Origin of the sequence: Campylobacter aviculae (assembly GCF_005406215.1) — a bacterium.
Taxonomy (GTDB): Bacteria; Campylobacterota; Campylobacteria; order Campylobacterales; family Campylobacteraceae; genus Campylobacter_D; species Campylobacter_D aviculae.
In genome coordinates this window covers 1-48,212 of record NZ_NXMA01000013.1, presented here as the reverse complement: position 1 = coordinate 48,212, position 48,212 = coordinate 1, and the positions used below count along the sequence as shown (strand labels likewise).

At 30.9% G+C, this 48,212-nt stretch carries 62 protein-coding genes, 9 tRNA genes and 2 pseudogenes; 51 read left to right on the top strand and 22 right to left on the bottom strand.

All coding sequences use genetic code 11. The features are described 5' to 3' along the window. The first annotated feature begins 151 nt into the window (after positions 1-151). From queF to CQA76_RS07390, 3 genes are all read left to right on the top strand, one after another. Positions 152-535: a preQ(1) synthase gene (queF, locus tag CQA76_RS07400; RefSeq protein WP_137622767.1), complete on the top strand. Its 384-nt coding sequence runs from the start codon at positions 152-154 to the stop codon at positions 533-535. A 133-nt stretch (positions 536-668) separates the two neighbouring features. Further along, positions 669-1,313, top strand: a complete 645-nt coding sequence (locus CQA76_RS07395) for an outer membrane beta-barrel protein (protein ID WP_137622766.1) — start codon at positions 669-671, stop codon at positions 1,311-1,313. After that, positions 1,297-2,277: a Gfo/Idh/MocA family protein gene (locus tag CQA76_RS07390; RefSeq protein WP_137622765.1), complete on the top strand. Its 981-nt coding sequence runs from the start codon at positions 1,297-1,299 to the stop codon at positions 2,275-2,277. The genes CQA76_RS07395 and CQA76_RS07390 overlap by 17 nt, the downstream gene beginning before the upstream one ends. Here CQA76_RS07390 and CQA76_RS07385 read toward each other — a convergent pair whose 3' ends face one another. The 7 genes from CQA76_RS07385 to CQA76_RS07360 form a co-directional block, all read right to left on the bottom strand. Then, entirely contained in the window at positions 2,278-2,907 is a 630-nt protein-coding gene (locus tag CQA76_RS07385) for a hypothetical protein (RefSeq protein ID WP_137622764.1), read from the bottom strand. Between the two features lie 140 nt (positions 2,908-3,047). Then, positions 3,048-3,123: transfer RNA gene (locus CQA76_RS07380), tRNA-Val, on the bottom strand. Position 3,124: 1 nt separating this feature from the next. Continuing rightward, positions 3,125-3,200, bottom strand: a tRNA-Ala gene (locus CQA76_RS07375). Positions 3,201-3,283: 83 nt separating this feature from the next. Next, positions 3,284-3,715 carry a glycosyl transferase family 90 gene (locus CQA76_RS09260; protein ID WP_269747349.1) on the bottom strand — a complete coding sequence of 144 codons (432 nt, stop codon included), beginning with the start codon at positions 3,713-3,715 and terminating at the stop codon, positions 3,284-3,286. Beyond that, positions 3,712-4,059, bottom strand: a complete 348-nt coding sequence (locus tag CQA76_RS09255) for a hypothetical protein (protein WP_232364918.1) — start codon at positions 4,057-4,059, stop codon at positions 3,712-3,714. Before CQA76_RS09255 ends, CQA76_RS09260 begins: the two co-directional genes overlap by 4 nt. Further along, a complete protein-coding gene (locus CQA76_RS09250) occupies positions 4,019-4,234 on the bottom strand; it encodes a hypothetical protein (RefSeq protein WP_137622763.1) in 216 nt (71 codons plus the stop codon). The genes CQA76_RS09255 and CQA76_RS09250 overlap by 41 nt, the downstream gene beginning before the upstream one ends. A gap of 36 nt (positions 4,235-4,270) precedes the next feature. After that, positions 4,271-4,358, bottom strand: a tRNA-Ser gene (locus tag CQA76_RS07360). Between the two features lie 82 nt (positions 4,359-4,440). Between CQA76_RS07360 and CQA76_RS07355 the strand changes: the two genes are divergently transcribed. The 3 genes from CQA76_RS07355 to CQA76_RS07345 all read left to right on the top strand — a co-directional run bounded on the left by CQA76_RS07355 (position 4,441) and on the right by CQA76_RS07345 (position 5,279). Then, positions 4,441-4,517 (top strand) — tRNA-Met (locus CQA76_RS07355). 171 nt (positions 4,518-4,688) lie between these two features. Next, on the top strand, positions 4,689-5,003 hold the full coding sequence (locus CQA76_RS07350) for a hypothetical protein (protein WP_137622762.1): 315 nt from the start codon (positions 4,689-4,691) through the stop codon (positions 5,001-5,003). Next, on the top strand, positions 5,004-5,279 hold the full coding sequence (locus CQA76_RS07345; protein ID WP_137622761.1) for a hypothetical protein: 276 nt from the start codon (positions 5,004-5,006) through the stop codon (positions 5,277-5,279). A 211-nt stretch (positions 5,280-5,490) separates the two neighbouring features. Here the strand turns inward: CQA76_RS07345 and rlmN are convergent, their stop codons facing one another. Both rlmN and CQA76_RS07335 read right to left on the bottom strand, forming a co-directional pair. Then, positions 5,491-6,561 carry a 23S rRNA (adenine(2503)-C(2))-methyltransferase RlmN gene (rlmN, locus tag CQA76_RS07340; protein WP_137622760.1) on the bottom strand — a complete coding sequence of 357 codons (1,071 nt, stop codon included), beginning with the start codon at positions 6,559-6,561 and terminating at the stop codon, positions 5,491-5,493. 14 nt (positions 6,562-6,575) lie between these two features. Continuing rightward, on the bottom strand, positions 6,576-7,121 hold the full coding sequence (locus CQA76_RS07335; RefSeq protein ID WP_137622759.1) for a phosphorylase family protein: 546 nt from the start codon (positions 7,119-7,121) through the stop codon (positions 6,576-6,578). 88 nt (positions 7,122-7,209) lie between these two features. On the opposite strand from CQA76_RS07335, the gene rsmA reads away from it, so the two are divergent. From rsmA to CQA76_RS07320, 3 genes are read left to right on the top strand one after another with little or no spacing between them, the layout of a single operon-like run. Beyond that, positions 7,210-7,998, top strand: coding sequence for a 16S rRNA (adenine(1518)-N(6)/adenine(1519)-N(6))-dimethyltransferase RsmA (gene rsmA, locus CQA76_RS07330; protein WP_137622758.1), 789 nt, complete (start codon positions 7,210-7,212; stop codon positions 7,996-7,998). Next, on the top strand, positions 7,979-9,976 hold the full coding sequence (locus tag CQA76_RS07325; RefSeq protein ID WP_137622757.1) for a ribonuclease J: 1,998 nt from the start codon (positions 7,979-7,981) through the stop codon (positions 9,974-9,976). The genes rsmA and CQA76_RS07325 overlap by 20 nt, the downstream gene beginning before the upstream one ends. An 18-nt stretch (positions 9,977-9,994) precedes the next feature. Then, complete coding sequence (locus CQA76_RS07320) at positions 9,995-10,756, top strand: pseudouridine synthase (protein WP_137622756.1); 762 nt, start codon at positions 9,995-9,997, stop codon at positions 10,754-10,756. A gap of 26 nt (positions 10,757-10,782) precedes the next feature. Here CQA76_RS07320 and CQA76_RS07315 read toward each other — a convergent pair whose 3' ends face one another. After that, complete coding sequence (locus CQA76_RS07315; protein ID WP_137622755.1) at positions 10,783-11,826, bottom strand: type II asparaginase; 1,044 nt, start codon at positions 11,824-11,826, stop codon at positions 10,783-10,785. A gap of 207 nt (positions 11,827-12,033) precedes the next feature. Between CQA76_RS07315 and CQA76_RS07310 the strand changes: the two genes are divergently transcribed. Further along, positions 12,034-13,416 (top strand): dicarboxylate/amino acid:cation symporter, encoded by a 1,383-nt coding sequence (locus tag CQA76_RS07310; protein WP_170999730.1) that lies wholly within the window; start codon positions 12,034-12,036, stop codon positions 13,414-13,416. Between the two features lie 72 nt (positions 13,417-13,488). Here the strand turns inward: CQA76_RS07310 and CQA76_RS07305 are convergent, their stop codons facing one another. After that, positions 13,489-14,022: a phosphatase PAP2 family protein gene (locus tag CQA76_RS07305; protein ID WP_137622753.1), complete on the bottom strand. Its 534-nt coding sequence runs from the start codon at positions 14,020-14,022 to the stop codon at positions 13,489-13,491. Positions 14,023-14,282: 260 nt separating this feature from the next. Here CQA76_RS07305 and rpsJ point away from each other — a divergent pair, with 260 nt between their 5' ends. The 21 genes from rpsJ to secY all read left to right on the top strand — a co-directional run bounded on the left by rpsJ (position 14,283) and on the right by secY (position 24,041). Further along, entirely contained in the window at positions 14,283-14,594 is a 312-nt protein-coding gene (rpsJ, locus tag CQA76_RS07300) for a 30S ribosomal protein S10 (RefSeq protein ID WP_002779353.1), read from the top strand. Between the two features lie 10 nt (positions 14,595-14,604). Next, a complete protein-coding gene (rplC, locus tag CQA76_RS07295; protein ID WP_137622752.1) occupies positions 14,605-15,180 on the top strand; it encodes a 50S ribosomal protein L3 in 576 nt (191 codons plus the stop codon). Further along, a complete protein-coding gene (gene rplD / locus CQA76_RS07290; protein WP_137622751.1) occupies positions 15,177-15,791 on the top strand; it encodes a 50S ribosomal protein L4 in 615 nt (204 codons plus the stop codon). The genes rplC and rplD overlap by 4 nt, the downstream gene beginning before the upstream one ends. Positions 15,792-15,793: 2 nt before the next feature. Continuing rightward, complete coding sequence (locus CQA76_RS07285) at positions 15,794-16,075, top strand: 50S ribosomal protein L23 (protein WP_137622750.1); 282 nt, start codon at positions 15,794-15,796, stop codon at positions 16,073-16,075. 1 nt (position 16,076) lies between these two features. After that, positions 16,077-16,907 (top strand): 50S ribosomal protein L2, encoded by an 831-nt coding sequence (gene rplB, locus CQA76_RS07280; protein ID WP_137622749.1) that lies wholly within the window; start codon positions 16,077-16,079, stop codon positions 16,905-16,907. A 1-nt stretch (position 16,908) separates the two neighbouring features. Beyond that, on the top strand, positions 16,909-17,190 hold the full coding sequence (gene rpsS / locus CQA76_RS07275; RefSeq protein WP_002779444.1) for a 30S ribosomal protein S19: 282 nt from the start codon (positions 16,909-16,911) through the stop codon (positions 17,188-17,190). A gap of 14 nt (positions 17,191-17,204) precedes the next feature. Beyond that, positions 17,205-17,642 (top strand): 50S ribosomal protein L22, encoded by a 438-nt coding sequence (gene rplV, locus CQA76_RS07270; RefSeq protein ID WP_137622748.1) that lies wholly within the window; start codon positions 17,205-17,207, stop codon positions 17,640-17,642. Continuing rightward, entirely contained in the window at positions 17,642-18,343 is a 702-nt protein-coding gene (rpsC, locus tag CQA76_RS07265) for a 30S ribosomal protein S3 (RefSeq protein WP_137622747.1), read from the top strand. Before rplV ends, rpsC begins: the two co-directional genes overlap by 1 nt. Positions 18,344-18,345: 2 nt before the next feature. Continuing rightward, a complete protein-coding gene (gene rplP, locus CQA76_RS07260; protein ID WP_002779441.1) occupies positions 18,346-18,771 on the top strand; it encodes a 50S ribosomal protein L16 in 426 nt (141 codons plus the stop codon). Further along, positions 18,758-18,943 (top strand): 50S ribosomal protein L29, encoded by a 186-nt coding sequence (gene rpmC, locus CQA76_RS07255; RefSeq protein WP_137620530.1) that lies wholly within the window; start codon positions 18,758-18,760, stop codon positions 18,941-18,943. The genes rplP and rpmC overlap by 14 nt, the downstream gene beginning before the upstream one ends. A gap of 9 nt (positions 18,944-18,952) precedes the next feature. Next, entirely contained in the window at positions 18,953-19,204 is a 252-nt protein-coding gene (gene rpsQ, locus CQA76_RS07250; RefSeq protein ID WP_002779439.1) for a 30S ribosomal protein S17, read from the top strand. After that, positions 19,204-19,572 carry a 50S ribosomal protein L14 gene (gene rplN, locus CQA76_RS07245; protein ID WP_027304924.1) on the top strand — a complete coding sequence of 123 codons (369 nt, stop codon included), beginning with the start codon at positions 19,204-19,206 and terminating at the stop codon, positions 19,570-19,572. The genes rpsQ and rplN overlap by 1 nt, the downstream gene beginning before the upstream one ends. Next, entirely contained in the window at positions 19,572-19,805 is a 234-nt protein-coding gene (gene rplX / locus CQA76_RS07240; RefSeq protein ID WP_137622746.1) for a 50S ribosomal protein L24, read from the top strand. The genes rplN and rplX overlap by 1 nt, the downstream gene beginning before the upstream one ends. 3 nt (positions 19,806-19,808) lie before the next feature. Then, entirely contained in the window at positions 19,809-20,363 is a 555-nt protein-coding gene (gene rplE, locus CQA76_RS07235) for a 50S ribosomal protein L5 (RefSeq protein ID WP_137622745.1), read from the top strand. Then, entirely contained in the window at positions 20,356-20,541 is a 186-nt protein-coding gene (locus CQA76_RS07230) for a type Z 30S ribosomal protein S14 (protein WP_002779433.1), read from the top strand. Before rplE ends, CQA76_RS07230 begins: the two co-directional genes overlap by 8 nt. Positions 20,542-20,550: 9 nt before the next feature. Beyond that, complete coding sequence (gene rpsH / locus CQA76_RS07225) at positions 20,551-20,946, top strand: 30S ribosomal protein S8 (RefSeq protein WP_137622744.1); 396 nt, start codon at positions 20,551-20,553, stop codon at positions 20,944-20,946. A 77-nt stretch (positions 20,947-21,023) separates the two neighbouring features. Next, a complete protein-coding gene (gene rplF, locus CQA76_RS07220; protein ID WP_137622743.1) occupies positions 21,024-21,560 on the top strand; it encodes a 50S ribosomal protein L6 in 537 nt (178 codons plus the stop codon). Between the two features lie 10 nt (positions 21,561-21,570). Further along, the gene (gene rplR / locus CQA76_RS07215; RefSeq protein WP_137622742.1) at positions 21,571-21,927 is read left to right on the top strand and encodes a 50S ribosomal protein L18; all 357 of its coding nucleotides are present in this window, start codon (positions 21,571-21,573) and stop codon (positions 21,925-21,927) included. Between the two features lie 9 nt (positions 21,928-21,936). Next, a complete protein-coding gene (rpsE, locus tag CQA76_RS07210; RefSeq protein ID WP_004275672.1) occupies positions 21,937-22,380 on the top strand; it encodes a 30S ribosomal protein S5 in 444 nt (147 codons plus the stop codon). A 3-nt stretch (positions 22,381-22,383) separates the two neighbouring features. Beyond that, positions 22,384-22,776, top strand: a complete 393-nt coding sequence (gene rplO, locus CQA76_RS07205) for a 50S ribosomal protein L15 (protein ID WP_137622741.1) — start codon at positions 22,384-22,386, stop codon at positions 22,774-22,776. Next, the gene (gene secY / locus CQA76_RS07200; protein ID WP_137622740.1) at positions 22,776-24,041 is read left to right on the top strand and encodes a preprotein translocase subunit SecY; all 1,266 of its coding nucleotides are present in this window, start codon (positions 22,776-22,778) and stop codon (positions 24,039-24,041) included. Before rplO ends, secY begins: the two co-directional genes overlap by 1 nt. Positions 24,042-24,081: 40 nt before the next feature. On the opposite strand, the gene CQA76_RS07195 is transcribed toward secY, so the two are convergent. Continuing rightward, positions 24,082-25,353, bottom strand: a complete 1,272-nt coding sequence (locus CQA76_RS07195) for an MFS transporter (protein ID WP_137622739.1) — start codon at positions 25,351-25,353, stop codon at positions 24,082-24,084. A 164-nt stretch (positions 25,354-25,517) separates the two neighbouring features. Between CQA76_RS07195 and topA the strand changes: the two genes are divergently transcribed. The 6 genes from topA (at position 25,518) to CQA76_RS07165 (ending at position 32,681) form a co-directional block, all read left to right on the top strand. Then, positions 25,518-27,617 carry a type I DNA topoisomerase gene (gene topA, locus CQA76_RS07190; RefSeq protein WP_137622738.1) on the top strand — a complete coding sequence of 700 codons (2,100 nt, stop codon included), beginning with the start codon at positions 25,518-25,520 and terminating at the stop codon, positions 27,615-27,617. Positions 27,618-27,680: 63 nt separating this feature from the next. Then, positions 27,681-28,517 carry a biotin synthase gene (locus tag CQA76_RS07185; protein ID WP_137622737.1) on the top strand — a complete coding sequence of 279 codons (837 nt, stop codon included), beginning with the start codon at positions 27,681-27,683 and terminating at the stop codon, positions 28,515-28,517. Further along, positions 28,498-29,685, top strand: coding sequence for a cation:proton antiporter (locus CQA76_RS07180; protein WP_137622736.1), 1,188 nt, complete (start codon positions 28,498-28,500; stop codon positions 29,683-29,685). Before CQA76_RS07185 ends, CQA76_RS07180 begins: the two co-directional genes overlap by 20 nt. 102 nt (positions 29,686-29,787) lie before the next feature. Continuing rightward, positions 29,788-31,053 carry a citrate synthase gene (locus tag CQA76_RS07175; protein WP_137622735.1) on the top strand — a complete coding sequence of 422 codons (1,266 nt, stop codon included), beginning with the start codon at positions 29,788-29,790 and terminating at the stop codon, positions 31,051-31,053. Positions 31,054-31,113: 60 nt separating this feature from the next. Continuing rightward, a complete protein-coding gene (locus CQA76_RS07170; protein ID WP_137622734.1) occupies positions 31,114-31,878 on the top strand; it encodes a 3'(2'),5'-bisphosphate nucleotidase CysQ in 765 nt (254 codons plus the stop codon). 47 nt (positions 31,879-31,925) lie between these two features. Then, positions 31,926-32,681 carry a hypothetical protein gene (locus CQA76_RS07165; protein ID WP_137622733.1) on the top strand — a complete coding sequence of 252 codons (756 nt, stop codon included), beginning with the start codon at positions 31,926-31,928 and terminating at the stop codon, positions 32,679-32,681. A gap of 16 nt (positions 32,682-32,697) precedes the next feature. Here CQA76_RS07165 and CQA76_RS09070 read toward each other — a convergent pair whose 3' ends face one another. The 4 genes from CQA76_RS09070 to CQA76_RS07150 all read right to left on the bottom strand — a co-directional run bounded on the left by CQA76_RS09070 (position 32,698) and on the right by CQA76_RS07150 (position 34,857). Further along, a complete protein-coding gene (locus CQA76_RS09070; RefSeq protein WP_170999729.1) occupies positions 32,698-32,871 on the bottom strand; it encodes a hypothetical protein in 174 nt (57 codons plus the stop codon). A gap of 70 nt (positions 32,872-32,941) precedes the next feature. Then, entirely contained in the window at positions 32,942-33,718 is a 777-nt protein-coding gene (locus tag CQA76_RS07160) for a UDP-N-acetylmuramate dehydrogenase (protein ID WP_137622732.1), read from the bottom strand. Next, complete coding sequence (gene fliQ / locus CQA76_RS07155) at positions 33,715-33,984, bottom strand: flagellar biosynthesis protein FliQ (RefSeq protein WP_137622731.1); 270 nt, start codon at positions 33,982-33,984, stop codon at positions 33,715-33,717. The genes CQA76_RS07160 and fliQ overlap by 4 nt, the downstream gene beginning before the upstream one ends. A gap of 9 nt (positions 33,985-33,993) precedes the next feature. Further along, a complete protein-coding gene (locus tag CQA76_RS07150) occupies positions 33,994-34,857 on the bottom strand; it encodes a menaquinone biosynthesis family protein (protein WP_137622730.1) in 864 nt (287 codons plus the stop codon). A gap of 133 nt (positions 34,858-34,990) precedes the next feature. Here CQA76_RS07150 and recA point away from each other — a divergent pair, with 133 nt between their 5' ends. The 12 genes and pseudogenes from recA (at position 34,991) to CQA76_RS09370 (ending at position 42,610) form a co-directional block, all read left to right on the top strand. Beyond that, complete coding sequence (gene recA / locus CQA76_RS07145) at positions 34,991-36,016, top strand: recombinase RecA (RefSeq protein ID WP_137622729.1); 1,026 nt, start codon at positions 34,991-34,993, stop codon at positions 36,014-36,016. 8 nt (positions 36,017-36,024) lie between these two features. Continuing rightward, the gene (eno, locus tag CQA76_RS07140) at positions 36,025-37,269 is read left to right on the top strand and encodes a phosphopyruvate hydratase (protein ID WP_137622728.1); all 1,245 of its coding nucleotides are present in this window, start codon (positions 36,025-36,027) and stop codon (positions 37,267-37,269) included. Positions 37,270-37,334: 65 nt separating this feature from the next. Beyond that, entirely contained in the window at positions 37,335-37,538 is a 204-nt protein-coding gene (locus CQA76_RS07135; RefSeq protein WP_137622727.1) for a hypothetical protein, read from the top strand. After that, positions 37,528-38,187: an AMIN domain-containing protein gene (gene cgpA / locus CQA76_RS07130; protein ID WP_137622726.1), complete on the top strand. Its 660-nt coding sequence runs from the start codon at positions 37,528-37,530 to the stop codon at positions 38,185-38,187. The genes CQA76_RS07135 and cgpA overlap by 11 nt, the downstream gene beginning before the upstream one ends. After that, a complete protein-coding gene (locus CQA76_RS07125) occupies positions 38,187-39,026 on the top strand; it encodes a DNA ligase (RefSeq protein ID WP_408608982.1) in 840 nt (279 codons plus the stop codon). Before cgpA ends, CQA76_RS07125 begins: the two co-directional genes overlap by 1 nt. 50 nt (positions 39,027-39,076) lie before the next feature. Continuing rightward, positions 39,077-39,154: transfer RNA gene (locus CQA76_RS07120), tRNA-Pro, on the top strand. Positions 39,155-39,170: 16 nt separating this feature from the next. Then, positions 39,171-39,247, top strand: a tRNA-His gene (locus CQA76_RS07115). 5 nt (positions 39,248-39,252) lie between these two features. After that, positions 39,253-39,329 (top strand) — tRNA-Arg (locus CQA76_RS07110). Between the two features lie 19 nt (positions 39,330-39,348). Then, positions 39,349-39,425 (top strand) — tRNA-Arg (locus CQA76_RS07105). A 4-nt stretch (positions 39,426-39,429) separates the two neighbouring features. Next, positions 39,430-39,514, top strand: a tRNA-Leu gene (locus CQA76_RS07100). 255 nt (positions 39,515-39,769) lie between these two features. Continuing rightward, positions 39,770-40,843, top strand: a complete 1,074-nt coding sequence (locus CQA76_RS07095; protein WP_137622724.1) for a hypothetical protein — start codon at positions 39,770-39,772, stop codon at positions 40,841-40,843. A gap of 272 nt (positions 40,844-41,115) precedes the next feature. Further along, positions 41,116-42,610: pseudogene (locus CQA76_RS09370) on the top strand (DUF2779 domain-containing protein). 10 nt (positions 42,611-42,620) lie between these two features. Here CQA76_RS09370 and CQA76_RS07085 read toward each other — a convergent pair. The 4 genes from CQA76_RS07085 to CQA76_RS07070 form a co-directional block, all read right to left on the bottom strand. After that, positions 42,621-43,484, bottom strand: a complete 864-nt coding sequence (locus tag CQA76_RS07085; RefSeq protein WP_137622723.1) for a helix-turn-helix transcriptional regulator — start codon at positions 43,482-43,484, stop codon at positions 42,621-42,623. Between the two features lie 132 nt (positions 43,485-43,616). Continuing rightward, on the bottom strand, positions 43,617-45,254 hold the full coding sequence (locus CQA76_RS07080; protein WP_137622722.1) for a hypothetical protein: 1,638 nt from the start codon (positions 45,252-45,254) through the stop codon (positions 43,617-43,619). Positions 45,255-45,331: 77 nt separating this feature from the next. Further along, positions 45,332-46,426: a hypothetical protein gene (locus CQA76_RS07075; protein WP_170999728.1), complete on the bottom strand. Its 1,095-nt coding sequence runs from the start codon at positions 46,424-46,426 to the stop codon at positions 45,332-45,334. Between the two features lies 1 nt (position 46,427). After that, positions 46,428-46,724 (bottom strand): YkgJ family cysteine cluster protein, encoded by a 297-nt coding sequence (locus CQA76_RS07070; protein WP_137622721.1) that lies wholly within the window; start codon positions 46,722-46,724, stop codon positions 46,428-46,430. A 136-nt stretch (positions 46,725-46,860) separates the two neighbouring features. On the opposite strand from CQA76_RS07070, the gene CQA76_RS09065 reads away from it, so the two are divergent. Then, positions 46,861-47,025 carry a hypothetical protein gene (locus tag CQA76_RS09065; RefSeq protein ID WP_170999727.1) on the top strand — a complete coding sequence of 55 codons (165 nt, stop codon included), beginning with the start codon at positions 46,861-46,863 and terminating at the stop codon, positions 47,023-47,025. Here the strand turns inward: CQA76_RS09065 and CQA76_RS07065 are convergent. After that, a complete protein-coding gene (locus tag CQA76_RS07065) occupies positions 47,009-47,599 on the bottom strand; it encodes a hypothetical protein (RefSeq protein ID WP_137622720.1) in 591 nt (196 codons plus the stop codon). The genes CQA76_RS09065 and CQA76_RS07065 overlap by 17 nt on opposite strands. 137 nt (positions 47,600-47,736) lie before the next feature. Between CQA76_RS07065 and CQA76_RS07060 the strand changes: the two genes are divergently transcribed. After that, positions 47,737-47,940, top strand: a complete 204-nt coding sequence (locus CQA76_RS07060) for a hypothetical protein (RefSeq protein ID WP_137622719.1) — start codon at positions 47,737-47,739, stop codon at positions 47,938-47,940. Positions 47,941-48,129: 189 nt separating this feature from the next. Here CQA76_RS07060 and CQA76_RS09450 read toward each other — a convergent pair. Continuing rightward, positions 48,130-48,212: pseudogene (locus tag CQA76_RS09450) on the bottom strand (methyl-accepting chemotaxis protein); the annotation flags it as partial.

Sequence of the window (48,212 nt, the reverse complement as noted above, 5' to 3'; positions counted from 1 at the left end):
TGTGAATGAAAGTTCAACCATACTTGCCGGTGCCGGTGCGGCTGAAGGTAACGGAGCAGGAAATGCAGTTTCAGTTGGTGCTAAGAATATGAATTTTAAGAAATGAAATTTGGTATAATTTGAATTTTAAATTATTACAAAGGAAAAATCAATGCGTTATGGTGAAAAAGAAATCAAAGAATTTGATGTTGATAATATGGAAATTTGGCCCAATGATGCTAAGAATGACTATATCATAAAGATCACTTTACCTGAATTTATGTGTTGTTGTCCTAGGAGTGGTTATCCTGACTTTGCAACGATATACCTTGAGTATATACCGGATCAATTTGTCGTCGAACTTAAGGCTATAAAACTTTATATCAATACTTTTATGCATAGAAATGTTTCACATGAAGCAAGTATCAATGAAATTTATAACACTCTAAAAGACAAACTCAAGCCAAAATGGATCAAAGTTGTAGGGGATTTCAATCCACGCGGAAATGTCCATACCATCATAGAATGTCGCAGTGATATGGTGGTACCTAAGTGAGTAAAATATTCTCATTTTCTTTAAAAAAACTAGAATTTTTTTGAATAAACTATGATATTAAATCTTAAAATTATATAATTAGATAATCTAAAAGTTTTGTTTAGATTAGTCAAAAATATTTTAAGGAAAAAATATGAATAAAAAATTATTGAGCGTAGTTGTTGGCGCGTGTTTATCTACAAATTTGGCTTTGGCAGATGAAAACTCTGGCTTTTTTATAGGAACGGATGCGGCTTGGATGCATACTCAAGTAAAAGGGGATCTAAAACACAATAAAACAGGTTTGAATTTTAACGCAGATGTATCAGGCAATCTCCCTGTTTTTGGCTTAAGAGCAGGTTATCGTTTCAATGAAATGCATAGAATTTATGCCGCTTATAATTATTCTGATGAATTTAATGATTTGATTAAAACGCCTAGAATTCAAATAGAGGGCGATTTTACAACGCATAAGTTTTTATTGGGTTATGATTTTACTCCAAAACTTTTCACAAATACAAGGGCTGTTTTAGGAGCGTATTTAGGTTATGCAAGAACCAATATCGATCTTAAAACCTCATTATTATCTTTATCTCAAGATTTTGATGGCTTTGTTTATGGGGCTAAGATCGGCGCTATGTATGAACTTACTCCACATAATGAAATAGAATTTGGTTTCAAAGCAGAGCAAATACACTATAATTCTCGAAATTTTTACACAAATCAAATCGGATCGAATTTTTACGATCCTAAACAAATAAATTATGGCGTGTATCTAGGATATGCATACAAATTCTAAGCGAAAAAATGTCGCTTTTTTAGGTGCTGGATCTATAGCAAATAAGGTCGCACCTATGTTAAAACAAGCTGGATTTCACCCTTATGCGGTGGGATCTTTAAGTCGTGCAAAAGACTTTGCTTTGATGCACGGCTTTGAAAAATTTTATGAAAATTATGAAGGATTACTTCAAGATCAAAATATCGATCTTGTTTATATCAATACTCCGCATTCTTTACATTATGAGCACATAAAAATGTGTCTTGAAAATAACAAAAATGTCCTTTGTGAAAAATCTTTTACTTTAAACTTCAAACAAGCCAAAGAGCTTGTGGAATTAGCAAGGATTAAAAATTTGCTTTTAGCCGAGGGTATTTGGACGCGTTATATGCCTTATATAAATATCATCAAAGATTTTTTAGCCAAAGATTTAATCGGTGAAATAGTCAGCATAGAAGCAAATTTAGCTTACAACGTCAAGCATAAAAACCGCATAACAAGTTTAGAGCTTGGGGGTGGTGCTTTGCTTGATGTAGGAGTTTATACGCTTAATTTTGCACTTAGTTTTTTAAAAAGTGAGATAAAAAATATTCTTGCAACTTGTAAAAAAATGCCTAGCGGTGTAGATGAAAGCAATGGAATCATTTTGGAATTTGAACAAGGTGTTTTTGGCTTTTTAAATTCAAGCGTAGCAATGATCAGTGATAGAAAAGGCGTTATCAACGGAACAAAAGGTTATATTTGTGTTGATAATATCAATAATCCTAGTCTTATAAAGGTTTATGATAAAGAAAGAAAGCTGATAAAAGAATGTGTCGTGCCAAGTCAAATCAATGGTTTTGAGTATGAATTTCAAGCTTGTTTTGAGGCTTTGGAACAAAATAAGATAGAATGCGATGCGATGAATCACGAAGAAATCTTAAAAATGATGAATTTGATGGATAGGGTGCGTGAAAAAATGGGGGTAAAATTTATTGGTGAGTGATCAACCGCCGCCGATAAAATATTTTTCAACATCATCAAGTAATTTTTCACAAATTCTTGATTCTGTGCTTTTTTCTACCACGAGATTGATATAGGTTTTTGTATCTCTAAAACTTCCTGCCGATTTGGAATTATCACGTGAAAGCTTTTGATTGTCTTTTGTGTATTCTATGATGATGTTAAATTTAAGTGCCGCACTTGCTTCGCCTAAATTGGTTTTAATCAAAACATTCATTTGAGACGCTTTCGCTAAAGTCGCTTGAGTTTTATTGATGATTTCTTTAAAGCGTTGGCAAGATCGAACTAAAGAAGAAATGAATTTATTATCAAGCCCTTCATAAGCAACTTTGAGTTTATTTTTGATATCTTTGGTGCTTTCTTTTTCAGGAGCGACAAAAACCATATAAAAACCATTTTTTATTTGAACGTTATCGCTTTTTGAGTCACGTCCGCTAGACATCACTTTGACATAAATTGCGTTATCAAGATACACGCGATCGATCATAGGGCCGTAAATTTCATATTCTTTTTTTCTAACGATAACTTCTCTAGCTAAGACGTTAAGCTTAACATTGGCTTCATGGATAACTGGTTCCATTTCTTTTTTAATTTCAAGTAATTCTTTTAACATAAAAATCCTTTTCTTGCTAACGCATTTAGGGTTGTTGAAAAATCTATAATTAAATTATACCACAAACTAATTTACTATATCGTTTTTATGAGAATTTATTTTATATCGGAAAAAGCTATTGCAAAGTTAAAATTACAAAATGGTGGCTCCGATTGGACTTGAACCAACGACCACTACCATGTCAAGGTAGTGCTCTACCAACTGAGCTACGGAACCATGGTGGAGCATAGCGGGTTCGAACCGCTGACCCCAACGCTGCCAGCGTTGTGCTCTCCCAGCTGAGCTAATGCCCCTTTTTTGTAATGAATTCGAATTTTATTAAAATATTACTTTTTTTTGCCTGAAAATTTTAAGTAAAAATTAAATTTTTGTGATTTTATTGTATTATTTCTAGAATTTCTTTTTGATTTAATTCTAATTGTTTAGAATAGTAAAAATATTTAGCTAATACCAAAATGCCAATGTGAAATTCTCTTTTTTTATTTAAAAATTGTTCGATAAAACGATGAGCGTTATTAATGATTTCAAGGGCCTGTTTTGGATGTTGTATAAAATAATCTATAAGTTCTGATAAATTTTCATTATCAATCAAAGCAAAATGTTCATTAGCTTTTAATTTTCCCTCCATAAACCAAGTTTCACAAGTCATTTTAGGAGATAATACTAAGGAATTGGAACTCATCGCCCATTTTAAATTGCTTGCAACATCGTTGCCTTCTAAAGAGATGATGAATTTATATTTAGTTTGTTCTTTTTTGCTTAAGAAATTTTTCTTGTAAGGACTATTATGTTTGCCAGTATCTCCTATATCGCAAAAATTTTCTTTAAAATAGCTCTTAAAGAATTTTTTTCTATGTTCTTGATTATGGCACCCCTATAGATGGCTATATCTTTTTTTTCTTTAAATTTGAAAGGATCTTTGATGAATACAAAATGTCTATTTTTATCAAGTTTGAGTAAGATATTGTTGTAACTTTCTTTTATGGGTCTTGATTTACAAATTGTAGGATTTGAAAAAATGTAATTAACATCGGAAAATTCTGTATTCCATAAAAAATTATCTTTGAAGTATTTGCTTATTTCATAAGCATCGTATGCATAGGATGTGTTTTTAAAAGGTAACTCCCCTATTACCTCCCCCCTGTGGTGCAAAATGGGTTTTTATTCTATTGTAGTAGCTAACTCTATTGGCTATATATTCTAACTCAAGATCTTTATATTTTAAAATTTCATTAAAAATTTTTTCTAAGTTTTTTTGGAAAAAAATTCTTGGAATTAAAGCATTTGAAATTCCTTTTAAATTCATAAATAATCTAGATCTAAGCATGAAAATTCCATTATATTGTTTAAATTTATTTTAATATGGCAGACAGGAAGGGATTCGAACCCTCGAAAGCTTGCACTTTACACGCGTTCCAGGCGTGCTCCTTCAACCACTCGGACACCTGTCTAAAAGCGTTATTATAGCTAAAATTTTTGTAATAAAGAAAAATTTTAGAAAAAAAAGTTATAATTTTGACTTAAAAAACTTTTGTCAGGGTAGCTCAGCTGGTTAGAGCGCTGGTCTCATAAGCCGGAGGTCGGGAGTTCAAGTCTCCCCCTTGACACCATTCCGTCAAAGATCTACTTTGTATCGTTTTATAAATTTTTGTTAAAACTCTAATCATTTTTGGCTTAAAATATTTAAAATTTTTTAAATATTATTTTATAAATTTACTCTTTATTTTAAAGTATTTGTATAAATTTGCTGATTTTTAAGTGATTTATGTTAAAAATAAGCTATGGAAAAAAATATTATTTTGGAAAACAATCCGTATTTAGAAAAATTTTTCACACATTTAAAAATAGATAAAAAATCAATTTATGAGATCATTTGTGAAAATACAAATATTTTCATTCAACAGGTACCACATAAAATAAAACAAGTTAAAGGCTATAAATACAAAGATAAAACGATTTATGAGTATAAATTGAAATTAGCTAAACAAGCTTATCGTTTAGCGTATATTTTTAATGGAGATGATATTATAGTTTTTTATATCTCTAAAACTCTCATTAAGGCTGATTTTACAGAAGAAATAGCAAAAGTGGTGTAAATGATACAAAATAAAGATTTTATCTCAATTTGTTTAAAAAATTTAAAAGAACTTGACCCGTTAGATATTTTGATTTTTCAAAGCTTTAAAAAAGATAGGGCTATAAAAGTACAAAAAATATCAGAGCAAAAATTCAACGTTTTTGAGGAAGGTTTTTTTCATAAAGAATTTTTGGATTTAAGCGATAAAGAACTTAAAAAAACTCTAAAACAACTTCAAAAAATAGAATTTCCAAGATCAAATCAGCTTTGGCTAAAAATAGTTAAAAATAAATGATTAAGCTTAATCATATTGAGTTAGATTATTTTGCAATTTATACTAAAAAGATCGATTGTAGTACTTAAGAAATGTAATCATTCTATTTTTTCTAAAAATCCTTTTAAATTTTATCTATTTTCTTTATCTTTAAAAATCACCCAAGCCATTCCACAAAAGCCTATAATTACAACTATAGATACAAAAATAATTTCAAAAATATCCAAACTGGTCATGGAGTTTTTATCCTTTCTTTTAATTGCCCACAAGCTGCTGAAATATCAAGCCCCTTGCTTTCTCTTATAGTACAAGTGACACCTTTTTGACTGAGCAAATCTTGAAATTTGATGGCATTTTCTAGTTTAGGACGCTGATATAAACTTCCTTCGTGAGGATTAAAAAGTATCAAATTTACCTTTGCCTTGATACCATTTAAAAGCCTGACTAATTCTTTAGCGTGTTCGATTTTGTCATTAATACCATCGATTAAAAGATATTCAAACATCACTCTTTTTCTTTGATCTATAGGGAATTCTTTCACGGCTTCCATAATAGCGGCGATATTGTAAGCTTTATTGATCGGCATTAATTCTGTGCGAAGTTCATCATTTACCGCATGGAGTGATATAGCAAGAAGTACTCCTAAATTCATTTTGCCTAGTTCTTTTATTTGTTTGGCTAAACCGCTTGTGCTGATGGTTTGCCTACGAGGGCTGATAGCTAAACCATCATTACAAGAAAGTATTTTAACTGCTTTAGCGACATTTTTAAGATTATCAAGTGGTTCTCCCATACCCATATAAACTATATTGATTCTTCTTTCATAAGGAATTTGATTGTCTTTTTTGATATAAAGAATTTGGGCGACTATTTCACCTGCACTAAGATTTCTTTTAAGTCCGCCTTTTGCAGTCAAGCAAAAACTACATCCGCTTTTGCAACCTACTTGAGATGAAACACAGATTGTAAATTTTGCATGAGCTATTCTTTTACCTTCCTCATCAAGCTTTTCTTTTTTCATAGGCAATAAAACACTTTCTATGCGTAAGCCATCTTTTAATTCAAAAAGATATTTTATACTTCCATCTTTACTTTTTTCTTTAAAAACGCATTTTAATGCATCAAAATAATATTCCTTGCTTAATTCTTCTCTTAAATTTTTAGGCAAAGAACTCATTTCTAGAAAGCTATCGGCGTATTTTTGATAAATCCATTGATAAATTTGTTTCACGCGAAACATTGGCTGAATTTTTTCTTCTAATTCTTCTGGAAGAAAATCTAAAATATTGATAGGATCTTGCAAGTAGCTTTCCTTGTTTAAATATAATTATTTTCTTTTAAGTAGTTTTCTAATTTTTCTTTCGCTTTTTTGTGATTTTTTAAAAAATCTTCATGTGCGTTTTCATTGCAGAAATTGGTTGCGCATAAAATACATTTCGCTTGAATATTGAATTTTTTTGCCACGCTAAAAACAGCAAAGGCTTCCATATTTTCAAAGTTAAGTCCAAAATCGGCTAATTTTTTAGCCGCTAAAGAATTTTGACAAATATAATTTGAAGAATTGATTTTATAAAATGTTTCTTGTGAAACATTTTCAATATTTGTTTCAAAATTAATTTCATTGAGAGCCGGAGTGTAAAAGTTTTCACTAATTTGAGAGTATTCTATATTGAAAACATGAGAGCTTTCATAAATACCAAAAATTTCTCCTTTATCATAAATTCCACAACTCCCTATAAAGATCAATTTTTCAGGTATTTCTCTCATGCAAAGTTCTGTTAAATTTATACTAGATTCTATAAGACCAACTCCTATACTTTTAGCAAAAGAAAAATTTTCATTACCACCGGCACAAACTATCATGAATTTATCCTAAACAAAATATTTTTATAGATTTTATCTAAATAAGACTTAAAATTAAGAATTTTTAGCTAAAATAAAAATATCAATCATGGTAAGAGCGAAAAAACATTACGGACAAAATTTTTTAAACGATAAAAGCATACTGGACAAAATCATCCAAGCCATACCCAATGGTATAGAAAATATAGTAGAAATTGGGCCTGGCTTAGGTGATTTAACGCAAGAGCTTTTGAAAATTTCTAATGTAAAGGCTTATGAGATTGATTCTGATCTTATACCGCTTTTGCAAAATAAATTTCAAAAAGAACTAGAGTGCGGAAGGCTTAATTTGATTCATAAGGATGCAAGTGAGATTGCATGCCTAGATGAAAAAAAGTATTTTTTAGTTGCTAATTTACCTTACTATATAGCAAGCCATTTGATTTTAAAAGTTTTAGAAGATGAGAATTGCTTGGGTTTGATAGTAATGGTGCAAAAAGAAATGGCATTGAAATTCTGTGCTAAGTATGGAGAAAAAGATTTTTCAGCTTTAGGGATTTTAAGTGCTACAATTTGTGATTGTGAAATACTTTTTGATGTGAATCCTGAATATTTTTCTCCGCCACCAAAGGTGATGTCGGCAGTGATGAAAATGATTAAATTTAGGGAATACAAAGATTTTTGCCATCTCGACACTTTTAAGAGATTTTTAAAAGAATGTTTCAAATCTCCAAGAAAACAGCTTATGGGAAATTTAAAAAACCATAAGGCAAAACTAGAGGAGATTTTTCAAGAGTTAAACCTTAAATTAAACTCGAGACCACACGAAATTTGCGTTGATTCTTACCTTAAAATTTACGAAAAAGTAAAGGAAGAATATGAACGAAAACAACAATGAAAATAATGAAAATTTGGCAAATTCTAAATCAAAAAAAAATAGATACTACAAGTTTAAAAATCGCAAAAAAAAGACTCCCGATGCTACAATAGATGGAAATATCGAGAATTCTTCAAATGAAAATATTAAGCAAAATGCTAATCCTAAGAATCCTGAAAATACAGATGAGTCAAAAGAAAAAAGAAAAAAGAAAAATCGTAATCTCCCAGCTAAGCTTATAGGAAACGAAGATTGGCAAATCGCTCTTGCAGAATGTATAGAAGCTAATCGTGTTTCACATGAAAATCGCTTACATCCTTTAAAGTATAACAATTCAAGCGATCATAAAATTCGCATCACTCCGCTTGGAGGCCTTGGAGAAATCGGAGGAAATATCACTGTTTTTGAAACCAACAACGATGCTGTCATTATAGATCTTGGTATGAGTTTTCCAGATGGAACGATGCATGGAGTGGATATTATTATCCCCGATTTTGATTATGTTAGAAAGATTAAAGATAAAATTCGCGGTATTATCATAACACACGCTCATGAAGATCATATCGGTGCTGTGCCTTACTTTTTTAAAGAATTTCAATTTCCTATCTATGCCACACCTTTAGCACTTGGAATGATTTCAAATAAATTTGAAGAACATGGTTTAAAGGCTGAACGTAAGTGGTTTCGTCCAGTAGAAAAACGTAGAGTATATGAAATAGGCGAATTTGATATAGAATGGATCCATATCACGCATTCTATCATCGATGCTTCAGCTTTGGCGATTAAAACTAAAGCAGGAACGATTATCCATACAGGAGATTTTAAAATCGACCAAACCCCAATCGATGGTTATCCAAGTGATTTAAATCGCTTAGCTTATTATGGTGAAGAAGGAGTTCTGTGTCTTTTAAGCGATAGCACCAATTCCTATAAAGAAGGCTATACTAAAAGTGAAAGTTCTGTGGGTCCAACTTTTGATCAAATTTTTTCTAAAACTAAAGGTAGGGTGATTATGAGTACTTTTAGTTCCAATATTCATCGTATTTATCAGGCTATCACGTATGGTTTAAAATATGGTAGAAAGGTTTGTGTGATAGGTCGTTCTATGGAAAGAAATCTTTATACGACTATGGAGCTAGGTTATATTAAACTCGATCGTAAGATTTTTATCGATGCAGATGAGGTGAGTAAATATAAGGATAATGAAGTTTTGATCGTAACTACAGGCAGTCAAGGCGAGACTATGAGTGCGCTTTATAGAATGGCAACAGATGAGCATAAATTCATCAAAATCAAACCTACAGATCAGATCATCATTTCTGCTAAGGCGATTCCAGGTAATGAAGCCAATGTTTCTGCTGTGCTTGATTATCTTTTAAAAGCAGGAGCTAAAGTTGCGTATCAAGAATTTAGTGAAATTCACGTAAGTGGTCATGCGAGTATAGAAGAGCAAAAATTAATGCTAACGCTTACAAAACCTAAATTTTTCTTGCCAGTGCATGGAGAATACAATCACATTTTAAAACACAAAGAAACGGCTATGAAATGCGGAATTCCAGAAAGAAATATCTATCTTATGAGTGATGGAGATCAGGTTGAAATTTGTCAAAAATATATTAAACGTGTAAAAACGGTTAAAACCGGTAAAGTTTTTGTAGATAATCAGATCAATAAACAAATTGCCGATGATGTTGTTATCGATCGTCAAAATTTAGCAGATAATGGTATAGTTGTGATCATCGCTCAACTTGATAAAGCAACGAAAACCCTTATCAATAAACCTAGGGTTTTTAGTTACGGACTCGTAGCTGATAAACACGATCACGCTTTTTCTAAAGAAATGGCAGATGTTTTGAGTCAATTTTTTGCCAATGTAAAAGACGAAATTTTAAATGATCCAAGATTTTTAGAAAATCAAATTCGTCAAGTGCTTAGAAAGCATATTTTTAGAAAAATCAAAAAATACCCAACTATAGTTCCTACTATTTTTGTGATGTAAAATTGTTACGATCAAACAATGAGAATCAATAAATTTATATCGCACAATAGTCGTTATTCTCGTCGTGAAGCTGATGAGCTGATTAAACAGGGCTTAGTAAAAATCAATAATAAAATAGCCCTTTTAAGCGATGAGGTTAAATTCGATGATAAGGTTTTTTTAAAAGGAAAAAGACTACAAAAAAGAACGCAATTTAGTGTCATCATTTATCATAAACAAAAAGGTGAAATAGTCAGCAAAAAAGACGATCGTGGAAGAAAGACGATTTACGATACTTTGCCAAGACAATTTAATACTTGGCTTAGCGTAGGAAGACTTGATTTTGCAAGCGAAGGTTTGCTTTTACTAACGGATTCTCCCGTTATAGCCGATGCTTTAATGCATAGTGATTTAGAGCGTGAATATTATCTTAAAGTTAAAGGTGTGGTAAATAAACAAATTATAGAGGCTATGCAAAATGGCTTAGAGATAAAAAATGAAAAAAAAGGTGCTCATGCAAAAACTAAAATTACCTCTATGACTTTTTCTCCTTTTTTGGATTTTGAAATTTTTGGATCAAGTGGAGGTTATACTAAATTAAGAGTAGTGATCAATGAAGGTAAAAATAGAGAACTTAGGCGATTTTTTGGACATTTTGATTTAGAGGTGATGGATCTTAAGCGTGTGGCTTTTGGGGCTTTAGATCTAGGTGTTTTAAAAGCCGGAAAATATCGTTATTTGGAAAATGGAGAATATGATAAATTGCGAGATTTTTTAAAATCCAATGAAATCAAATATTAAAAAGCCCTTTCGGACTTTTTAATATTTTAGTATTTTTCAAAATATTTTTGAATTTTGGCACTATCATGAGTTTTTGTAAGAGCTAACATCAAAAGAACTCTTGCTTTTTGCGGATTTAAATTTTGAGCACTGATAAAACCTAAATTTTGATCATCTTTGCTGACTGCTACAGATCCTGCAACCACTCTAGTGCTTACAGCTACTTTTAATCCTTTTTTCATCAAATCTTTTAAGACTTCTTTTTGATTTTCATGGATGCTTCCAGCTCCACTTCCTGCTACAACCAAACCTTGAGTTCCATTATCAAACAAAGCCTTAGTTGCAACGCCACTTCCATCATTGGAATAAGTATAAAGTATATCAACTTTTGGTAAAGTTTTTAATTTGCTAATATTAAAAGGAGTTTTTGTAGTATGATCCTTTGAGATTGTATTGTAGAAAAAGACTCTTCCATCAACTATATAGCCTAAATTTCCAAAATCAGGCGAAGTAAAGGCATCAACGTTAAGAGTATGGGTTTTAACCGCTCCTCTTGCACCTAATATTTTATCATCCATCGCGATCATTACGCCTTTATTTTTTGCGTTTTTATTGGCTGCTAAGGCTACAGCATTGTAAAGGTTTTTTGGACCATCCGCACTCATAGCAGTTGCTGGACGCATAGCACCGACTAAGACAACAGGTTTATTGCTTTTTACGGTTAAATTTAAAAAATAAGCCGTTTCTTCCATAGTATCAGTTCCGTGAGTGATTACAATACCATCCACATCTTTTTTAAGCAATTCATTGATTTTTTTGGCTAGTTTTAACCAAATTTCATCATTCATATTAGAACTATCAATATTAGCAATTTGTTCCCCGCTTACTTGTGCGATATCTTTGATTTGAGGAACAGCTTTGATTAGGGTTTCTATGCCTATAACTCCAGCTTTATATCCCGTTGTTTCAAGTTCGCTATCAATCGATCCGGCTATAGTCCCACCCGTAGCCAAAATCACAATGTTTGGCTTAGCTTCTAAGCAACTAACACTCAATAGCAAAAATACTATTAATGAAATAATATTTTTCATATTTTTTCTCCTTTTTTAATATTTGATTAATTATTATAATATAATTTAAATAAAAATAAACATATTTTAAATTAAATATTTATAAATTAAGCAAGTATTTTTCTTTGATCGTTTGTAAAACAATAAAATTGATTTTTAAATTTTTAATGCTATAATTTACTCCTTTAAGTTTGCAGTTTGCAAAATTACATTTTTTAGGTGTTTATGATGGAAAATTTTTTAATTAATTTTTTTCATTTATCTCAAATTCGAAGCATTTTTCTGCTTTTTTGCTTAGCATGTCTTTTTGTTTTTCTTAAATTTTTAAAACACAAACTCAATTTTGCTTGGGTTATGGGTATTGCATTGGTATTTGGTTTTGGTTTGGGCTATTTTTTACTTTATTTAGCGGGTTTTCCCAATGAAGAAATATCAAAATTTAGTTCTTCAAATTCTTTACGTTGGTTTTCTGAAATTCATATTTGGATAAATTTTTTAAATACTTTGTATATAAGCATATTGAAACTTTTAGTTATACCTTTAATTTTTATTTCTTTGGTTTATGTTTTAATTAATTTAGACAAAAAAATTCAAATCAAATCTTTATTTTCTCGAGTCTTTTTTTGGTTTTTGTTTTCTACAGCTATTTCAGCTTTAATTGGAATTTGTCTTGCAATTTTTGCAAACCTCGGAAGTGATGCTCAAGCATTATCAAGCGCCAAAAGTCTTAAAGAAGTTAAGGGATTGGATGAAGTGATTTTAAATCTTGTTCCGAGTAATATTGTAAGTGCTATGAATGCAAACAATATTTTAGGGATTATCATTTTCACTTTTATCTTATCTTTTGGGATTAGAAGTTTAAAAGAAAATCGTGGATTTAGAATATTTTCTTTGTTGGTAGATTTCTTACATCAGGTAATAATGAAAATCAGCCTTTATGTGATCGGGATTATGCCTTATTTTATCATTACGATGATAGCTAATGCTTTAATTTTAAATGGTTATAAGGTATTTATCAATTCTGTTTATTTTATAGCTTTACTTTATATTGCTTTTATAGCGGTTTTTGTTTTGCATGCATTGTTATTATTATTTCATGGATTAAATCCTTTTATATATTACAAAAAAGCTTTACCGGCTTTATTAATGGCTTTTAGTTCAAGAAGTTCGGCAGGAACTTTACCTGTAACCATTTCTGCTTTAAAAAATTTAGGCGTGAGTTCTACAAACGCTTCTTTTACGGCAAGTCTTGGAACAACTATGGGAATGAATGGTTGTGCTGGATATTATGCAGGAATGATCGCTGTTTTTATGTTTAATGCTTTAAATATCCCTATTGCCATAAATGAAATTTTGACTATTATAGTTTTGTGCGTTATTGTTTCTTTTGGTATTGCTGGAATTCCTGGTATCACGATAATGATCATCTCTGTTATGCTTTCAGGACTTGGAATGCAAAGTCATTTTGCTTTATTGGCTGTTATTTTGGCGATTGATCCTATACTTGATATGGCAAGAACTTGCACTAATGTTTCAGGAGCTATGGTTGTAAGTCTTATAACAGATAAAGAAATGAAAAATTTAGACATGAAAAAATATCAAGAAAATTAAAATATAAATTTTTTAGGTAGAATTAAAATTGAATTTAATAGATTTTTATAAGTATTTAGGACTTGATATTTGTTAAAAAGTTTTTGCATATCTTAAGAAAAAACCATCTGTCCTAGGTTCTAGTATCAAATTGGGCACACGATCCACTAAAACAAAATTCCAAAATCCAGCTACTGCAGCACCTGCTATAACATCTCTTGTATAATGTTTATCTGCTTTTACGCGAGAATAAGCTGTATAAGTGGCTAGCATATAAGGAATAATTGCTTGTTTAACCCCATATCTTTTATGGATAAAAGTCGCTCCAAAAAATGCTGCCGCACTATGTCCGCTAGGAAAGGATAGATTATCGCTTTTATCAGGTCTTTCTTCTTTAACAACACGTTTAAGAATTTCCACACTTCCTTGAGTTGCAGCAAAACTCAATGTATAGGGTAAAATTCCATTTTTAAAATCATCATTATAAAAAAGCAATCCAAAAGCATAAATTGGAACTACAATTTGAGTTATATCTCCTGCATTTTTAGCTTGCTTTTTATCATCAAAAATATTTGCATTTAAATTAGAAATGAAAATCAATAATAAAAAAGCTTGGATTAATTTCATATCAAACCTCAAATAAAAAAATAATGAGATTTGTATTTTACCCCCCCCCTGAATTTAAGCTTAAAAAAGTATTTTTAAATTATTTTTTATTAATATTTTTAAATTTTTCATCAGATATAATTGTATTATTTTCCTTTTTAAAAGGAAAAAAATATAATTTTTTATTAAATTTACTTGACTTTTGAAAGCCAAATTTACTATACTCTCATTTTTAATTTTGGTTAGTTTTAAACTAACGAGTTCTTTTTAAAGGAAGTATTATGGAAAGAATTAGGCTTAAGCTTAAAGCTTATGACCATCGAGTACTAGACAGAACAGTTGCAGCAATTGTAGAAGCTGTTAAAAGAACAGGTGCGGATATTAGAGGTCCAATACCAATGCCTACAAAAATCAAACGCTATACAGTTTTAAAATCTCCACATATTAATAAAGATTCTCGTGAGCAGTTTGAAATAAGAATTCACGCTCGTATGCTAGATATTGTAGCAGCGACTCCAGATACAGTTGATTCTTTAACTAAGCTTGATTTGGCACCAGAAGTGAGTGTCGAAGTTAGAGCTATGGGTAAATAAAGGATAGAATATGGAATACATTGTAGAAAAAATTGGAATGAGTAGAACTATCAATAGTCAAAGCATCGCTGTAACTTTGCTAAGAGTTGTTAATGCAAAAGTATGCGAGGTTGAAAATGGAAAAGCGATAGTGGCATATTCAAAAGGCAAAAGAAATAATAAATGCATCGCAGGGCAGCAAAAAAAATACAATCTTTCTGCTGAATTCAATCGTTTTGTAACTTTGGAAGTGGCAAATACTGAGGCAGGCGATTTGGATGAAACCCCATTGAGTGAAGCTAAAATTTTAAAAGTAAGTTTTAACTCTAAGGGTAGAGGTTATAGCGGTGTTATGAAAAGACATAATTTCGCCGGTGGTCCAGCAAGTCATGGTTCAAGATTTCATAGACGCCATGGTTCTATAGGTAATAGAGAATGGCCAGGTCGTGTTCAACCAGGTATGAAAATGGCAGGGCATTATGGAAATACAAAAATAACCGTTAAAAATGAAGTCGTATCTTATGATAGCGAAAATAAGATTTTAGTTGTTAAAGGTGCAGTTCCAGGATACAATGGAGCTATGGGTAAAATAAGGATTGCAAAATGAGTAAAGTAACCGTTTTAAATGATAAACTAGAAAAAGCAGGTGAGCTTGATTTACCTTCAAAATATGCAGAAGTAAATCCACACAACCTTTACTTATATGTAAAATCTTACCTTGCTAGTCTTAGAGCAAATACAGCTCATACTAAAGGTAGAAGTGATGTAAGTGGCGGAGGTAAAAAACCTTGGAGACAAAAAGGTCGCGGTGGTGCTCGTGCAGGTTCGACTAGAACAAATGTTTGGGTAGGCGGTGCTGTTGCTTTTGGTCCAACAAATGAAAGAAACTATTTTCAAAAAGTAAATAAAAAACAAAAAAGGTTAGCGCTTGAAAGAGCTTTAGCGGATAAAGCAGCTAAGGGTGCATTATTTGCTACAGATTCTTTAGTCATAGAGAGTGGCAAAACTAAAGATGCAAATGCTGTTATTAAAAAGCTTGGCGTAAAAGATGCTTTAATTGTTAAAGATTTACTAGATGAAAAGACACTTTTGGCTTACAGAAATTTAGCAAATTGCTATGTTGTAGATGTAAGTGAAGTGAATGCTTATTTGGTATCTGTGTTTAATGCTGTTATTATAGAAAAATCAGCATTAGAATCTATTACAAAAGAAGGATAATTATGGCAGATATTACTGATATTAAAACAATACTTTATACAGAAAAAAGTTTGAATTTGCAAGAGCAAGGTGTCGTAGTTATTCAAACTTCTCCAAAAATGACTAAAACAGGTTTAAAAGCTGTTTTAAAAGAGTATTTTGGCGTAACTCCACAAAGTATTAATTCTTTGAGGATGAGTGGAAAGGTTAAACGTTTTAGAGGTCGTTTAGGACAAAGAAACGATTATAAAAAATTCTATGTTAAGCTACCTGAAGGTGTTAGCTTAGAAAATATGGAGGCTTAAGATGGCAATTAAAACTTATAAACCATATACTCCAAGTAGAAGATACATCACAGGTTTAAGTTCAGAAGATATTACTGCAAAACCAAGTGTTCGTTCGCTACTTGTTAAACTTCCAGCTCATGCAGGACGCAATAGCTATGGAAGAATTACAAGTCGTCATAAAGAAGCAGGCGCTAAAAAACTTTATAGAATTATAGACTTTAAGCGTCGCAAATTTGGCATAGAAGGCAAAGTAGAAGCTATCGAGTATGATCCATATAGAAATTGTAGAATTGCTCTAATTTCTTATAGAGATGGTGAAAAAAGATATATTCTTCAACCACGCGGTTTGGGTGTTGGAGATATTGTTGCTGCGGCTGAAGGTGGTCTTGATATCAAGCCAGGTAATGCAATGAAGCTTAAGAATATTCCTGTGGGTACTATTGTTCATAATATTGAATTAAAACCAGGAAAAGGTGGTCAAATGATCCGTTCTGCAGGTGCTTATGCTCAACTTATGGGTAAAGAAGAAAAATATGTTATCTTAAGACTTGCAAGTGGAGAAATGAGACAAGTTTTAGCTGAATGTATGGCAAGTATCGGTGAAGTAGGCAATGAAGAATGGTCTAATATCACTATTGGTAAAGCCGGTAGAAATCGTCACAGAGGAATTCGCCCTCAAACTCGTGGTTCTGCGATGAACCCAGTGGATCACCCACACGGAGGGGGAGAAGGTAAGAAAAATTCTGGACGTCATCCGGTAACTCCATGGGGTAAACCAACCAAAGGTGCTAAAACTCGTCGCAAAAAAGCTAGCGATAAATTAATTATTTCAAGAAGAAAAGGAAAGTAAGATGGCTAGATCACTAAAAAAAGGTCCTTTTGTTGATGATCATGTAATGAAAAAAGTCATCGCTGCTAAAAAGGCTAATGATAATAAACCTATAAAAACTTGGTCTCGTAGAAGCACTATTATTCCTGATATGATAGGTTTAACTTTTAATGTTCATAATGGCAAAAGTTTCATTCCTGTTTATATAACTGAAAATCATATTGGTTATAAATTGGGTGAATTTGCTCCAACACGCACATTTAAAGGGCATAAAGGCTCTGTGCAAAAGAAAATTGGTAAATAAGGAGAGATGAGGCTATGAGTAAAGCATTGATTAAATTCATAAGATTGTCTCCAACTAAAGCAAGATTGATTGCTAGAGAAGTTCAAGGGATGAATGCAGAATTAGCAATGGCTAGTTTAAAATTTATGCCAAATAAGGGTGCAAAATACATTGCAAATGCGATTTCAAGTGCAGTAGCAAATGGCGGTTTTGAGGCAAATGAAGTAGTTGTAAAAAGTTGTCGTGTAGATGCAGGTGCGGTATTAAAAAGATTTAGACCACGTGCTAGAGGAAGTGCGAGCCGTATAAGAAAACCTACTTCTCATATTTTAGTAGAAGTAGCAAAAGTAGAAGTCAAGGCTGAAGAAAAAAAAGTAGCAACTAAAAAAGCTCCAGCTAAAAAAACTACTGTAAAAGATCAGATTAAAAAAGCAACAAGCACTAAAAAAGCAACAGCGAAAAAGGAAAGCTAATGGGACAAAAAGTTAATCCAATTGGTCTAAGACTAGGAATCAATAGAAATTGGGAATCAAGATGGTTTCCAACTAAAGCAAATTTGGTAGAAAATATTGGCGAAGATTATAAAATCAGAGCTTTCTTAAAAAGAAAACTTTATTATGCAGGAATCAGTCAGATTTTAGTAGAAAGAACTGCAAAAAAACTTCGAGTAACTGTAGTCGCTGCAAGACCTGGTATTATCATAGGTAAAAAAGGTAGCGATGTTGATAACTTAAGAAAAGAATTGCAAAATCTTATTGGAAAAGATGTCAATATTAATATCAAAGAAGAAAGGAAAGCGGGTGCTTCGGCACAGCTTGCGGCCGAAAGCGTAGCTACTCAACTTGAAAAAAGAATTGCTTTTAGAAGAGCAATGAAAAAAGTAATTCAAGGAGCGCAAAAAGCGGGTGCTAAAGGGATTAAAGTTTCAGTTTCTGGTCGTTTAGGTGGTGCTGAAATGGCAAGAACAGAATGGTATCTTGAAGGACGCGTACCACTTCATACTTTAAGAGCAAAAATCGATTATGGTTTTGCTGAAGCTAGAACGACTTATGGTAACATAGGTGTTAAAGTTTGGATTTTTAAAGGTGAAGTATTGCAAAAAGGTTTGCAAGCTGAAAAAACAGAAGAAAGTGCTCCGGCCAAAAAACCAAGACGTACAAGAAGGAGTAAATAATCATGTTAATGCCAAAAAGAACAAAATATCGCAAAATGATGAAAGGGCGTAACAGAGGTTATGCTAATCGTGGAACCGAATTTACTTTTGGCGAGTTTGCTTTAAAAGCAACAGAAGCAGGAAGAATCAATTCGCGACAAATCGAAGCAGCTCGTATTGCTTTAACTCGTTTTGTTAAAAGACAAGGTAAAACTTGGATAAGAGTTTTCCCAGATAAACCTTTGACTAAAAAACCTTTAGAAACTCGTATGGGTAAAGGTAAAGGTGCAGTAGAAGAATGGGTAATGAATATCAAACCAGGTCGTATTATTTACGAAATGGCTGGAGTGAGTGAAGAAATGGCTAGAGAAGCTTTGACTTTAGCAATGCATAAACTACCATTCAAAACTAAGTTTGTTACAAGAGAGAGCCAAAATGAAATATACTGAGATTAAAGATAAAACAGCAGCTGAGCTTGCAACAATGCTAAAAGAAAAAAAGGTGCTTTTATTCACTTTAAAACAAAAGCTAAAAACAATGCAACTATCTAATCCAAAAGAGATTAGTGAAGTTAAAAAAGACATTGCTAGAATCAATACAGCAATAAACGCTTTAAAATAAGGATAACAAATGGCATTTAAAAGAGAAATTCAAGGCGTTGTTGTTAAAATCGCTGGTGAGAAGACAGCGAGTATTTTGGTTGAAAGAAAAGTGGTTCATCCAAGATATAGAAAAATTGTTAAACGCTTTAAAAAATATCTAATTCACGATGAAAGAAATGAAGTTAAAGTAGGTGATACTGTGGTTGCAGTAGAGTGCAGACCACTTTCTAAAAGAAAATCATTTCGCTTGAAATCTGTATTAGCAACAGGAGTTGAGTAATGATTCAAAGTTTTACTAGACTTGCAGTAGCTGATAATAGCGGTGCAAAAGAACTTATGTGTATTAAGGTTTTAGGGGGTAGCAAGAGAAGATATGCTACTGTAGGTGATGTTATAGTTGCATCTGTAAAAAAAGCTTTACCAAATGGCAAGGTAAAAAAAGGTCAAGTAGTAAAAGCAGTGATTGTTAGAACTAAAAAAGAAATTCATAGAGAAAATGGATCTTTAATTCGTTTTGATGAAAATGCAGCTGTTATTCTTGATAATAAAAGAGAACCTATAGGAACGCGTATATTTGGTCCAGTAGGTAGAGAAGTTAGATATGGTGGCTTTATGAAAATAGTTTCACTAGCACCGGAGGTGTTATAATGGCGGTTAAATTAAAAATAAAAAAAGGCGATAATGTTAAAGTGATTGCTGGAGATGATAAGGGTAAAACAGGTAAAGTTTTAGCGGTCTATCCAAAAACTCTTAAGGTAGTTGTTGAGGGATGTAAAATTGCTAAAAAAGCGATCAAACCTAGCGATAAAAATCCAAATGGCGGTTTTATTAACAAAGAAATGCCAATGGATATTTCCAATGTGGCAAAAATTCAGGAGTAAGCAATGATGAGATTAAAAGAAAAATATAATCAAAGCATCAAATCTGCCTTAGTTAAAGAATTTGATATTAAAAATCCTATGCTTATTCCCTCAATTGAAAAGGTTGTTATCAGTGTAGGTGCTGGAGAGCTTGCTAAGGATCAAAAAGTATTGCAAAATATTGCCGATACAATTTCTTTGATTGCTGGACAAAAAGCCGTTATTACTAAAGCTAAAAAATCTGTAGCTGGATTTAAGGTTCGTGAAGGATTTCCAGTTGGGGTTATGGTTACTTTAAGAAAAGATAATATGTATGCTTTTCTTGATAAGCTAATTTCTATTGCTCTTCCAAGAGTAAAAGATTTTAGAGGTTTAAGTAGAGATGGTTTTGATGGACGTGGAAATTATAATTTTGGTCTTGATGAGCAACTTATGTTTCCAGAGGTTGAGTATGATAAAATTTTAAGAACTCATGGTATGAATATTTCTATAGTTACAACAGCACAAAATGACAAAGAAGCACAAAAACTATTAGAACTTATCGGTGTACCATTTGCAAAAGGAAGAAAAGATGGCTAAAAAATCAATGATTGCAAAGGCGGCACGTAAGCCTAAATTTAAAGTAAGAGGCTATACTAGATGTCAAATCTGCGGACGTCCGCATTCAGTTTATAGAGATTTTGGAATTTGTAGAGTTTGTTTAAGAAAAATGGGTAACGAAGGCTTGATTCCGGGTCTTAAAAAAGCAAGTTGGTAAGGAAATAGAATGATAAATGATATAATTTCAGATTCGCTAACAAGAATTCGTAATGCGGGAATGAGAAAGCTTGAAACAACCAAACTTTTACATTCTAAAGCCGTTGAAGCTTTGGTTGGAATTTTTCAAGCTAAAGGTTACATTGAAAGTTTTAATGTTGTTGAAGAGGATAAAAAGAAATTTATCAATGTGATCTTAAAATATGACGAAAAAGGCAAAAGTGTTATCAATGAACTTAAAAGAGTTTCAAAACCAGGTCGTCGTGTTTATAAAGGAAAAGATGAAATTAAACGTTTTAAAAATGGTTATGGTACCATTGTAGTGAGTACAAGTAAAGGTGTTTTGGCTAACGATGAAGCTTATAAAGCAGGCGTTGGTGGCGAAATTTTATGTACCATTTGGTAAAATCTGCTTTTTATGGCATTGGGTATCCATTCTTTACAAAAAGTAGAAATATCCTAGACAAATAAAAAGGAAAGAATATGTCTCGTATAGGTAAACAACCAGTAGCTATTCCTAGTGGAGTAGAGGTTAAATTAGAAGGAAATTTGCTTAAATTTAAAAAGGGAAATTTGGCAAAAGAGCTTGATACAAAAGCTCATGTTAATGTTGAGATTAAAGATAATAATATTCTTTTTTCTCCAAAGGGTGAAGACAGACAAAGTAGAGCTTATTGGGGAACTTATAGAGCCTTAGCTCATAATATCGTAACTGGATTGACTCAAGGTTTTTCCAAGACTCTTGAAATCAATGGAGTGGGTTATAAAGCTGCTTTAAAAGGAAAAATTTTAGAATTAAGCTTAGGGTTTTCACATCCTATTAATTACAATATTCCAGAAGGAATTGAAATTGTAGTGGATAAAAACAATGTGATTGTTAAAGGAAGTGATAAACAAGTAGTAGGACAAGTTGCTGCTCAAATTCGTGAATTTAGACCACCTGAGCCTTATAAAGGAAAAGGAGTTAAATATTCAGATGAACGCATTATCCGCAAAGCCGGTAAGACATCTAAGAAGTAAGGATTAGGCAATGAGAGCAAATATATTAAAAAGAAAATTGACTTTAAGAATCAAAAGAAAAAAGAGAATCAGAGCAAAAATTTCTGGTTGTGAAAATTTTCCAAGGATTTCTGTATTTAAATCAAATAGAACTCTTTATATCCAAGCGATTGATGATGTTAAGTCTATTACTTTAGCGGCAGCAGATGGACGTAAATTAGGTATTAAAGCAAATAAAGAGGGAGCTAAAAAAATCGCTACTGAATTTGCAAAAACATTAAAAGCTAAAAAAATAGAGCAGGCTGTATTTGATAGAAATGGTTATGTATATCACGGAGTTATTGCGGCTTTAGCTGAATCTTTAAGAGAAAATGGTATTAGGCTATAAGGGGTAAGAATGGAAAAATATAATAGAGAAGAATTTGAAGAAGTCATTGTCGATATTGGCAGGGTTACAAAAGTTGTTAAAGGTGGTAGAAGATTTAGATTTACCGCTTTAGTGATTGTTGGAAATCGTAAAGGTTTAGTAGGTGTTGGTTATGGAAAAGCTAAAGAAGTTCCAGATGCTATTCGTAAAGCAGTAGATGATGCGTTTAAGAATATGGTTGAAGTTAAGACCAAGGGTTCAACTATTGCTCATGATGTAGAAGTAAAATACAATGCAAGTAGAATTTTACTCAAGCCAGCCAGTGAAGGTACTGGAGTGATTGCCGGTGGTTCTACACGTCCAATTGTAGAACTTGCAGGTATTAAAGATATATTGACCAAATCTTTAGGTTCAAATAATTCTGCTAACGTAGTTCGTGCTACAATTAAAGCTTTAACAATGTTAAAAGGATAAATGATGAATTTAACAAAAGCAGCGGGTTCAACGCATAAAACTAAAAGAATAGGTCGTGGTCAAGGTAGTGGTATGGGAAAAACTGCTACCAAAGGCGGTAAAGGTCAAACAGCTAGAAAAGGCTATAATGAAAAAAGAGGTTTTGAAGGAGGTCAGCAACCGCTTCAAAGAAGATTGCCAAAGGTAGGCTTTACATCTAAGATAGAAAAGCCTTATGTGATTAACGTTGAAAAAATTACAGCTGTAAAAGATCTAGGTGAGATCACAATTGAAAGCATTAAAGGCATTCATAAAATTTCAAAATCAGTCAAAAAAATTAAGCTTATTGGTGTTAGTGCAAAAGATTTAGCATCAAAAATTAAAGACGAGAATATCAGCGTTACTGGAACAAAATAATGAATAGAGCATTGACGAACAAGATTTTAATCACCTTAGCTTTTTTATTTGCTTATAGGGTTCTGGCTTACGTTCCAGTTCCTGGCGTCAATGCTGATGTGATTGCAGAATTTTTTAATCATAACCAAAATAATGCTTTAGGTTTGTTTAATGTTTTTAGTGGAGGAGCAGCAGAGCGTTTCTCTATCATTTCCTTGGGAATCATGCCTTATATCACAGCTTCTATTATAATGGAGCTTCTTGCTGCAACCTTTCCAAATATCGGTAAAATGAAAAAAGAACGTGATAGTATGCAAAAGTATATGCAGATTATTCGTTACGCGACTATAGTGATTACTTTAGTACAGAGTATAGGTGTAGCCATAGGTTTACAAAGCTTACACGGTGGTGGCGGATCAAGTGCAATTATGATAGAAGATTTAAATATGTTTATCGCTCTTTGTGCTATTTCAATGCTTGCGGGAACTATGCTTTTAATGTGGCTTGGTGAGCAAATTACACAAAGAGGTATTGGAAATGGGATTTCTTTGATCATTTTTGCAGGAATTGTTTCAGGTATTCCAAGGGCAATTTCGGGAACTGTGGGACAAATCAATTCTGGCGAAATGAATTTTTTAACCGCTTTTGCTATTTTTATATTAATTTTAATCACAATAGGTGCTATTATTTATGTAGAACTTGGGGAGCGTAGAATTCCTATTTCTTATTCTCGCAAAGTGGTTATGCAAAATCAAAATAAGCGTATTATGAATTATATTCCGATTAAAATTAACCTTAGTGGAGTGATCCCTCCGATCTTTGCTAGTGCGATTTTAATGTTTCCAACTACAATTTTACAAACCAGTACAAATTCTTATTTGCAGGCTATTAATGATTTTTTAAATCCTAATGGTTATTTATTTCATGCTTTAACTTTCATTTTTGTGATTTTCTTTGCTTATTTTTATGCTTCTATAGCTTTTAATGCGAAAGATATTGCAGATAATCTTAAAAAGCAGGGTGGTTTTATTCCAGGGATTCGTCCAGGAGAAGGAACTTCAAACTATTTAAATGAAGTTGCCTCTCGTTTAACCTTATCGGGCTCTATATATTTAGGACTTATAGCAACTTTACCTTGGGTTTTGGTAAAATTTATGGGAGTACCTTTTCATTTTGGAGGTACCTCTGTTTTAATTGTTGTTCAAGTTGCTTTAGATACGATGAGAAAAATTGAAGCCCAAATTTATATGAGTAAATATCAAACCTTAAGTGCAGTAGGTTTGTAAAAGTAGAAAAACCAATCCAAAAAATTATCAAGGATTGGTTTTAGTTTATCCTATTTTTTTGTTTTAAAAATACAAATATTATACAAACGATAAAAATCACAATAGCCCATATTAAAAAAGCATCTATAAGCCCAAGTTTTCTTACTATAGGTTGGGAGATAATAGGGCTTAAAAATTGTCCCAAAAAAATACAACTCGCAAGTATTCCATAGGCTCTAGCACGCGCTTCTTCTGGGCAAATCGAAAAAAGATAAGCTGAATTATTTACAAGCATTATGCCTCCACCTGTTCCTAGTAATGCTAAGGCGATTAAGACGGCTACAAAGTTATGAACTAAAAACAATAATAAAAAAGAACATCCTACTATAAATAAAGTTAAAATATAGATTTTCTTAATACTCAAAAAACGCATAATGTATTTATAGCTAAGCGAGAAAAATCCATAACAAAGTGCGGAAACAGACATAGAAATTCCAATATATTTAGGATCTAGGCCTAAATGTTCTTCGATGTAATAAGGAAGTTGTGTTGGAGAAATATAATATACCACCATAATGAAAAAACCTATAAAATAAATAGGAGTAAATTGCCAATAGTTTGTTTTAGCTTCAACTTTGGTGTGATTGTAAAATTTAAATTTACGCGGTTCAAAAAGATAAAATATAGCTATAAAAGTGATTAGTATGCCAAGGCTATAAACTAAGAAAGGATATCTCCAAGAATAACTAGAAACAAAACCTGCAATAGAAATAAAAACTGCTCCACCAACGGCACAAAAAAAGCCTTGTAGGCTTAAGGCATTTTCGCGACGATTAAAGCCTCCATGACTATAGTAATCTCCAAGCAAGGCTGAAGCCCCAGTCATAATAAAAGCTGTAGCCATTCCAAAAATAGCTCTTGAAAATAAAATAGCATAAATATCGTTTAAAAAGAACCCACTCACCCCAGCTATAGTCCATATTACCATTGCAGGAAAAACAAATTTTAATTTACCAAATTTATCCATTAAAATTCCTGCAAAAGGCGATAAAATAACGACAAAAATTGCAGGCATAGTCAAAACCAATCTAACCAAGATATCAAGATGAGCTAAAGTAAAACTTGTTGAGTTTGTAGCGCCAGATTGTATCAAAATATTCTCAAAATGTTTATTGATAGCAGGTAGAGCAGAAGCAATAACTACGCTACCTAGCATAGTCATTGCTGCCATGGAAAATACGGCTATTTTGAAAGCTGATTTTTCAGTAATTTCAACTATTTTTTTATCCAATTTTGTGTCATTAGGATGAAACTGGTAAGTTTTTTTTCGCATTTTTAAGCCTTTTTTGTTTATTATACTCCAAAATTTTGTTTAAACTTTAAAATATTGTATTTATTTTTTATTATAAGTAAAATTTAAAGTTTTTTAGCTAAATTCATTTTTTTATTTATTATAAGCATAATATTTTATTATCTAGAAATTTGAGGTAACAACTCATGAAGAAGAATTTAATTATAGTAGAATCTCCTGCTAAAGCCAAAACCATAGGAAATTTTTTAGGAAAAAATTATGAAGTGATAGCTTCTAAAGGGCACATAAGAGATCTACCTAAAACAAGCTTTGGTATAAAAATAGAAAATGATGAATTTATACCAGAATACAGAATAACAAGCGATCATAGCAGTTTGGTTAAAGAGCTTAAAGAAAAAGCAAAAAATGCTTCACAAGTTTATCTTGCAACGGATGAGGATAGGGAAGGTGAAGCTATAGCGTATCATATTGCCAAAGCTATAGGTAAGGATGAAAATATTTTACCTCGCATTGTATTTCATGAGATCACTAAAAGTGCGATTGAAGATGCTTTAAAAAATCCAAGAAAACTCAACATGCATTCAGTCAATGCTCAACAAACTAGGCGTTTATTGGATCGCATAGTAGGTTATAAACTAAGTCCCTTATTGGGACAAAAAATTCAAAGAGGTTTGAGTGCTGGTCGTGTTCAGAGTGCTGCTTTGAAAATCATAGTTGATAGAGAAAAAGAAATTCGTGCCTTTGTGCCTTTGGAGTATTTTAGCATTGATATGATTTTTGATCTAAATTTGGATGCTGAGTTGGTTGAATTTGATAAGGCAAAAATTGAAAAACTTACCATTACAAATAAAGATCGTGCAAAATTGATTCTTGAGGCTTGTAAAAATGGCGGTTATGTGATAGAAAATATAGAAAGCAAGGAAAGAAAAATCGCTCCACCACCTCCTTTCATGACTTCAACTTTACAGCAAAGTGCAAGCAATCGTTTAGGGTTTAATCCTAAAAAAACTATGATGTTAGCTCAAAAACTTTATGAAGGGGTTAATACTCATCAAGGCATGATGGGTGTGATCACTTATATGAGAACTGATAGTTTGAATTTAGCTAAAGAGGCGGTTGATAAGGTAAGAAAATTAATCCAAAAAGATTTTGGAAAAGATTATTTGCCTAGCAAAGCTAATGTTTATGTAACAAAGGCTAAGGGTGCACAAGAAGCACACGAAGCTATCCGTCCTACAAATTTGGAATTTACGCCACAAATTGCGGCTAAATTTTTAGATAAAGATGAATTAAGACTTTATACACTCATTTATAATCGTTTTTTAGCTTGTCAGATGAATCCCGCTATTTCTCAAACGCAAAATGTTTTTGTAAAAAATGATAGAGCTTTATTTAAAATAAGTGGTAGAAAAATTCTTTTTGACGGATATTATAAAGTTTATGGAGATATGGATAAGGATAAAATTTTGCCTAATCTTAAAATAGGTGAGAACTTAAAAATTCAAAAATTAGAAATGAATTCGCATTTTACTGAACCCCCTTCAAGATATTCTGAAGCAGGGCTTGTGAAAAAATTAGAAAGCTTAGGTATAGGACGTCCATCAACCTATGCTCCGACTATTTCCATACTTACAAGCCGTGATTATGTTAGAATTGATAAAAAGCAACTCATTCCTAGCGATATTGCCTTTAATGTAACTGAAGTGCTTGAAAAGAATTTTAGTGATATCGTAGATAGCAAATTTACTTCAAATCTTGAAAATACTTTAGATGATATTGCTGAAGATAAAGCGGATTGGCAAAATATCTTGAAAGAATTTTATTATCCTTTTATGAGAAAAATTGAAGAGGGAAAAACAAAGATTGCAAGTCAAAAAACGGTGATAAAGTTAGGCGAGACTTGTCCTGATTGTGGAGGAGAACTTGCAATAAGAAAGGGACGTTTTGGTGAATTTGTGGCTTGTTTAAATTTTCCAAAATGCAAATATTCTAGAAATTTAAAAAATGAAAATAAAACAAATGAAGAAAACACAACCACAAAAAAAACCAATAGTATAGGCATAATTTGTCCTAGTTGTCAAAAAGGTGAAATTGTAGAGCGTTTTTCTAAACGTGGAAAATTTTATGGTTGTAGTGCTTATCCAAAATGTAATTTTATTTCTAAATATAAGCCAAGCGATGAAAAATGTGAAGAATGTGGCGAAAATTTGGTTATTAAGGAACTAAAAAAAGGCACTTTTTTAGAATGTCTTAAATGCAAGGTTAAAAAGGAGATAAAAGAATAAAAGAAATTTATTTAAGTCTTTTTTTGCTAGAATGCGAGTTTTAATTGTTAAATAGGAGAGATGATGCAAATCATGCTTTGTGCTATTTCTAATATAGCAAGCGGAAATTGCTCAGAAGATTGCAAATATTGCACTCAAAGTGCTTATGTAAAAACAGATATTCAAAAATATAGACGTAAAGAAATTCCTCAAATTGTTTTAGAGGCAAAAATTGCTAAGAAAAATGAGGCTTTGGGGTTTTGTCTAGTAACCGCAGGACTTGGACTTGATGATGAAAAATTAGAATATGTTTGTGAAGCTGCAATGGCGGTTAAAAAAGAAGTTCCTGATTTGCTCCTTATAGCTTGTAATGGCATGGCTAGTGTGGAACAACTTAAAGAATTAAAAAAAGCAGGGATTTTTTCTTATAACCATAATCTTGAAACTTCTAAGGAATTTTTTCCTCAAATTTGCACTACACATACTTGGGAAAGTCGTTTTCAAACCAATCTTAATGCTAAAGAAGCAGGACTTATGCTTTGTTGTGGTGGAATTTATGGTATGGGTGAAAGTTTTGAAGATAGGATAAGTTTAAGAAAATCTTTGCAAGAATTGCAACCTTTTTCAAGTCCGATCAATTTTTTTATTGCTAATGATAATCTAAATTTAAAAGTTCTTAAATTAAATGCCGATGAAGCTTTAAAAATCATCAGCGATACCAAAGAAGCTTTGCCACAGACTGTAATTATGGTTGCAGGTGGAAGAGAGGTTGTTTTAGGTGAAAGACAATATGAAATTTTTAAAGCAGGAGCAGGTGCTATTGTTATAGGAGATTATCTTACAACAAAAGGAGAAGAGCCAAGTCGTGATATAATCGAGCTAAAGAAAATGGGATTTACATTTGCATCAGAATGTCATTGATACTCAAAGTTTAATCGATCTAAAAATTCTTATTATTATAGCGCTTTGTTTGCTTTTTTCTCCATATATTGCTAAGGTTTTACGCTTACCTATTTCAGCAACGGAAATTATTTTAGGATCTATTGTAGCTTATTTTGGATTTATTGGAAAGAGTGAAAATTTTTCACTTTTAGCTAATGTCGGCTTTTATTATCTGATGTTTATTGCTGGTATGGAAATTAATTTAAGGACCTTTTTTAGTTTAGAAAAAGAGATTGTTAAAAAAAGTTTTTTATATATCGTTTTGCTTTATTTATTATCTTTGTTTATCGTGTGGATTTTTAAGCTTTCTTTAGTGTTTGTGTTGATTATACCAGTTATGAGCGTAGGGCTTTTGTCTTTACTTTATAAGGATTTTGGAAAAGAGTGTTATTGGTTAAATATAGCTATGGTGGTTGCAACTTTAGCTGAGGTAATTTCTATAGTTCTTTTGACTATAGCTGGAGCATTTTTACAAGAAGATACAAGTATAATTGATGTAATGCAAAGCATATTGTATCTTAGTATCTTTTTAGGACTTTGTTTGCTTGCATTTAAATTTTTAGGAGTTCTTTTTTGGTGGTATCCACAACTTAAGATTATACTTATGCCTTGGGAAGACAAAAATGAAAAAGATATTAGATTTTGTATGGCAATTTTTATTCTGATTATCGTAGCTATGATTATTACTAAACTTGAAATTGTTTTGGGTTCTTTTATAGCCGGATCTTTTATAGCAACTTTTTTCGGCCATAAAAAGGATTTAGAGCATAAAATTGCAACGTTTGGTCATGGTTTTTTGATTCCTATTTTTTTTATTTATATAGGTTCGACTTTCGATTTAAAAATGATTTTAGAGTATAAGGTTGTTTTAAATGCTATTTTGTTGATGCTAGTTATGGTAGGATTGAGAATTTTGTGTGCTAGCATTTTCATAAGAAAAATTGGTTTTAAAAGTATGATTTTATTTGGATTAAGCCATTCTATGCCTTTAACATTGCTTATTGCAACAGCTACTCTTGGATATTCTGGAAAAGTGCTTGAGCAAGAAATTTATTCAGCACTTATTTTAACAGCTTTATTTGAAGCGATTTTGGTAATGAGTATGATTAAATTTATATCAAATATTAAATATCAATCTTCAAAATAAGTTACTTTTTTACTCAAAAAATTAAATAAAATTAGAAAATTTAAGAATAAAAAAGTTTATTATCATTCTTTTTTGTTAGAATAAAATAAAAAAGGGGTTGAAATGTCAAATTCTGTTACTATAACCGATAATAGAAATGGTAAAAGTTACGATTTTCCTATATATGAGGGAACTATGGGGCCGAGTGTTGTTGATATAGGAAGTTTTTATAAGCAAACTGGAATGTTTGCTTATGACGAGGGTTTAACTTCAACTGCAACTTGTAAGTCTAAAATCACTTATATTGATGGAGAAAACGGTGTATTGATGCATAGAGGTTATCCTATAGAATGGTTGGCAGAAAATAAACTTTTTTTAGATGTGGTGCATTTATTGCTTTATAAAGAACTTCCAAGCGAGGAAAGATTGGAGGCTTTTAGATACGAACTTAAAAAGCGTTCTTATATCCATGAGGGTATGCATCGCCTTTTTGATTCTTTTCCTGATGAAGCCCATCCTATGGCTGTTTTACAAGGGGCAGTTTCTTCTCTTTCGGCCTTTTATCCCGATCATTTAAATATGAACATTAAAGAAGAATATATGGAAATGGCAGCACGTATTGTAGCTAAAATTCCCACTATAGTAGCGACTGCTTATCGTTATAAAAATGGATTTCCTATGGCTTATCCTAATTTAGATCGAGGTTTTACTGAAAATTTCTTATATATGCTAAGGACTTATCCTTATGATCATGTAGAGTTAAAACCTATAGAGGTAAAAGCACTCGATACCGTTTTTATGCTCCATGCAGATCATGAGCAAAATGCTTCTACTTCAACGGTACGTGCAGTTGGTTCAACTCAAGCACATCCTTATGCATGTATCGCAGCAGGTATAGGAGCACTTTGGGGACATGCACACGGAGGCGCCAATGAGGGTGTTATTAGAATGCTTGAACAAATTGGTAGTGTAGATAGGGTAGATGAATTTATAAAAAGAGCTAAAGATAAAAACGATCCATTTCGTTTAATGGGATTTGGACACCGTGTGTATAAAAATTTCGATCCTAGAGCCAAGGTGCTTAAGAAACTACGAGATCAGCTTATTGATGAGTTAGGAATTGATACAAATTTAATCAAAGTTGCAACTCGCATTGAAGAAATCGCTTTACAAGATGATTATTTTATAACAAGAGGTCTTTATCCGAACGTAGATTTTCATAGCGGTTTGATTTTAAAAGCCTTAGGAATTCCAAATGAAATGTTTGCAACACTTTTTGTGATCGGTCGTACTCCAGGCTGGATAGCACAATGGATTGAGCAAAAAGAACAAGAAAATTTAAAGATAGTTCGTCCAAGACAACTTTATTGTGGAGAAACGAAAAGATGATATTATTTGTAAATAAAATTTGTTTTAAGGTGCATTGAAACAAATTTTTTAGGAAATAATATGCAAAATTTAGATATTTTAATGCAAATTGCTATAGATGCTGCAAATAAGGCATCAATAGCAATTTTAAAGGAACGAAAACATTTAAAAGATTGGAAAAAGGAGGATGGTTCCGCACTCACTTCTGCAGATTTAGCGTCAGATCAAATTTTAAATGATGTTTTGGGAAAAACAGATATTAAGGTTCTATCTGAAGAAAAAATTTTAAGTCAAAAAGAGAGTGAAAATTTGCAAACTTTTTGGTTAATTGATCCGCTTGATGGAACAAGTGGGTTTTTAAAAGGCTCTGATGAGTTTTGTATCATGATTTCTTTGATCCATCAAAATCGCCCCATTTTATCTCTTATCAAAAGTCCATCAAGTGGTGATATTTTTTATGGACACAGCAATACTAAAGTTTATAAAAACGATGAGATTTTATACATTGATGAAACATATTTTAAAAACAATCAATTTAAAGCTTTATTAAGTGTAAATCACTTAAATCGAGAGGATTTGGAATTCGCACAAAAACATGAATTAAAAGCTATTAATATAGGTTCAGGGCTTAAATTTTGTGCTATTTTGGAAGGTAGAGCGGGTATTTATAAACGTCTTGATAGATTAAAGATTTGGGATATAGCAGCTGGAGATTTTTTGGTCAATTTAAACGGCGGTTTTATGGGAATGCTAGATGGGAATTTAATTTCATATAATGCTTTAGAACATAGATCACAATTTTTTATATGTGTTTCTCGAAAAAGCTTTTTAAAAGATTTTTTATAAATATTTTTGGTTATAATTTTTGCTTTAATTTTAATCGAGGATAAAGAATGAAATTTTTTATTATTATATGTATGAGTATTTTTTTAAGTTCCAATCTTTTTTCAAATGATTTTTCGCAAAAAAAAATTGTAAAGCTTCAGCAAAGTGAAGATAATTTTGAAATTATTGATCTTGGACAAAATGTTGCCAATTCAAATTTAGATGATCAAAAAGCCTTATTCGATAGTTCAATTTTAATTGAAAAAAAACCTAGTATAATTAAAGATAAAGATAAAGATTTTGCTATCGTTTTAAGTTTTAGAAAAAATTTTGGTTATTTTTCAGATGGGTTAAGAGTTGATGCTAAAGATTTTTCAAGCATATTTTCTAAAAAATTAATTGATGCTTTAAACTTAAATTTTGCGAATTCAGCGGCTAATGGGCTTTACCAAAGTCGAGATGTTTTGTTGAAATTTAGCCCTAAAGATTCCAGGTTTGTTAATGTAGCCCCTTTTTTAAAACAAGAAAAGGATAAAAATAAAATTTATGCCAAGTTTATCGATTACCTAATTATAGTAAATTTGGATGATTTTTATGTTAATACTACAAATTATTTTATCACTATAACAAAAAATGCAGTCGCAAAAGTAAATTTTAAAATCATTTCTTTGGATAAGGGTAGGGTTATTGTAGCTAAAAATGCAAAATTTAGCCTAGCTCTTGATGTAAAAGATTTTAAGAGAAATTATCAAGATGTTTTAGAACAAATGCCTAAAATGTTATCGAAAGCCATCAATAAAGAGCTTGTAAATTTCATCCATTAGAAATTTTAGATTTTAATTATTCATTGATTTTTTTAATTCTTTCTTGAAGCTCTTCTATGCTTGGAAATTCTTGTCTTAATTCTTTTGCTATTTCGTGTGCAGTTATAGGATCAAGATAAGATAAAATCTTTCTAAGCTCATTAGTAATTTGCCATTTGTCCATTTCTTCTAAATTTACATTAATTTGCATTCATTATCCTAATTTTTATTTTAAATTATAACAAGTTTTCAATATAAGTGTTAATTTTCAATTGTAAAAATTAGATTATAATCACCTCATTTTCTAGCATAATTCCAAATTCTTCAAATACTTTTTTTCTCGCAAGCTCAATTAAAAAGATCGCATCTTCATAACTTGCATTTTTTTTATTGATAAGAAAATTAGCGTGCTTGTCACTTATCATAGCATCACCTTTGCTAAAACCTTTTAGTCCAACAGCTTCAATTAAACGTCCTGCAAAGTCTCCTTTGGGATTTTTAAAAATGGATCCAAAACTTGCTCCACTAGGTTGATTATTTCTAGCATTTTTTAAAGCTTCATCTTTTACATAATCAAAATCAAATGGTAGCTTAAATTCAGCCCAAAAAAAAGGCACTTTTAAAGGGCAAAATCTATAATCAAAATTGATATTTTCACGCAAAATTTCACCTTTTGAAGTAGCGATTTTGAGTAAATTTTGACTGATACACTCTCCTTTAAGACCTGCATTCATTTTCAAAAGTCCTCCTAGTGTGCCAGGAATTTTGCTAAGATATTCAAAGCCACAAAGATTATTTTCTTTTGAAAAACGATACATCTTTTTTGAATTTGTTTTGCAGCCAATGCGAAGATGGATAAATTCTTGATTTTGATCTAAAATTTCTATAAAATCAAATTTCTCATCCAAAATTCCTATATTTTTTGGTTTTGGACTCACGAGTAAATTATTGGCTCCTCCTATTAAAAAGCCTTCAAAATTGCAAATTTTATCTAGGATTTGCACTTCAAATTCATTACCAATGCGAATAGATGAGTATTTTTTAAAATCAATAATCATTTAATAAAATTTGGAATTTGATTGAGAATGTTTTGAGTAAAATCAATCATAGTTGTTGTCATCCATGGCATTAAAAAAATAATTACAATAACCACTAAGATGATTTTAGGAACAAAAGAAAGAGTCATTTCATTAATCTGCGTTGTGGCTTGAAATATACTGATAATCAAACCCGCAATCAAACCTGCCAAAAGCATAGGCAAGGATAATAAAAGCGTGATTTTAAAAGTTTGAACTCCAAGTTCGACTAAAGTGCTTTCATTCATCTTATTCCTTTAAGAATTTCGTGCTTGTTCATATTCACTAGGTATGAGATAATCATTTACATCTATGATTTTATCATAAAATTTATAATCATATCCTAATTTAAAAAGTGCATTAACAGCACAAAATTGTTTTTCATCCATACTGATGGAATTTTTATTTGCATAAAGATTGAGATAGGTATCGAGTTTTTTTTCATCGACTCGGATTAAATTTCTCTCTAATAACATAGGAGCTATGATTTTACGATTAGAATCAGCTATTTTAACAGCGTTAGTTAAATCTTTTTCAATCTTAATCGCATCACTTAAAGGTAAAGATCTGCGTAAAGCCATCCCACCTAAAGGTAAGGGTAAATTTTCTTTAACAAGATCTATCCATATATCCCAAATTTCAGCTTCTACGCAAAGATTTTGATTAAAATCTAAAATACTTTCGTGTATTAAAACTCCAGCATCCACTTCTCCACTTAGAACTGCACTTTCAATCTCTAAAAAATTTTTATAGATAATTTTAGCTTCAGGATATTTCATGCGAAAAATTAAAGCATTGGTTGTATTGGCTCCGCTAAGAGCAACTTTGAAATTCCTTTTTAGTTGAGTGTCTTTTTTTTTGATCAGTTTAGGACCATAGCCTTGACCAAAACTTACTGCAGTTCTTAAAAGAGCGTATTCTTTAGCGATTAAGGGATAAAGCCCAAAGGAAATAGCTGTAGCATCAAATTCATTTTTTAAAGCAAATTCATTTAAAGTTTGTATATCTAAGGCTGTATTTTTGTAAATAAAATCATTACCCACCCATCCAAAATAAATAGCCATATACATAAATATATCATCTGCATCTGGGGAATGTGCAATCGTTATCATTTTTTTCATCGCGTAATCAACCTTGATAAATTTTTTCTTAGATTATTGTATAAAATTTCATTTAAAAATTTATAAAAAAATAAAACATTATTTAATTTTATTTTGTTAGAATTCTTAAGATTGAAAATTTGTAAGGAATATAATGGATGATAATAAGAAAAAATCTTTAGACGCAGCCTTAAAAAGTCTTGATAAAGCTTTCGGAAAAGGCACGATCTTAAGACTTGGAGATAAAGAAGTTGAACAAATTGATAGCATAAGCACTGGATCGGTTGGTTTAGATCTAGCTTTAGGTATAGGAGGTGTACCAAAAGGTAGGATTATTGAAATTTATGGACCAGAGAGTTCAGGAAAGACAACTTTAACTTTGCACATTATTGCAGAGTGTCAAAAAGCGGGCGGAGTTTGTGCTTTTATTGATGCAGAGCATGCATTAGATGTAAAATACGCTAAAAATTTAGGAGTGGATACAGATAATCTTTATATCTCTCAACCTGATTTTGGAGAACAGGCTTTGGAGATTGTGGAAACTATTGCTAGAAGTGGAGCGATTGATTTAATTGTGGTCGATAGTGTTGCAGCCTTAACTCCAAAAGCAGAGATTGAAGGAGATATGGGAGATCAGCATGTGGGACTTCAAGCAAGATTGATGTCGCAAGCCTTAAGAAAACTTACCGGTATTGTGCATAAGATGAATACAACAGTTATTTTTATCAATCAAATTCGTATGAAAATAGGTGCTATGGGTTATGGTACTCCAGAAACTACTACTGGAGGAAATGCACTTAAATTTTATGCTTCTGTGCGTTTAGATGTTAGAAAAGTAGCTACTCTTAAGCAAAATGAAGAGCCTATTGGTAACCGCGTAAAAGTAAAAGTTGTAAAAAACAAGGTTGCTCCTCCATTTAGACAGGCTGAATTTGATGTAATGTTTGGAGAAGGATTGAGTCGCGAGGGAGAGCTTATCGACTATGGGGTAAAACTTGATATTATAGATAAAAGCGGTGCTTGGTTCTCTTATAAAGACAAAAAATTGGGACAGGGTAGAGAAAATTCAAAAGCCTTTTTAAAAGAAAATCCAGAAATTGTAGATGAAATTACCAAAGCTATTCAAAATTCTATGGGAATAGAAGGTATGATTAGTGCTAGTGAAGAAGATGAAGACTAGGAATACTAATGTTAATTATTGAAGATGTTCGTGCTTATGAAGTGCTTGATAGTAGAGCAAATCCAACCATCAAAACCGAAATCACTTTAAGTGATGGAAGTATAGGTTCAGCTATAGTTCCAAGCGGTGCCAGTACGGGTTCAAAAGAAGCTTTGGAACTTCGTGATAAAGATGAAAGATTTGGAGGTAAAGGCGTTTTAAAAGCAGTTTCTAATATAAATGAAACTATAGCTGATGAAATTATAGGACTTGATGCATTTAATCAAACCCAATTAGACAACACTTTGCGTGATCTTGATGGCACTAATAACTATGCAAATTTAGGTGCGAACGCAACTTTAGGTGTTTCGATGGCAACAGCTCGTGCTGCTGCTAATGCTTTAAATATTCCTTTATATCGTTACTTAGGTGGAGCAAATGCTAGTATTTTACCCGTTCCAATGTGCAATATCATTAATGGTGGAGCTCATGCAAATAACAATATTGATTTTCAAGAATTTATGATTATGCCTTTTGGTTTTACTAGTTTTAAAGAAGCTTTGCGTTCAGTTTGTGAAATTTATGCCCTTCTTAAAAAAGAGCTTAGTGATGCTGGACATTCTACCGCTTTAGGGGATGAGGGTGGTTTTGCTCCGAATTTAAAAAATAATCAAGAAGCAATTGAATTTTTAATGACTTGTATTAAAAAAGCAGGTTATGAGAATCGCGTAAAGATTGCTTTGGATATAGCAAGTAGTGAATTTTTTAAAGATGGAAAATATCATATCGAAGGTAAGGCTTTTTCAAATGAAGACTTGATCGAGTATTATATAGAACTTTGTTCTAAATATCCAATTTGTAGCATAGAAGATGGTTTGGCTGAAAATGATTTTGAAGGATGGATAAAACTCACTCAAAAATTAGGAGATAAAATTCAACTCGTAGGTGATGATTTGTTTGTTACCAATGAAGATATTTTGCGAGAAGGTATTATTAAGAAAATAGCCAATGCTGTTTTGATAAAACCAAACCAAATAGGCACCATTACTCAAACCATGAGAACGGTGCGTTTAGCTTATAGAAATAATTATAAATGCATTATGTCTCATAGAAGTGGAGAAAGCGAAGATACTTTTATTGCTGATTTTGCAGTTGCTTTAAACACAGGGCAAATTAAAACAGGTGCTTTAGCAAGAAGTGAAAGAACTGCAAAATATAATCGTTTGCTTGAAATAGAGCTTGATAGTGATGAATATTTAGGAGAAAAACTCTGAGCGATTTACTCAAAGAATACGATGAAAGTACTAAAAAGAAAAGTTTTTATATACACATTATAAAAATGTTTTGTTGGGCTTTGTTAGTTGTGATGGGAGCGATTTATTTCGGGAATATGCTTTTTGGACAATACTCTTTGGATACCTTGCTTTCTTTAGAGAGAACCAAAGAAGACTTAACCAAGCAGATATCCTTACTTAAAAAGCAAAATGCTAAAGCTCAAAAAGATTATTTTGAATTAAAAGGGTTGTATCCAAATGAAAACTAGAATTTTAGCAATATTTTTAATTTGCACCTCTTTTTTAAATGCTGAAGAAAATCCTTTTAAAATGGAGCAAAACGTAAGTATGATTGTTCCACCGGATTTTCAAAAAGAAGATGTAAAATTTAATTCCAATGCAAGAATTTTGAAAAGTATTACTTTTAATTATATAAAATTAGACGGAAGTGAAGATAGTCTTAACGTGGATGTTAATAAAAGTATAGATTGGCATGATACTTATACTATTGTACGCTCTAAAAGCCCTGATCCTTCAAAAGTTTTAGACGTTTCAGTTACTATACCAGAAAATAGTTCTAAACAAGAATCCAATACTACGGCAAATATAGAAATTCCTTTGCAAATTTCTAAAATTTACGATTTTATTTCCTATGCCGTTTATAAAAATAAAATTAAACTAAATACAAGTGATGAAATTATCAGTGATTTTTCTGTAGGAAATCCTAGCAAAATTGTTATGGATTTTAAATCAGATTCTGTTAAACCTACAAAAAATATACGCCTTAAAAATTCAATTTTCAAACGCATAGATTTTGGATCCCATAAAGGATATTATAGGCTTGTAATTTATCTTGATGGAACTTACAATTACAATATACAAAAAGATGCTACAGGTTATATGGTTAATTTGTCTTGATTAAGATTATTTTTATAGCTTGCTTTATATCTTTTTCTTTTGCTAGCGAAATTTTGCTTCTTAGTAAATTTAATATGCAAGAGTTTAAAGATAAAAATTTTAGCGGTTATTTGATGAGTGAAAAGCTTGATGGAGTGCGTGGAATTTGGAATGGAAATTATTTTCATACACGCCAAAATCAGACAATAACCACTCCTTCGTTTTTTATAAAAAATTTCCCACCTTTTACTCTTGATGGAGAACTTTGGATCGCTAGATCGCAATTTGATGAAATTTCTTCTCTTGTAAGAAGTGATGAGGTTAATGTAGAGTTTTGGAAAAAAGTAACCTATAATGTCTTTGATGTTCCTAATGCTTGTGAAGAATTTAATCTCAATCCTTGTACTCTTGAAAATAGACTTCAAGTTTTGCAAAAATATTTACAAAAGCATCCTAGTTTGTATATAAAAATCATTCCTCAAATTCCTATAAAAGATAAAAAGCATTTAAATGATTTTTATGAAAATATCATAAAAAATAAAGGTGAAGGAGTGGTAATACGTAAAAATTTAAGTCCTTATGAAAAAGGTAGAAGTAAAGAGGCTTTAAAGCTAAAACCTTATGACGATGCAGAATGTGAAGTGGTTGGTTATACAAAAGGTAAGGGCAAATTTGAAAATCAAGTAGGCTCTTTACTTTGTAAAATGCCTGATAATAAAATCATAAAAATAGGCAGTGGTTTAAAAGATGAAGATAGAAGAAATCCTCCAAAAATAGGCACTATTATCACTTATAAATTTAGTGGATTAACCAAAAATTCACTCCCTCGTTTTCCTGTTTTTTTGCGTGTTAGAAAGTAGGTTTTCTTGACTTATCATTTCTTTTTTGATAAAATATCAGTTTTTAAATTCGGGGTGTAGCGCAGTCTGGTTAGCGCACTTGGTTTGGGACCAAGGGGCCGAAGGTTCGAATCCTTTCACCCCGACCATTTTAATTATAAAATGGTGAGTGTAGCTCAGTCGGTTAGAGCATCAGATTGTGGTCCTGAGGGTCGTGGGTTCGATTCCCATCACTCACCCCATCAGAGCGCCCGTAGCTCAACTGGATAGAGCGACAGACTTCGGATCTGTAGGTTATGGGTTCAATTCCTATCGGGCGTACCAACCCTTTCTCTTTTTTTGTGCGTTCATAGCTCAGCTGGATAGAGCAACGGCCTTCTAAGCCGTAGGTCAGAGGTTCGAATCCTCTTGAGCGTACCACTTCGCGGATGTGGTGAAATTGGCAGACACGCCAGACTTAGGATCTGGTGCAGCAATGCGTGAAGGTTCAAGTCCTTTCATCCGCACCACTTAGGTATTTTTTCTCGCTTTCAAAATTATACGCAATAAATTAAATAAGTTAATGGTTATAATTAGTTTAATTAAAGAATTTAATAAAATGTATAGAATTTGCTATATGATAATATTTAAATTTTATTAAAAGTAAAAAACAATAAATATATGTTAAAATACGTATTAAATAAGAATGCTAATTTATAAAAAATTAAGTGAATGAAATACTTATTTTTTATTTATATTAATATGTAAATATTAAAGGAGAAATAATGAAAAAATTACCGGTTGGTTTAAAAGATATATTTAATATAAAAAAAGAAGCATCACATGAATATAATAGTTTTATATTATATTTAATAAAAATTTTATTTAATAATGATAGAGAAAGAACTCTTTCTGAGTACGATATAGTATCTAGCACAACATTTATCAATCTTGTAAATCCAAAACTACCTGATATAGAATTAGATAATTATCAAGGAGTATCTTCGATACATGGGTTCTGCTACACTTTAAATTTTTTTAAAGTATTTAAATTAAATCATCCAGCTATTAAATTCACTGAGTATATTTGGTATGATAGTATAACGTCGGATAATATGTTTGTAAATGAATCTTATAATAATCTTATTAATACTAGAATACCATACTTTAATCCTGACTATAATGGTTTAGATTATGTAGATATCAATAGAAGTGTGATAAACAAAATTCTCTCTCCTAAACTAAAATCGGTATTAAAGAAATATGAAAATCTAAAACTAGATAATCACGTTAAAAATAACATAGAAACCGTTATGTGTTTATTGAGTATTTATTGTAATGAATTAGCAGATGATATTGAAGTATCTTCATTGCACGATGATAGGATAACATTTAATATAGCGGGATACTTTAGTATAGTTATTTTTAAATACAATCTATTTAAACCAAATTATATTAAGATAATAGGACATTATGATATAAAAAAGGATATTAAAAATGATAAATTAAATATATATACGCTTAATGACGAGTGTATAACACTATTTGGTTTTATTAAATTTATCACTTTGGTTAATTATTTGTATAAAATGAAAAAAGATATAATGGGTTATATTGTAAAAAATAAGATAGAACTTGATTTATTAGATGCAAAAAATCCTAACATAATAAATAGCAACGAGTTTGCGACTATTTACAAAATCATTTTAGATAAATATATAAATAATTACAAGAATGTTGTAGCTAAGAATAATATGAAAATAGATAAGAATAGTTTTTTTTATAAAAGGTTTATGAAGACTGCTGAAGATATATCTATATTGCTTACATTGGATATAATATCTAGTATTAGAAAATAGTTTTGCAATATTTAGAATAATTTACATCAATTTAACAAAAATATAAAATATTGACGCATGAAAATCTTTAATAGCTTTTTTGATGTGAAAATTAATAAAAAATGTAAAAATAGATTGTTTGCTATGGATTTTAAAATAAGCGTACAACTTTTTATAATAGATCTTTTGGCGTTAAAATTCTTTATAGCAAAAGAGTAGTAATCACTAACAGTAAGAAGTTATCTGGCACAATTAAAACTCATAAATACAAGGAGATGTGAGTTATAAACAAGATGAAACAAAGCATATTTTTATCAAAGTCAAGATACATAAGAGCCTTGCAATGCGTGAAATCCTTATGGCTTAAAACCCACAAAAGTGAAGTTTTGGATACGCCAGATGACAATGTTTTGACTAAATTTAGCACAGGGGATAAAGTAGGTGAGCTGGCTTATGGTTTATTTTCAAAGGGTGTGAAAATAGAATTTCAAAACAGTACTTTTGAGGAAAAATGTCAGCTTACTAAGGATTTGATTGATCAAGATCAAGAAATAATATACGAGGCCACTTTTTCTTATAGAGGCATTGTAGCCATGGTGGATATCTTGCAAAATACAAAATCAGGATTGATTATCAATGAGGTAAAAAGCTCTACTTCTTTAAAAGATGTTTATTTGGATGATTGTGCTTTGCAATATTATGTTTTATCAAATTTAGGCTATAGTGTTAATCAGGTTAATTTAATTTATATCAATAAAAATTATATTAGAGAAGATGAGCTTAATTTGGATGAGTTTTTTATCGTGGATGATATTACGCAGCAGGTTGTATCTAAACAAAGACAAGTGGAACAAAATTTGATCGATTTTGAACAAGCACTAGCCTTGGAAGAGGAACCTAATATCGATATAGGAAAACAATGTTTTCATCCTTATGAATGCGATGCTTATACTTATTGCTGGGATAAACAAAGAAATTTGTGCCATCATGAAAATATTTTTAATATCGCAAGATTAAATCAAGATAAGAAATTTAATCTTTACAGGCAAAATATTATTAATTTTTCAGATATTAAAGATTTATCTATGTTTAATGCACAGCAACAAATTCAAATCAAAGCTTGTTTAAATCAAGAAATCATCATAAATAAAGATAAAATCAAAGCTTTTTTAGCGACGCTAAGCTATCCTGTGTATCATTTGGACTTTGAAACTTTTTCTCAAGCTATCCCAGAATTTAAAGTGGTTAGACCATATGAGCAAATTCCTTTTCAATTTTCTTTACATTATTGATAATAAGGATAAATTAGAGCATAGGGAATTTTTATCTCAATGTGGGGTCGATCCTAGGGAGCAGTTGGTTAAAAATTTGATCGCTTATATACCAAAAGATGTATGTGTTCTTGCTTATAATGCAAGTTTTGAAAAAGGAGTTATAAGAAAATTAGCGGATTTGTATCCTGAATTTAGGGAGCATTTATTAAATATAGAAAGCAATATTAAAGACTTGATGATACCTTTTCAAAATAAAGATTATTATCATTATAAAATGCAAGGGAGTTATTCTATAAAAATGGTTTTACCCGCTTTAATTCCGCAAATGGAACAAGCTTATAAAAATTTGTCTTTAATCCACAATGGAGGCGAAGCAATGCAGAGCTTTGAATTGATGAAAAATATGGATGAATTAACTCAAAATCAATACCGAAAAGCTTTGCTTGAGTATTGCAAACTTGATACTTTAGCAATGGTAAAAATTTTACAGCATTTAGAAGAGGTTGCAAAATAAGATTTTAAATTTATTTTTTTAAATATGCCTTTAAAATATTTTCAAGTTTGGTTTTTAATTTTATAGGAGAGATGATTTTTATATAAGGGATCCATTGTTTGACCAAATTTAAAATTTCATCATCATAAGAAATTTTTGCATTTAAAATATAAGATTTTTCATTTTCATCTATGATTTTGTAATTACTTAAAACCTTTTTTCTGAAAAAATACTCTTTAGCGTTTTTATCTAGCTCTAAAATTACTTCTATTTTTTCTTCTAGCCAAATATTTTTACCTTGATTGATGAGTTCTTTTAAATTTTCATCGGGCTGAAATTTCTTATCACTGATGTTTAGATTGATGATTTTGCTAAAATTAAAATGTTTGAGTTTGTGGTTTTCATCTGCCAAAAGATACCAAATTCCTTTATAATTGACAAGTTTATAAGGATTTACTTCGCGTTTCTTTTCTTTATAGTTAAAATATAAAATATTGTGATTGAGTATAGCTGCTGCTATATTCTCAAAGGTGTTATGATCTATTTTTTGAAAACCTTCATTTTTTACCACTAAAACATTATTAATCTTTTGGCTTAACAAATCCGTAATAAAATGTTGATCTAGAGTCGGATAAAGTTCGCTAATACCACTTAAAGAAGCAAAATTTTGTATGTCTTTAAAGCTTAATTGTCCCAAGGCAAAAGATTCAAGAAAGTATTTTCCATTTTCTTTTTGAATGGGCATAAAGGAGAGTCTTTCGTTTAAGTCTCTTTGTATAGTTCTTGCATCGACATTAAATTCTTGTGCAAGCTCTTCTATACTCAATCTTTCCCCATCGTTAAATTTGCATAAAATTTGTGCCAAACGAATGGCTAATTTGTCGTGCTCTTTCATGATCATTTTTCCCAAATGTTATAATTTTGTTAAATTGTGATAAATATTCAGTTTTTTATTTTCATAATCTTGGTATTTTTTAGCTTGGATATTTTTATGTTAAAATTAAATAAGCATTTTCATAATTTTCCTTCAAATTTTTAAAGTTTTGTTATCTAGCATAAAGTTATCAAATTCTTTTTGTGCTGTAAAAAGCCCTTTTATCTCAAATTCTTGTGCAAAAGCAATGATGTATTGATTGGCTAAAACATAGTCATCTTTTTCCATTGATTTGCATATGCCATTAAAATTTGTTTCTTCGTTGATTTTTAATTTATAGAGATAGTTATTTGTAAAATTTTTAAGTTTTTCTTGATTTTCTAACATTTTCGGCATAATATCATTATATATTTTTTGAATTTCTTCTTTTCTTTTTTTTGCCATTTCAGCTGCAGCACAAATTCCAAAAAATGCATCTAGTGTTAAATCAATAGTATGAGAAAATGCAATTACTCCAAAAGAGCAAACAAATATCGAGATAGCAATAGATAATGGTGATGCTACCAATGGGGTTAAAATAGGGCTGAGAAATGAAAATATTTTCTCTTCTAGTATAACTCCAAAAGCTACAATTATAGAAGAAAATAAGGATTTTAATATGATTTTAATAAGCTCTTTTTTGCTTTTGATTTTTCCCGATATAAAATCACAAATAGCATTCCATATTGACTTAACTGATTTTCTTAAATTACCCCATAAATTTTTAAGATGTCCTCCTATTTTGGATAACAATTGACTAACAATAACAACTAAACTATCTACAATTCCAAAACTAGCCCCTCTAGTAAAGGCTTCTGAAGAATTTTTTAAAACAGCTTTTAATATTCTTTCTATTCTAATTTTAATATCTTCATGATTTTTATCTATAAATTCAGAGCGCATTTCGTAGATGACACCGCTTGCGAATGTGCTTAGTGCCACAATAATTGCATCGCTGCCTCCTGTCATATATATATTTTCAATAGATTCCCCTATTTGTATCTTTATAACATTATTCACAGCCTGTTGAGGATTTGTATGATTATTTCCATTTTTTTTAAGATAATTAAATTTCTTTTGTTTTTCTTGCAACCGTTCTTTCAATATCTCTTTTTTTTCTTCAGGGGCAATTTTAATTTTTTCTTCTAATTTTTTTATATCCAATTTTGCTTTATTGTAAGTTTCTTCATCTACAGTAACAGATGTTAATTTAACTTTTTCTATTGCATCGAAATATCTATCTTGTTCTTTGGAAAAAATACTACCGCTAATAGCTTTTAATTGTGATAATTCGATAATTTTACCATTTTTATCTATGCTAACAGTATCTGCTATTGGATGATTGGTTTTCATAAGGCCTTTTAAATTTGGGTTGTTTATAATTTTTTTCATTTCTTTTTCAGAATAATTTGCTGTAATAGTTTTTGTTTTTTCTTCATTTAAAGTGTCAAATTTTTCACCTTTATAAACTCGATTTATTGCTGCCAATTCATCTGTAGTAAAAGTATAAACTCCAGTTTTATTTTTAACATTTTGTATATTTTGTTTTCCAACATGTATTGTTTCAAATAATTGTCCAAATCCATTGGGATTTTTTCCATGTTGTTTTGCTTCTTTGAATATATTTGTTGTAAGCTTTCCGCTTTCTACTAAAGCTCCGTATGAGTTATTAAAAATATTAAGACCAAATCTAGCTAAACTTTGAGAGCCCAATTCATCTAAAAATTCGTTAAATAAAGTTTCTCTATTCATTAAAATTCCTTACATTTAAAGATGGCTTTTGCCATCTTTATTTAAATGATTTTGTTGATTTTTTCTTCTTTAGGTTTTTATTGCTCACCATTTTTGTTATTTATAAAACTATATTCCAGCCATGGGTTTTTCTCTTGATTGCTATGTGGTTCTCGATTTTCTTCATTTGCATCTTCATAATTTATAATTTTATTTGTTTGGTTTTGTGCAAATTCAATTGCTTTTTTAAATTCCTCATTTACAATTCCATTATCGGTTAAAACATTAACTCTGCAAATTCCTGTTAATGTTTTAACAAGATTAACAATAAAGCGCAAATGCTCCTTTTCTCCTTGTGAATATTTTGTATAATCATTTTCTTTAATAACCATGAGTTTTAGTGTTTGTAGCTCTTTACAAAGAAGAGAATCTATTTTTTCAATAACATTCAAAGATTGTGCTACAATTTTTGCAATTGCATCGGTAATTATTTGTGCGGTTTCAAATTCTTTAGCTAAAGCTCTTGCTTTCATGAGATTACTTTCGGCATTATAGAGGGCTTCCTCTCCAGCTTTGGAATACAAGAATCCTCCTACAGCTAAAACCGGTGCAGCCACTATACCACCTAATATAGCCGTTCCAACGCTCATTCCAAAGCCACCTGCAGCAATGCTACCTCCTCCAAGCCAAGCTAAGGTGGCATTTGTAGCTGCTGCACCACTTAATGATGCTATTGCAGTTCCAGTAGATGCCGTTGCTAAAAATCCTACACTACTATAAGCACCAATACCTGCTAATGCTCCAGCTCCTAAGGATGCAATACCTCCTCCAACTAATTTACTGAATTCAATACAGTTTGAATCCAATGTTTTTATAAATTCTTTAATATTAAATTGAAATTCATCTTCTGCAAAATCATCAATTTCAACATTTTTGATTTTTGAAAAAATTTCTATAAAATCTTTAAGAGAATTTTTATGTAAATGAATTTTTGCTTCCCCAAGTTTTTCTAGATATGATTGAGCTTGATTTCTTGATGTCTCTAATTCATTTTTTGCACGATCATAAATTGACTCTGCTTCATTATTTAAATCCTCTGCCTCACTTTTTGCTTTATATCCATCATAAGCTTTTTTTGCACCAAAGGCACCTACCGCAGCAGCTATACCTCCTAAAATAAATGGAACTGGCATGTTAAATCTCCTTTATAAGTTTAATTCTGAATTTTTTATTTAATTTAAATTTTTTTTGCAATTCATTGCATATTTTTATATTTTCATTATAAAAGTCATTTTTTTTATAATATTGTGAAAAATATTTTTGATAGATTTCATCAATTTTACAAATCATAGGTCTTGTATCGTAAATCGCACAGGTATTATCTTCTTTGAGATGAACGCAAATTCCATTTTTGTTAAAGTTTTGCAATTCTTTTATACCATTAATGCTTTTACAACAAGCTCCGCAAACAGTGCATGGAAAAGTATTTATTTGGTTCCTCCCTTCTTTTTTTGAAATTTATTTTTATTAATTTGTTATTTTACCCAATCCCCCCCCCATGTCAATAAATTTTAAATATTTAATGAGTAATTAAAATTACTATATTCTTTTTAATTTAAGGATAGTGGTGGTCAAAAAATTCAACCAATTTTTCTTTTCACCTTTGCAATTTGGGCAAAAACGTTCTGTTCCATCCAAAGCATCACTTTTAGGGCGAGATAAAAAAGTTTTTTTGCATTTTAAACATTTTGTTAATCTTAGTTTGGGTTTTATCATTATAGTTGACCTCTAAGTTTATCTTCAATATAGCTTTTAAGCGCTTGATCCATAAATTCAGGATAAGAATTGCTCGCTTTTATAGTTTTTATAAGAGTGCAAACGATATTGTTTATCTTGACAATTTGATTGAAATTTGTTTTTTCTTCTTCGCTAAAATCATTAAAATCTCTTTGATAAATTTTTGTAATTTTTTCAATAGGATGAAATTCTCCAGCGATCACATCAGATATTATAAGCGGCATTTTCTTTTCTAAAAGTTTGCTAAGTTGTATTATATTTTGTTTGAAATTTTCATCATTAAATTCAAAGTCTGAAATTTGAAATTCATAACACATGATTTCTTGATCATAATTTTTAGTGCCAAGTAGATATTCTTGATTTTTGTTGAAAATATTTACAAGCTGTGAATTCGACTTTAAAGAATTGTCATGAGCAAATTTTTCTTTTTCATAATTTTGGACATCATTTAGAATTTGATCATAGTCGGTATTTTGGATCTTATCTTCTGTACAAATTTCATAGATCTTTTTTATCCCGTATCCTGTAGCGCCAAGAGCTATACCACCTAATATAATTTTTTTAAACATTTTTTCTCCTTAATTTAAAATTACAAGGAAAGTATAAGATACTCTCGCGACAGGTTATGTCATGAAATTTTTATTTTTAATTTTTTCGACATAACCTTTCATATTTTTTTATTAAAATACTCACCAAAGGAGGATTTATGCTATCAGTGATTTTATTTTTAATAGTGAGTTTGGTTAGTTTTATCCTAATGGGAATTTTTAGGGGAATTGTTTTATTACTGTTTCTTGTTTTTATATTGATAGTATTTTTCACAAATAAATATGGATTTTTAAATTTTGCAGGTATTTTATTGTTATTGATAGCTATTGTATGGTTGATTGAAAAATCTAAAAATAAATAATTTTATGATTTATTAAATTTTTTACAAATATTCTAAATATCTTTAGCATTTTCTTGATTTGTTTTTTAGGATAATAATCATAGAAAAAGATAATTATCAAAGATTTATTCAATGATAATTATCCAATAAAGTTATTAAAGAAGAATAATCATTAATGATTTAAAGATAATGATTTAAAGAAAAAGTTCTTTAAAACTTTTTCTTCTTAACATCTTCTAAGATATTATTAGCTATATCACTAACTGTATTAGAAATGATAGCTGATTCATTAG

Excerpts from the sequence above, each read along its gene's own strand:
- queF (WP_137622767.1), top strand. The coding sequence starts at position 152 with ATGCGTTATGGTGAAAAAGAAATCAAAGAATTTGATGTTGATAATATG.
- CQA76_RS07395 (WP_137622766.1), top strand. The coding sequence starts at position 669 with ATGAATAAAAAATTATTGAGCGTAGTTGTTGGCGCGTGTTTATCTACA.
- CQA76_RS07390 (WP_137622765.1), top strand. The coding sequence starts at position 1,297 with ATGCATACAAATTCTAAGCGAAAAAATGTCGCTTTTTTAGGTGCTGGA.
- CQA76_RS07385 (WP_137622764.1), bottom strand. The coding sequence starts at position 2,907 with ATGTTAAAAGAATTACTTGAAATTAAAAAAGAAATGGAACCAGTTATC.
- CQA76_RS09250 (WP_137622763.1), bottom strand. The coding sequence starts at position 4,234 with ATGCTTAGATCTAGATTATTTATGAATTTAAAAGGAATTTCAAATGCT.
- CQA76_RS07350 (WP_137622762.1), top strand. The coding sequence starts at position 4,689 with ATGGAAAAAAATATTATTTTGGAAAACAATCCGTATTTAGAAAAATTT.
- CQA76_RS07345 (WP_137622761.1), top strand. The coding sequence starts at position 5,004 with ATGATACAAAATAAAGATTTTATCTCAATTTGTTTAAAAAATTTAAAA.
- CQA76_RS07335 (WP_137622759.1), bottom strand. The coding sequence starts at position 7,121 with ATGATAGTTTGTGCCGGTGGTAATGAAAATTTTTCTTTTGCTAAAAGT.
- rsmA (WP_137622758.1), top strand. The coding sequence starts at position 7,210 with ATGGTAAGAGCGAAAAAACATTACGGACAAAATTTTTTAAACGATAAA.
- CQA76_RS07325 (WP_137622757.1), top strand. The coding sequence starts at position 7,979 with ATGAACGAAAACAACAATGAAAATAATGAAAATTTGGCAAATTCTAAA.
- CQA76_RS07320 (WP_137622756.1), top strand. The coding sequence starts at position 9,995 with ATGAGAATCAATAAATTTATATCGCACAATAGTCGTTATTCTCGTCGT.
- CQA76_RS07315 (WP_137622755.1), bottom strand. The coding sequence starts at position 11,826 with ATGAAAAATATTATTTCATTAATAGTATTTTTGCTATTGAGTGTTAGT.
- CQA76_RS07310 (WP_170999730.1), top strand. The coding sequence starts at position 12,034 with ATGGAAAATTTTTTAATTAATTTTTTTCATTTATCTCAAATTCGAAGC.
- CQA76_RS07305 (WP_137622753.1), bottom strand. The coding sequence starts at position 14,022 with ATGAAATTAATCCAAGCTTTTTTATTATTGATTTTCATTTCTAATTTA.
- rpsJ (WP_002779353.1), top strand. The coding sequence starts at position 14,283 with ATGGAAAGAATTAGGCTTAAGCTTAAAGCTTATGACCATCGAGTACTA.
- rplC (WP_137622752.1), top strand. The coding sequence starts at position 14,605 with ATGGAATACATTGTAGAAAAAATTGGAATGAGTAGAACTATCAATAGT.
- rplD (WP_137622751.1), top strand. The coding sequence starts at position 15,177 with ATGAGTAAAGTAACCGTTTTAAATGATAAACTAGAAAAAGCAGGTGAG.
- CQA76_RS07285 (WP_137622750.1), top strand. The coding sequence starts at position 15,794 with ATGGCAGATATTACTGATATTAAAACAATACTTTATACAGAAAAAAGT.
- rplB (WP_137622749.1), top strand. The coding sequence starts at position 16,077 with ATGGCAATTAAAACTTATAAACCATATACTCCAAGTAGAAGATACATC.
- rpsS (WP_002779444.1), top strand. The coding sequence starts at position 16,909 with ATGGCTAGATCACTAAAAAAAGGTCCTTTTGTTGATGATCATGTAATG.
- rplV (WP_137622748.1), top strand. The coding sequence starts at position 17,205 with ATGAGTAAAGCATTGATTAAATTCATAAGATTGTCTCCAACTAAAGCA.
- rpsC (WP_137622747.1), top strand. The coding sequence starts at position 17,642 with ATGGGACAAAAAGTTAATCCAATTGGTCTAAGACTAGGAATCAATAGA.
- rplP (WP_002779441.1), top strand. The coding sequence starts at position 18,346 with ATGTTAATGCCAAAAAGAACAAAATATCGCAAAATGATGAAAGGGCGT.
- rpmC (WP_137620530.1), top strand. The coding sequence starts at position 18,758 with ATGAAATATACTGAGATTAAAGATAAAACAGCAGCTGAGCTTGCAACA.
- rpsQ (WP_002779439.1), top strand. The coding sequence starts at position 18,953 with ATGGCATTTAAAAGAGAAATTCAAGGCGTTGTTGTTAAAATCGCTGGT.
- rplN (WP_027304924.1), top strand. The coding sequence starts at position 19,204 with ATGATTCAAAGTTTTACTAGACTTGCAGTAGCTGATAATAGCGGTGCA.
- rplX (WP_137622746.1), top strand. The coding sequence starts at position 19,572 with ATGGCGGTTAAATTAAAAATAAAAAAAGGCGATAATGTTAAAGTGATT.
- rplE (WP_137622745.1), top strand. The coding sequence starts at position 19,809 with ATGATGAGATTAAAAGAAAAATATAATCAAAGCATCAAATCTGCCTTA.
- CQA76_RS07230 (WP_002779433.1), top strand. The coding sequence starts at position 20,356 with ATGGCTAAAAAATCAATGATTGCAAAGGCGGCACGTAAGCCTAAATTT.
- rpsH (WP_137622744.1), top strand. The coding sequence starts at position 20,551 with ATGATAAATGATATAATTTCAGATTCGCTAACAAGAATTCGTAATGCG.
- rplF (WP_137622743.1), top strand. The coding sequence starts at position 21,024 with ATGTCTCGTATAGGTAAACAACCAGTAGCTATTCCTAGTGGAGTAGAG.
- rplR (WP_137622742.1), top strand. The coding sequence starts at position 21,571 with ATGAGAGCAAATATATTAAAAAGAAAATTGACTTTAAGAATCAAAAGA.
- rpsE (WP_004275672.1), top strand. The coding sequence starts at position 21,937 with ATGGAAAAATATAATAGAGAAGAATTTGAAGAAGTCATTGTCGATATT.
- rplO (WP_137622741.1), top strand. The coding sequence starts at position 22,384 with ATGAATTTAACAAAAGCAGCGGGTTCAACGCATAAAACTAAAAGAATA.
- secY (WP_137622740.1), top strand. The coding sequence starts at position 22,776 with ATGAATAGAGCATTGACGAACAAGATTTTAATCACCTTAGCTTTTTTA.
- CQA76_RS07195 (WP_137622739.1), bottom strand. The coding sequence starts at position 25,353 with ATGCGAAAAAAAACTTACCAGTTTCATCCTAATGACACAAAATTGGAT.
- topA (WP_137622738.1), top strand. The coding sequence starts at position 25,518 with ATGAAGAAGAATTTAATTATAGTAGAATCTCCTGCTAAAGCCAAAACC.
- CQA76_RS07185 (WP_137622737.1), top strand. The coding sequence starts at position 27,681 with ATGCAAATCATGCTTTGTGCTATTTCTAATATAGCAAGCGGAAATTGC.
- CQA76_RS07175 (WP_137622735.1), top strand. The coding sequence starts at position 29,788 with ATGTCAAATTCTGTTACTATAACCGATAATAGAAATGGTAAAAGTTAC.
- CQA76_RS07170 (WP_137622734.1), top strand. The coding sequence starts at position 31,114 with ATGCAAAATTTAGATATTTTAATGCAAATTGCTATAGATGCTGCAAAT.
- CQA76_RS07165 (WP_137622733.1), top strand. The coding sequence starts at position 31,926 with ATGAAATTTTTTATTATTATATGTATGAGTATTTTTTTAAGTTCCAAT.
- CQA76_RS09070 (WP_170999729.1), bottom strand. The coding sequence starts at position 32,871 with ATGCAAATTAATGTAAATTTAGAAGAAATGGACAAATGGCAAATTACT.
- CQA76_RS07160 (WP_137622732.1), bottom strand. The coding sequence starts at position 33,718 with ATGATTATTGATTTTAAAAAATACTCATCTATTCGCATTGGTAATGAA.
- fliQ (WP_137622731.1), bottom strand. The coding sequence starts at position 33,984 with ATGAATGAAAGCACTTTAGTCGAACTTGGAGTTCAAACTTTTAAAATC.
- CQA76_RS07150 (WP_137622730.1), bottom strand. The coding sequence starts at position 34,857 with ATGAAAAAAATGATAACGATTGCACATTCCCCAGATGCAGATGATATA.
- recA (WP_137622729.1), top strand. The coding sequence starts at position 34,991 with ATGGATGATAATAAGAAAAAATCTTTAGACGCAGCCTTAAAAAGTCTT.
- eno (WP_137622728.1), top strand. The coding sequence starts at position 36,025 with ATGTTAATTATTGAAGATGTTCGTGCTTATGAAGTGCTTGATAGTAGA.
- CQA76_RS07135 (WP_137622727.1), top strand. The coding sequence starts at position 37,335 with ATGTTTTGTTGGGCTTTGTTAGTTGTGATGGGAGCGATTTATTTCGGG.
- cgpA (WP_137622726.1), top strand. The coding sequence starts at position 37,528 with ATGAAAACTAGAATTTTAGCAATATTTTTAATTTGCACCTCTTTTTTA.
- CQA76_RS07095 (WP_137622724.1), top strand. The coding sequence starts at position 39,770 with ATGAAAAAATTACCGGTTGGTTTAAAAGATATATTTAATATAAAAAAA.
- CQA76_RS07085 (WP_137622723.1), bottom strand. The coding sequence starts at position 43,484 with ATGAAAGAGCACGACAAATTAGCCATTCGTTTGGCACAAATTTTATGC.
- CQA76_RS07080 (WP_137622722.1), bottom strand. The coding sequence starts at position 45,254 with ATGAATAGAGAAACTTTATTTAACGAATTTTTAGATGAATTGGGCTCT.
- CQA76_RS07075 (WP_170999728.1), bottom strand. The coding sequence starts at position 46,426 with ATGCCAGTTCCATTTATTTTAGGAGGTATAGCTGCTGCGGTAGGTGCC.
- CQA76_RS07065 (WP_137622720.1), bottom strand. The coding sequence starts at position 47,599 with ATGTTTAAAAAAATTATATTAGGTGGTATAGCTCTTGGCGCTACAGGA.
- CQA76_RS07060 (WP_137622719.1), top strand. The coding sequence starts at position 47,737 with ATGCTATCAGTGATTTTATTTTTAATAGTGAGTTTGGTTAGTTTTATC.